Source organism: Aquimarina sp. MMG016 (genome assembly GCF_018100805.1).
GTDB lineage: Bacteria > Bacteroidota > Bacteroidia > Flavobacteriales > Flavobacteriaceae > Aquimarina.
This window is the reverse complement of record NZ_JAGJEA010000005.1, coordinates 1-57,671: the sequence shown is the minus strand read 5'-3', so window position 1 is coordinate 57,671 and position 57,671 is coordinate 1. Positions and strand designations below refer to the sequence as shown.

Below are 57,671 nucleotides of genomic sequence, written 5' to 3'. Positions count from 1 at the left end.
ATATTGGAGATTATTCGATAGCATTTGGCAGAAGTACCATAGCTTCGGGGAGTCATGCTGTGGCTTCCGGTTGGGATACTGAAGCATCAGGATACGCTTCTACAGCCATGGGAATAAGAACGGAAGCAACTGATGATGCAGCCGTAGCTTGGGGAAATGGGACAAACGCAACACACCGTAATGCTACTGCCTGGGGATTAAACAATACAGCATCCGGATATGCCTCTACTGCTTTTGGTGCTGCAAATAATGCAACTCTTGACAGAGCTACTGCCTTTGGGGTAGGAAATACAGCTTCAGGGCAGGGAGCTACAGTTTGGGGACTTTCTAATACCGCATCGTCATATTATGAAACCGTTTTGGGAGCTTATAGTAACGAGGTAACAGGAGAAGCTAATTCCTGGACTAGTACAGATCGATTATTTGCGATAGGAAATGGTACAAGTGATACAAATCGTTCAAATGCCTTAACCATATACAAAGACGGAACAATAAATATTAACGATTCGTATAACCTGCCTTTGGTAGATGGTTCCTCAGGCCAGGTAATTACTACTAATGGAAACGGCACTTTAAGTTGGGTTGATGATGCTACTGATAATCTCGGAAATCACACGGCTACAGAAAATATTCAGTTAAGCGATAAATGGCTTTCTAATGATGGAGAAAACAAAGGAATTCGAATTGACGCCGATGGAAATGTAGGGATTGGAACAGTTCCATTAACCGGTTTTGCACTCGATATGGCAGGGGCAAGTGGATCGGATGTTATACACAGAGTACGTACAAATGATAGAGGTGGTATTGGACAGGTATATGTGAGTGGATTTAGTCGATATCTGAAATTAGCTGCAAATGATAGTGGAAGTTCTTTTGAAGGCATTCCTGATGGAGAAACGGGATTAGCTTCCAACACCCCCATTGTACTTTCATCTAACGGAAACCCAAATGTATCACTTGAGGATAATGGTACTGTCGGGATTGGGAAACTAAATCCTAGTGGTTCATTCGCCTTAGATGTTGGTGGAGATGTCAATGTTGATGGCGACATTAATGTGAACTCTTTTACAACTACAAAGATGGTTGCCGATACCCTTGGAATTGCTAATTCCAATCCAGAATATAAATTGGATATTGGAGGTGGTTTTGGAGAAAATGCCATTCAACGTATCTCAACTGGTAACAACGGTGTAAGTGAGTTATGGCTTAGAAGTGCTGCCGTTAGAAATACGAGATTAATTAGTAATAGTTTAAGTTCTAGCTATGAAGGTATTCCTTCCGGAGGTACAGGGATTGCTTCAGATCAACCATTTTATATTTCAATAAATGAAGGAATTAATTTCTCAATAAACTCTTCTGGAAATGTGGGCATTGGCACAAATGGTGCTCAAAATGGTTATAAATTAGATGTTAATGGAAGTGCTATTGTTTCAGATGAATTGCAAGCAAGTATAGGTATATTAGATACCCTTGGTATTGGAACGGATAATCCAGGGTTTGCTTTGGATATGACTGGAGCCGATGGCGAAGATGTCATTCATCGCGTTCGAACAAGCTTTAGAGGAGGAGTAGGGCAAGTATATGTAAGCGGCTTTAGCCGTTACATTAAATTAGCGGCTAATGATAGTGGAACTGCTTTTGAAGGTATTCCTGATGGAGAAACGGGATTGGTTTCAAATAGAGATATGGTTTTCTCATCAAATGAAAATATTAATTTATCTCTTGAAGATGATGGAAGCGTTGGGATTGGTACTACAGTGCCTGCTTTAGGCTACAAATTAGATATTAATGGAAACACCAGCATTACCGGAAGCTTAAGAATGATAGATGGGAATCAGCAAGATGGATATATCATGGTTTCTGACGCTACTGGATTAGCTAGCTGGCAAGATACGAATGGTTTTGATAACCAAACGCTTTCTTTAGCAACCAATACTTTGTCCATTTCTAATGGTAATTCTGTAGATCTTAGTCCTTATTTAGATGATACCGATACAGACGACCAGTTTATTGATGTTTTTCAACTTAACGGAAACAGTTTAGAACTTTCTCTAGATAATGATGGTATTGGTACTCAATCTGTTGATCTTTCTTCTGTAGTCAGTGCATCTAACGGGCTATCAGCTTCTGCAGGTAATGTTACTTTAGGTGGGGCTTTGAGTCAGGATACTAACATTGATTTGGGAAGTCAAGATATGATTTATAACACAACTTCAGGAGGTGAATTTTTATTACAAAAAGATGGAGTTAACAAGTTTGAGATGAACCTAAATGGAGGAATCCTTTTTGGAACAGATCTTTCTTTTAGAGATGGATCTACTTCGGGGACTCAATTATTTTCTATGATAGATGATACTAATAGCGGTAGATTTAGAATATTTAGAAGTGGAGTGGCATCTGTTGATCTAAATGCAGATAAGGGATATACTTTTAATGAAAATAGTGCGGATTTGGATTTTAGGATAGAGTCAGATAACGATGAAAATATGTTTGTGATTGATGCATCGGCTAATGCGATAGGTATAGGGACTAATTCACCAGCAGCCAACATCGATATTGAAGGTAATGGAGATGGAGAAGCCTTATTACGCTTTAGTACAGACCGTTCATGGCAGTTTGAAAATGAAAATACGGGTAGTAATGCAGAGTTGACACTTCGTTCATTGGTGGACAACAAGTTTTTCAACATTAAAAATTCAGATGGAGCCGTAGTGGCTAACTTCAATGCACAGGCATCACCTCGAGTATACCTAGCTCCAAATGGAGGACGAGTAGGTATAGGGACAACTACACCCTTATATGAACTACAGGTTGGAGAGAATGGAGATGGTACAGAAGCTCGTGCCAATGCCTGGAATACGTTCTCAGATAGACGTTGGAAAAAAGATTTTAAAGTCATTCAAAATGCTTTAGAAAAAATTCAAGCTATAAACGGGTATTACTATAAGTGGAAAGATAAGCCAGATACCTCTACACAAGTAGGAGTTATTGCCCAGGAAATCGAGGTGGTTTTGCCAGAAGTAGTGGCTACAGATGATAACGGTTATAAATCCGTAGACTATTCAAAATTAACGGCATTGTTAATTGAAGGGATGAAAGAACAAGAAACACGTATACAGGCTTTAGAAACCCAAGTAAATAAAATAGATCGACTAGAAGCATTGGTTTCTGAATTACTAAATAAAAGCAATAATACCCCTGTAAAAGCAGAGTAGTTGTTACTCGATTTGACGGTACGATCACATTACGGAGATAAGGGGCTGTAATGATCTGAGTGCCAAATTAGAGCCCGCTTCTCAATTGGGCGGGCTTTTCATAAAATTTTAAAATATAAAAGATGAAAATATACACTATACTAATGGCTCTTGTTTTTGGAATTACCACTATAGAGGCGCAAACCATAGAAAGACAAGTTATTGGGTCTTCAGGAACTACCATAAGCGATGGTTCCGTTACTTTGGATTTTACTGTTGGTGAACTAGCAGTGACTACAATCACTGATGGAGCCACTATACTTACACAAGGGTTTCATCAGGAAAACGTACAAGTATCTATTAAGGTAAATCCTATTGTGTTTTTACAGGGAGCAGCAATTAATCCAAATACAGGAGAAGAGAGTTTAATGCGTGATGATTTAAGAGTATCGGGAGTCATTCCTACTACCTCGCCTTATACAGATGCAGCTACTGCTTCTTCAACAGTTTTTGATGCTACTGGAGCAGGAGCTATTGTTGATTGGGTCTGGATAGAGTTACGCGATAAAAATGATGTTACTCAAGTACTTGCCAGTCAGTCTGCTTTATTACAACGTAATGGAGATATTGTAGCCACCGATGGTGTGTCTGATCTTGAATTTGATCTGGCAACCGATAGTTATTATGTAATGGTATCTCATCGTAATCACTTAGCGATTCTATCAACAAATGCCATTGCACTTTCCTCTACTGTTACGACCCTTGATTTCAGTGCTTCTGATACTATGGTGCAAGGAGGTGCTAATGCTATAGCAAATTTAGGAAACGGTGTGTTTGCCATGCTTGGTGGAGACTTTGATGAGAATGGACAAGTGCAAAATTCTGATATCAATGCGGTAATCGTACTACTAGGAGGTTCAGGGTATTCGCTGGCCGATATGGATATGAATGGACAGATCCAGAATACCGATATTAATAATGTAATGAATAGTAACCTTGGAAAAGGAGAACAATTTTAAAAAAGTATAAAAATATATAACCCCAATAATCACAAAGAAAATGAAACATAATTATAGCAATATACAAAGAAACCTGACAGTCCTGGTGTTATTCATATGCTGTATTTTGAGTGCAGAAGCCCAGGATGTTCACTTTACATTTAGTAATGCCCAGATTACCAATGATGGTTTGGATGATTACTATGATGTAGATGTGATGATCGAGAGTTCCGTGGATTTTAAACTTGGCTCTGGCCAATTGTATCTTACATACAATACAGCTGCTTTTGGAGCGAATGTTTCTACTAGCAATAACCTTACGTATTCTCAACCTGCTGGATCTGTTTTGGCAGAAGTATATGGTTTTCCGGCTTATAAAGACTTTATCCAGAATGATAATACTACTTCTAGAGTTTCATTGGCTTTTCAGCAAGGAGTGAGTTCTGGAGCAATTACAGCTAATAATGTAACAGCAACACCCAAAGTATTATTCCATGTACGTATCAAGTTTGAGGATGTGAATGAAGATCCTATGATTGCTTTTGAAACCGGAGCTGTGTATTTGGATCAGTTTTATACGGCTTGCGGTTCTTCAACCAGTGCTGGGCTTGCCGATTGCTCAGGAGAACCGGGAGTGCAATTATTAAACGATACCTTTGACTCTTCAAACGCAGCAGATACGACTGCACCGGTGATTACTCTTGCAGGGGCGAACCCACAGGAAATCGTTTTAGGTTCTGGTTATAGCGAATTAGGAGCTATTACAGATGATGAATCTCAAATAACCATTGATGATTCAGAATTTATAGATGCAGTTGGTACGTATACTATCTATTATGATGCTACCGATATTGTTGGCAATGCAGCAACGCAAGTAACCAGAACAGTAAATGTAGTACCAGTATTAAGTATTGGTGAAAATGAGTGGGAAAATGTAAGTATCTATCCTAACCCATCAGAACGCAAATTTTTGATTTCAGGGCTAACTGATAAAGTAGACTTAGAGATCTTCAATATAGAATGGAAGCGTATTCAATACATTCAAGGGTATCAATCAGAACAGTTGGATATCAGTTCCATAGAATCAGGAGTATATTTCGTAAAACTTATCTCCGGGACTGCTATCAAAACCATTAGAATGATTAAAATATAAACCTATGAAGCTATGGATACATAAATATCGTCTGACCCTGACATTGATATGTCTTTATGCCTGTATATTATATACAATTGTTATATATAAGTAAATAATGACGCTTATGAAATGATAAGAGCTTACTAACTCAAAAAGTACTGTACGTCGATAACCTGATTGTAATTTGTAATATATCTTCTACATTCTAAAAGTTTAGTTTCTGTAGTTGCAAATAATATCCTTGTTATATGACTTATGTTTTCTCTATAAAAATAAGTTTGTATTGATATCGAATATGAAATCAAAACTGGTCTGTCTGAGGTACTGCTGAAAAATTGTTAATATTAACGATATAATAATAGTAAATATTAGTCAAAAATTTTGTTGTTTTTATCATAATAACCCCAAGAAATTATGAAGTTTAGTTTTGTTTATTACTTTTGTGGTCTAATAATACCATAATCATGGTTGGAGAATTGAATTCAGAAAGTAATAAATTGTGCTTATTATAAATGAATTCAGAGATAATAAAATGACTATTAGTAAGGGATACAAAGTAGTTAATTTTTGTTTAAAAGCTCTATTATTAGTTAAACAAATTATATCTTTAAGAATAAAGTATTAAGTAGTTATGGAATTGATTAAAAAAGCTCTGGAATTTGAAAGTAGAAAAATGAGTAATATGACCACTAGTGATAGAGTGTCTGCCTCAAGAGAAGCTAAATCTCTTATTTTAAGCTTAAATGAAATTTATAAAGAGACAAAAGATCCTGAAATTATGGATGTAATGAAGCTTCTTACAGCAAAAAAGCAAAAGATAGAGAAACGCTTAAAAGGAAACCCTACAGTATAACTGTAGTAAATTTATAAAAGATTTTATTTTACCTGTGCATCTGATCCAGAATTTCTATTATTTCTGGTTTTTTCCGAACAGAGACAGGAATATTTTCTCCATTTTTTAACATTAAATACCCGCCATCAGTTTTGATAAAAGCACTTATGCATTGCAAATTTATCAAATGACTCTGATGTACTCTAAGGAATTGATAATTCTGGAGCATATCTGAAAAATATTTCAGGGTTTTGGTTACGAATATTTTTTGCCCATTCTCTAGATAAAAAATGGTATTGTTACTATCGGACTCACAGCGAACGATGTCATCAAGTGCTACAATTATGATTTTGTCAAGCGTATGAAGAGATATTTTATCTGGCTTTTGTTCTGGTGCAGATAAAGTGTCTTTTAGGATGCTCAATCGTTCCGTGTTAGGTTGTATTTGCTCTTTGGCCTTAGCTATTGCTTGCGCTAATTCTTCATTAGAGTAAGGCTTTAGCACATAGTCTATTGCAGCAAATTTAAAGGCTCTTATGGCAAATTCATCACTTGCTGTGACAAATATAATTTTAGATTTGAGGTCAGGAAATATTTCCAAAACGTCAAAACCGGTACCATCACCTAACATAATGTCTAAAAATAGAATATCTGGTTGATGATTACGAAGAGATTTTGCTGCTTCTACCACGCTTTGAGCTGTGTCAATAATCTTAATTTCCGGATGATTGGTCTCCAGATCACTTTTTAAAAGTTTTAAGGCATCTGCCATGTCTTCTACAATAATAGCTGTAAGCATAATTTTTTGATCAATAGTCGGTTAGTAATGGTATTTTAAATGCTATTCGTGTTCCTGCAACTGCATTGCCGTTATTTGTAATCTCTTTTATACTTAGCGCATCTTTGCCTGAGATGGATTCTAATCTTTCTCGAGTAACAGTCAAAGCCATAGATTGATGATCGGTTTTCACTTTAGCTTTCTGAGATTGAAATATGCCTTGTCCATTATCAATCACCTTACAATGTAAGAAATCTTCTGTGGTATGAAACTCAACTTTGAGTTCTCCATCTCTTTCACCTTTTAAAATACCGTGTCTTACAGCATTTTCTACAAAAGGTTGAATAAGCATTGGTGGAATTAACACTTCCTCTGGATCTAAATCGGAGTCAATAGAAATGTTATAAGTAAAGCATTTGCTAGCCATCAATTTCTCAATTTCTACATAATGTTTTAATGTTTTTATTTCCTGATCAAGAGTAATAACATCTTTTCTGGAGTTATAAAGTGTTTCTCTTAATAAAGTCGCAAAAGTATTGATTGTATTATTCATTCGTTCCGGATTTCCGGTTCCCATTGCTTTTATGCCGTTTAAGGCATTAAAAATAAAATGTGGATTCATCTGTAATCTAAGGGCCTTTTGCTCTAGAGAAAGTAGATGGTTTTGCATTTGCAATTTTTCCTGTTCTTCTTTGTTTTTTAGTTTTACTCTTCTGATGTATGAATAAGCATAACCCCCTATTATTAGTATAACTGCTAATAATACAGCCCACTGAAACCAGGTTTTTTCATAAATAGGACTATCTATAAAAAACTTAAAGGTTACAGGATCGCTTTCCTGCCATCTATAATTTCTGGATTGTGCAGTAAATGAGTGTGCTCCATATGCTAAACCGGCTAAGTTTTGCTTGTAATCTGATGACCATGGACTCCATTCAGAATTGTTTAATCTCCAACGGTATTTTACATCATTAGGATGATCTAGGTCAACGGTTTTAAAATTAAAAGATAACTCCGTTTGATTAGGAGTAAGTCGTAAGATATTGCCGTTATTTACCCAACCATTAAGATTAATAGAATCTACACTCTGGTATGCTACTTCTACATCTTCAAAGAATAACCTGGGCTTAACAGTCGTTTTGGTGCTACCACCTGTAGGTTGATACTTGGTCAAGCCATAAATGGCTCCGAACCAAAGGTTACCCTTATCATCTTTGGTGATTGCATTCTGGCAGGTCTCAATACCTAAAAACCCGTCATTTCTACCAAAATGGTATATATCTACAATATCATTGGATTGATTAAGTATTATCTTATCTACTCCTCTTTCGCTTCCTGCCCATAAGTTATCCTGATCATCAAAAATCATTTGATAAATATTGCCAGAATATAATTTCTTACTTCCTTTTAGTTTTTTAAAATTAAGATTTCCGATAAGGTCAGACCACCAAATTCCTCTACCTGCAGTTCCTATATAGATAGTGTTTTTATGAAAAAGAAGGTTTTTTATAGCTGTTTTTTGATTTAATACATTACCAAGATGTTTAACACGATTTTTCCAGATATATCCTAGATGACCATTTTGAGTAGCATACCAGATTTTTCCCAAAGAATCCTTTTTCATATGACTAATCTGTAGGTCTTTAATCCCATTTTTAGAAGTGAATTTTTTTACATTAACTAGTCGTTTTTTTTCTGAATCGTATGAAAATCGTATAATACCTGAAGAATAAGTAGCTGCCCACACGGTATTGTCTTCTACCAATAGGGTTCCAACCCAATTGGATAATAATCCTTTATCTTTATCAATAATATGGTTTTTGAATACCCTCTTAACTATAGTATCTGTTTTGATAACTATGGAGTCCTTTTTAAACCCTTGGACATCAATTGTGTCAGCTACAATACTATCTGTTAATTTAAGCTCTTTAAACAAAATCCCTTTTCCATCAGTACCTGTCCAGATATTTCCGAATGAGTCTCCCGTGATGGTTTTAATTTTCACCTCAGATACACGTTCATCCTGCGGGATATGTTGAATTCCCGAAGAATCAATTTTAATAAGCCCGGCTTCAGAATTAGATGCCCATATGTCATTTTTTGAAGAATGAACAGCATATACTCGATTACCTTTTAACCCACTATTTTTATCAAAATGGGTAAAATTGTTTTGAAAGTATTTATAAAAACCTCCACCTGAGGTAGCAATCCATATATTTGATTGACGATCTAGTATACTCTTTCTGACGTGAGAAACTGCTAAACCATTTTTTCGGTTAATATTTTTCTTTTTGATACGTTTTTTTGAATCAAATACAGTTATTCCTTTATTGTTGGTAGAAACCCATAGTTCTTTTTCATTATAAACTGAAATATTATTAATCCTAGATGATTCCTGAATCCAATAGTTTCCATAGCTTTTGGCATTAGTATTAAGGATTAAAATTCCTTGATTAAGAGCCGCGGCAAATACTTGGTCTTTATAATAGACTGCAGCAGTAAAATCATAAGCACTATGTCGTTCTATGATTTTGGCTTTGTGTTTTATATCGCTTAGTTTCCAGAGGCCTTTACTGGTTGCGATCCAAAATAACTTACCATCATATACAATATCAGTAATGATGCTGGTATTGATTTTGGTATTAAGATTTACTTTAGTTAGTCCTTGTTTTTTTTGATATGAATAGATTCCAATATTGGTAGCTAGGTATGTTTTGCTATTAAGATGAAATATCTTATTAATCCTGGGGCCTTCCAGGTTAGTAAACTTGTTTTTGGTTTTTATAGAAAGGCCACCTTTTGTGCCTATAAATAGAGTATCATTTATAGAGGCAAGTGAATGAATATAATTGGATTGTAGCCCATCATTTTCATTCCAGGTCTTAAACTCTTCACCGTTGAATCTACTTAATCCACCACCTTGTGTTCCTAGCCATAAGTATCCAATTTCATCTTGTATGATATCATAAACCTGAGACTGAGGTAAACCATCCTCCAGAGTGTAAACTCTGAGTTGGTTATTCTGTGCAACTAATGTGCTAAAAGAACAGCACATAAGAAGTAAAAGAATGCTATTGATAAAACAACGCAAGTTCATATAGGTTAAATCTGGTGGATAACAAATATAATCAAACTGATCTTTTAGAACAGAAAAATGATGCTTATAAACAAAAAAACCGACACCGCGGTTAGGCGGGTCGGCATAATAAACAAAAGTTTCCCCCTTTTTGTTTATCAAAATTGAGTTTGTGTTAAATAAGTTATTAAAAAATCTTTAGATATTTATTTTACTTAGCGCATCTTCATTTAAGATTGTAAAAAGACAAAGTAAACTAGCACAGTATAATAAAATAATAAAAGAATAAATTTTTATCTTTTGCTTAGGATCACTAATACGAAGTGATTGCGGTAGTTTTTGAAGGCCTATAGTTGTTATCATTCCAGGTAAAACTTTGTTTTAAATTAACGTATTTGATATCAGAAGCTTCGGTATAAAAAGTTTGAGTTTGTAAAATATTGCTTTCTATTCCATATTCTTGGTTAGGGAAAATATATTGGTAATCTGTATCAGAATTCTCACAGTATACATTGTTTAATTGTGGTAGAGCAGTGACAGTATTATCATCCGCTACTAGAAAATAGTATGCTTCTACATGAGCACAACAAGCCAAATACTCTACTTCCATCTTTATCACCTCAGAGATTCCGTCTAGTCCCGGGCTCTCTAAGGTGGTAACAAAGATGTCCTCAAAAAGTTCTGTGTCTTCGATTATGAGCTCAGATAATTTCTCAGAGACCTCCCCAGAACGAACCAGATTAACCACATACTCCGGATGTTCCTGTCCTTGATCTTTAATTTCAGTACTTACTAAATATTTTTTAGTTTCCTGAAAATCCTGTGCGCTCATAAACTGAAAACCTAGGAGCAAAATAAAGATTATGGCAACTTTTTTCATAGCATAGTATTTTGAGGTTGGCTATTTGAAGTAAATGTACCTACTAAATGTCTTTCAAAACTTAACGAATTAGAATTCGTAATGATCTAACTAGAATTCGTTTTTATTCTGTTAAAAAGAACTATGCTTATGATATGCGATATCTAAAGAATCAATTTGTTCATCCAACTGTTTCCTGTCTTTTAAAAGTTTTTTGTTTAAATTATCTTCCTCATAAGGATTGGTGACAATAGTTTCATGTATTTCAGAATCACAGCTTGTAAATAATATGCAGACAATTCCTACTACCAATAAAATTACCTTTTTCATGGTCTGCGGTTTTAAGATTATGAAAACAAGTTATGTGTTATAAGTTTATGAAGTAAGAGGAAAACCCCTAATTTAGGATAGGTGTATGCCCTTGTTTTTCAGGTTGTTTTTACGGTATTCAAGAAGCTGCGTGATGCAATCTTTTTGATTTAATATTCTTGTGTTATGTGTTAGATTGTACTTATAAATATATCAACCTCAGCATTGGTGAGATCTTTAGATCTTTCATCATATACTTCAAAATCGGCTGTGTATTTTCTGTCTAGATTCTGTTGCCAGATTTCTAACCAAGTATTATAAACGGAACCTTTAGTTATATCTCCTTTGGATACAAACTTACTATAAGTACCACCATCAAAAGCATATCCGGTCAGGCCTTCAGGAATATGATCTAATGAACTTACTTTACAACCTACAATAGTGTCATAAGGCATGGTATGATCTCCTTCATAATTAGTATACACTGCTAATACAGTTTCATCTAGTTTGTTAGGGATTTCGGCAGCAATATTTTCTTTTACAAAAGTATCCCAGAGTTGTCCAATATCTCGAGCAGCCTGATTATTCTGGTTGGTAGTACTTACTGAAATTCCGATAAAGTCGAAAGGCTTGATAGTTTCTTTTTGCATGATATTATATAATTTGTTTAATGCAAAAATATGTATAGCCATTGTCAACCCTATGTCAGTAGTGTTATACTTAATATAATCTTTTGGGATTAATAAACAGGTAGCATTACTTTACAAAGACACTATAATATCGGGATATGAAATTTGGTAAGATGTATTGGATTTAATGTTTTTCAGAGAATAAATTTCGCCATTACTCCATCGGATTTCAATATTTGTTTTGGTATCCTTACCTAATCCAAAGTGCTGTACTTTAGGATGAACAGATAAATATCCTGTGGCACTATGAATTTCGCGCCAGATGTTTTTATGATTTTTGCTGTTTAGTATAAGTGTAGAACCGATTGCATCCCGATTTATTTTTGCCTTCGGGCTACCGATAAGTTTTATTTTAATCCAGTTATTGGTATTTGGAGTTTTGTTTTCCAACATATCAGCCTTATCGTGATAGTTATTGATAATGATATCCAGATCTCCATCATTATCATAATCAAAATATGCAGCGCTCCTTGCATTACTATTTATATCTACACCTAACTCTGACGCCTTATTAAGTAGCTTGCCACTTTCATTTACAAAAAAGACATTCTTTTCACGACTACTCTTAGCATAGGTAATAGATTTTGACTGTTCTTTTCTCTCAAAATAAAACGGATTCTCGCTGGAATACACACTAAAATCGTTCATTCCATTAAGACAATATAGATCTTCATCTCCATCATTGTCATAGTCAAAGAAGTCCGCATCCCAGGACCAACCTGTGGCTGAATACCCTCTTCCTACATTGTTAGAGAGTTGATAGGTTTTTAAAACTTTATTTTCGACATTGGATAGGAACAGATCATTAGCCTCAACTGTTCTGATATTAGCCATTTTTTTTGGATCAAATTTCATTTCAGTATCTGCATTGGGATTTACATATTTTTCATCCTTTTGCATAACCACAATGTTAGAAATATACAGATCAGGATACAGATCGCGGTTAAGATCTGTAATACCAACGTTCATAGTATATGAAGGTTTATCTGTACCTAATTGTTTACTAGCCTCTATAAAAATTCCTTTTTCAGTATTAAGATAATATTTATTAACCCCAAAATCATTCCCAACTATGATATCCTGCAATCCATCCTGATTGATATCGGTATGTCCAAGCGCCTGAGTCCATCCAGAATTAGAAGCAATATCTTCTGTAAAGGTTACTTCTTCAAAAACGAAATTTCCCAGGTTCCTAAATAGTTTATTAGGCATTCCATTTTGATTATCTCTACTGAGCGTAGGTAAGGTACCTTTGATATAATTACCAAAATACCCTATAAAAATATCTAATAATCCATCATTATCATAGTCTAGCGCAGTTGCTGGACCTGCTACTGCATTTTTACCGCCAAGATTAGTTATTGTACTCACATCCTCAAATTGTGCATCGCCGATATTTTTATAAAGTTTATGATGATCATTTACATAGGTAATAAAGATATCCTGCGTTCCGTCATTGTTAAAATCAGCAATGATAGGTTGTCTGGGTTCTCCATAAGAGTTGAGATCATCATTCCAATTATTAATATTACTAGCTTCAGTAATATCTTTAAAGAAATTTCCTTTTTTAGAATTTAAAAATAATTTGTTTCCAAAACCACCTAATAGGAGTATGTCAATTAAACCATCATTATTAATGTCTTCACATGCGACTCCAGATCCGCCAAAAGCTGGTGGGATAGAAAGTCTAATTACTTTTTCTTCATGAGAAGTAGTATAACTCCTGATTAAGCGATTTAACCAATCCGAAGATTTATGTTCGAAATGAATGGCCGTTTTAGTATTCACTTTTTCGAACCCCGAATGTATACCAGAATGAGAAGTTGAAACAATGGATGTATTAGAAGTAAAAGGAGTGTATTCAGAATAGGAATCGATCAGCATCTGAATTTTTTTGAATCCCTGGGTAATATCTTCAACATCCAGTTTCTTTTTTTGAGCAGCATGTGAATGTTCTCCAGCCAATCTTAATACGAGTACTCCAATCTGAGCGATACCTTCTACCGCTAATTCTGCAGCGTTAGGATCTAAGGTTTTAAAAGATTGTTTCTCAATATCTGCCAATGAGTATCCTAAAATATTCCAATGAAACCCACTATCCCGAAACGAGTCCAGATCATATGATTCTATGGTTACTTTTTCGTCAGGGTTATTTGGGAAAAAGGTAACATCTTCAAAGGTATTGGTGTACACGGGTAGAAAATCATTCAATGCCGACTGTAGATCCTCAACCCTAATGACAACATTATTGTTTTTTCCAGCATTGGAGTGCCCTTGCTGCCATAAAGAATTAGAAAACTGAACTAGTGATTCCAGGTAGTAGTTTTTTAGAACTTTAGAAGCAACTGAATCTGTTGGCCATTTTTGTCGCGCAAAATATACCTGTACATTTCTCAGAAAAACACTAGCATTGACTTGATTGTATTTTTGATAAGAAGCTAATTTTTGTTGGATAATAGCTTTTAGGATGTCATTTTTATTATCATCATTAGAAGGAGTTACATACTCGGGCTTAGAATTTTTTGTAGAAGTGAGTTCTTTCAGACCATTGGATTGCTGTAATACCAATAGCCAGCTATCCCGAATTAACTCTTTGGATATGGTTTGCATATTCTTATTACGAGCTATATTGTCTGCAATTTTAAGGGTTGCCAAAGTAACTAAATTGACATAGTCGTTTATCAGAGTTATTGCTTCCTGATCAAATGATAACAGATTGGAGCTGGAGAAAAATAGCACATCTTGTTCTACGGATAACAGCGACCTATATACATAGGAGACAGATGAATATTGATCAAAATCTTTTTTTAGGATCTCAATAAGCTTACCATCAAATTTATATAAAAAGTTACCTGTCTTACTTTTACCAATAGAGAATAATGAATTTATGATAGGAGTTAAGTGTGATACAGCAATCTTTTGAGACTGATCAGCACGTGCTAGTTCTGATCCTTTTTTCTTAAAATATAAAATGAGCTCTTTCTGAATTTCAATCTTAAAATTTCGAGCAGTCTCATCTAATGGTGTTCCGTACATAAAATCTTCGAGACGATTTGCAGTAGCGTAACATTTTGGATCTTTATCTTTTTCCAGGTCCTTTATTTTTTGGATGATTTCTGCAAAACTTGAAGTCTCCTGTGCAGAAATTACAGATAGGAAACAGAAGAGTAAAAAAGTAGAAAATATGTCTTTAAATTGATACTGCATATGATTAGACTATTCTTTATTAGAAAAGGAGATAAAGATACTGTAAATATAAGGATGGATTTTTAGAATGTACATGCTAAACGCTTAAGGTATTTACGGAAAAACAATATTAGGTGTAATTACGTATAGACTGAAATGATATTAATGCTTATTTTTACAAAATTCATCCTAACCCCTTAAAAAATGAAAACAAAATTACTTCTATTGTTAGTAGTGATTACAGTTACTACAATTTCTGCACAGAGTGACCAGGATATCCAAAGCAAACAATTAATTACTGAAGATTTATTTGTTCAGGGGTCTTTAGGAATAGGTCTTAATATAGTTAATAACCAGGCTTTTGGTTCTGATACTTTCATTATGAAAGAAGATAACCTAAGAATGTTTTTTGATGATAATTCTAGTTCAGGATCTTTTCCATCTAATGATTGGCGTTTTACTTTTAATTCCAATGAAAATGGAGGAGATAATTATTTTTCGATAGATGATGCTACTGCAGGTACGGTTCCTTTTAGGATTGATGCAGGAGCAGGTAACAATGCAATGCGTATTGAATCTGGAGGTAATGTAGGGATTGGCATTGCCGACCCAGTTGTAGAACTTCATGTAAATGATGGTGATACTCCAACGGTTAGGATTCAACAGGATGGTTCGAATGGATTTACTCCTCAGATTTGGGATTTGGCAGGTAATGAAACCAATTTCTTTATCAGAGACGTAACCAATGGTAGTAAACTTCCTTTTAAGATTCAACCCAATAGTCCTACAAACGCACTTACTGTAAGGGCTAGTGGTACAGTGGGGATTGGTACTTTTGGACCAAATACAAATGCATCATTGCATATGACATCAACAACTCAAGGTCTTTTGATCAATAGGATGACAACTGCTCAGCGAACCACATTTGCAGCAAGTTTAGGAACTGGAGAGAATGGAATGATGGTTTTTGATAACGAGGAGAATAAATTATATGTTTGGGATAGCACACAATGGGTTACTAATACTGATGATCAGGCACTTTCTTTATCAACGAATACTTTGACTCTAGAAGATGGGGGTACAGTTGATTTAGCTCCTTATTTGGATAATACAGATAATCAAGAACTTTCCCTGGCAACTAATACACTTAGTATTTCTGGAGGTACAAACACCATTGATCTTTCATCATATGTAAATACGGATAATCAGGAATTGACTTCAGCTACACTTTCTAATAATCAATTAACGATTGCTATAGAAAACGGTAATTCGGTACAGGTGGATTTGTCCTCTATAATTTCTCCTCTTGAGACAGAGAATTTGGCCCAACAAGCACAAATTGATGATTTAATTACACGTATGGAAGCTTTAGAAGATTGTGCCTGTCAACCGTTAAATGTTGATGAAAATGGAGATCCGGATGCTAAGGCAGACAAAGCTATTTTATATCAAAACATTCCAAATCCATTTAATGGTACATCATCTATAAAGTATTTTGTACCACAAAAAGCAGATAGAGCAGCTATAGTTTTTAGTAATAACAGTGGACAGATAATGTCTAATGTGAAATTAGAAAAGCTTGGTGATGGAGAATTAAATATCAATAGTGACGGTCTTTCTTCTGGGATATATTATTATACGCTTTATGTAAACGGACAAAAAGCGACCAGCACAAGAAAAATGGTGATAGAATAGGTTTTTTTAAATACCTCTTCCTGAAATTATACAGAGCCACTCAAGCAATTGGGTGGTTTTTTATCGTTAAAATATAAAGATTACTTCGTTCTTTTCTATTTTTACGGTATGATAGATAACTTCGAAAACGAATTTTTTGGTATTGGGATTCAGAATGGTAAAACTCCGGAGAATCTTGGTGTACTCTGGCGTTCTGCTCAGAATATGGGAGCTAGTTTTATCTTTACCATTGGTAACCGATATGCTAAACAAGCTAGCGATACACATAATGCGGTAAAAGCTATGCCATATTTTCATTATGATACCTTTGAAGATTTCTTTAAGCACCTGCCCAAAGGAGCGATGTTGGTAGGAGTAGAGAAAACTGAAGATGCAGAACCTCTGGAGACTTTTAAGCATCCAAAACGCTGTGTATATTTATTAGGAGCCGAAGATCACGGACTCTCAAAAAAAGCGATAGACAAATCACACTTTTTAGTACAGTTCAGCTCAGAGTTGAGTATTAATGTAGCTGTAGCCGGAAGTATTATTATGTATGATCGTGGTATCGATAAACCCAGGTTTATTAGGGCAGAATAGTAGGGTTACTAAAACAACCCAGTAATATTACCCTTATTATCGATATTAATTTGTTCTGAAGCCGGGTGAGCCGGTAATCCTGGCATACGCATAATATTACCTGTAATGGGTACCAAAAAGCCTGCGCCAGCAGCGATTTCAATCTCTCGCACGGTGATAATGAAATCTTTGGGCCGCCCCAATAATACGGGATTGTCAGATAATGATTTCTGAGTTTTGGCAATACATACGGGTAAATGATCTAACCCCAGAGCAGAAATGGTTTTTAAATCCTTTTTAGCTTTGGCAGTGTAGTCCACATGTTTGGCGCCATATATTTCTTTTGCAATAGTTTCGATTTTGGCAGGAACCTCATTGTTCCAATCATACATAGGAGTAAAAGGTTGGTTACAAGCTTCTACTACTTCTATTACTTTTTTAGCCAAATCAAGAGCTCCTGCACCTCCTTTAGCCCAAACTTCTGCTATAGCTACTCGTACTCCAACTGATGCAGCAAAATCCAGAATCATACTAATTTCTTCGTCAGTGTCTGTCAAAAATTTATTGATTGCAATTACCGGGCTTACATTAAATTTATGAATGTTTTCCAGATGTTTTTCAAGGTTCGGGATTCCTTTTCTAAGTGCTTCTGTATTTGGCGTAGTGAGTGCATCAAGTTTTGCGCCTCCGTGATATTTCAATGCTCTAATGGTAGTAGTAAGTACCACGGCTTTTGGAGATAATCCTGCACTCTGACATTTAATATCAAAAAACTTCTCAGCGCCCAGGTCAAAACCAAACCCTGCTTCTGTTACTGTATAATCAGAAAAACTCATACCCATCCTGGTAGCAATCACAGAATTAGTTCCTTGTGCAATATTGGCAAAAGGTCCACCATGAATAATAGCAGGGTTGCCTTCGATCGTTTGCACCAGGTTTGGTTTGATAGCATCTTTGAGCAATACAGCCATAGCGCCTTCAGCCCTTAGGTCACAAGTGTACACCGGTTTTTTATCAAAAGTATATCCTATAAAGATATTCCCTAATCGTTTTTTTAGATCTGTCAGATCTTCTGCCAAACAAAGAATAGCCATGATTTCTGAAGCTGCTGTGATATCAAATCCGGTTTCTCGAGGAATACCGTATGTAGTTCCTCCTAACCCTACAATCACCCTGCGCAGTGCACGGTCATTAAGATCCATTACTCGTTTCCAAATAACTGTTCGTGGATCTAAACCTAGGGTATTTGCTTTACTTTGAATATTGTTATCGATGATGGCAGCTAAAAGATTATGCGCTTTTTCGATAGCCGCAAAATCTCCTGTAAAATGAAGATTGATATCCTCCATAGGGAGTACTTGCGAGTATCCTCCTCCTGTAGCCCCACCTTTAATCCCAAAAACAGGCCCTAATGAAGGTTCACGTAGTACCACAGTAGTTTTTTTGCCTAGCTGGTTAAGTCCTTCAGAAAGTCCGATAGACATAGTAGTTTTTCCTTCTCCAGCAGGAGTTGGTGAAATAGCGGACACGAGAATCAGATTACTATTAGCTGCATTCTTTTTATCAATATTAGATAATGGCAGTTTAGCTTTGTATTTGCCATAGTGTTCAATCTCCCTTGGATCAACTCCGAATTTTGTGGTAATAGTATCAATATGTTTTAAAGTTACTTTTTTGGCAATTTCCAGATCAGTCATAGAATCTAAATTAAGTGAAGTGTTAAGTAATACTTGAGTGGCTTGAAAATACACTTTTTATAAAGAAAAAACAATGATTTCAAGGATTTGAAGATGCCGAGGAACAAAATATCAATAACCTTTATTTGTTAGCTATTTTATTAGAGAATTATTTTACTTTTATAGTATCACCAAAATGATATTATGTTCAAAACACTTGAAGGTCTTGTTGCAGATTTCAGTAAATGGGTTTGGGATTGGCCTCTTCTAGTATTACTAATTGGTGGTGGTCTTTTCTTTTTGATCTATTCGCGATTTACACCTTTCCTATATTTTAGACATGCGATAGATATACTTAGAGGTAAATATGATGATGAAAATGACCCCGGGCAATTAAGTCATTTTCAGGCATTATCATCTGCGATAGCAGCTACTGTGGGTATGGGTAATATTAGTGGAGTGGCTGTGGCGATTGCCACAGGAGGCCCCGGAGCAGTATTCTGGATGTGGATCAGTGCTGTGATTGGTATGGCAACCAAATTTTATACCTGTTCATTATCAGTGATGTATCGTTCTGAAGAAAAAGATGGAAGCTTGCTTGGAGGGCCAATGTATGTGATCACTAAAGGTTTAGGGAGGCATTGGAAGCCTCTTGCTATCTTTTTTGCACTGGCCGGATTAGTAGGTACACTACCTGCATTTACAGCCAATCAAATGACACAAACAGTAGTAGATGTAATGAATTTGCAAGAAGCCGATAAGTTATATATAGGTATTACCTTGGCAATTTTAGCTTCTTTAGTTGTGTTAGGAGGAATAAAAAGAATTGGTTTGGTAGCGAGTAGACTAGTTCCTTTTATGGTGATATTATATTTTATTACTGTGATTACCATTCTTATATTACAAATTGAAGAAGTACCTGAAATGTTTGTATTGATATTTTCTGATGCTTTTTCTGGAAAAGCAGTTGCAGGAGGTGCTTTAGGGTATTTAATCAAAACGGGCATAAAGAGAGGTTCTTTTTCTAATGAAGCCGGTGTAGGAACAGCACCAATGATGCACGGTACTGCAAAAACCAAAGAACCTATACGAGAAGGATTAGTAGCAATGATCGGTCCTGCAATTGATACGTTATTGGTTTGTACTCTTACAGCTTTAGCAATCCTATCTACCGGAGTTTGGAAAAACTCAGAAAGTAACGGGATTTCACTTACATTACAAGCATTTAATTCCGTTTTACCATATGGGTTAGGAGATATTGTAGTAATTGTTATGGTTTTGGTGTTTGCACTTTCTACATTATTCTCTTATTCATATTATGGAACAACCTGCCTGGGATTTTTAACAAAACCTAAATACGGAAAGTATTATAACTACATCTATATAGCTTCTATTGTGGTGGCCGCAGTGGTCAAAATTGATTTTGCTATTAACTTAATTGATAGTGCTTTTGCGTTAATGGCAATTCCGACCGTGCTATCAGGATTAATATTAGCACCAAAAGTGAATGCAATGGCTAAAGTTTATTTTGAAAAACTCAAAGCTTAATATTACTGTAAGCCAATAGAATGCCCTACTTTTGCAGTATAAAATAATTTCTATGTCTCATAAAGCTGGTTTTGTTAATATTATTGGTAACCCTAATGTGGGTAAATCTACTTTGATGAATGCTTTTATAGGAGAAAAGCTATCAATCATTACTTCTAAAGCGCAAACCACCAGACACCGAATTCTGGGGATTGTGAATGGTGATGACTTTCAGATGATTTTATCTGATACTCCTGGGATTATCAAACCTGCTTATGAGTTGCAAGAATCCATGATGGGTTTTGTGAAATCTGCTTTTGAAGATGCAGACATACTAATTTATATGGTAGAGATTGGTGAAAAAGAGTTAAAGGATGAAGCTTTTTTTAATAAGATTACAAATGCGAAAATTCCGGTATTTCTATTGCTTAATAAAATTGACCAATCTAACCAGGAGCAATTAGAAGAGCAAGTGCAACTTTGGAAAGAAAAAGTACCAAATGCTGAGATGTATCCAATTTCGGCTTTGGAGAATTTTAATGTCAAGGAAGTATTCGAGCGTATTGTAGAATTATTACCTTCTTCACCGCCGTTTTATTCTAAAGACCAGTTAACTGATAAGCCTGAACGCTTTTTTGTAAACGAAGCCATTCGTGAAAAAATATTATTGTACTACAAAAAGGAAATACCATATTCTGTAGAAGTTGAAACTGAAGAGTTTTTTGAGGATGATGATATCATCAGAATTCGTTCTGTAATTATGGTAGAAAGAGACTCCCAAAAAGGAATTATTATCGGACATAAAGGATCTGCCCTTAAAAAAGTTGGAACAGAAGCACGTAAAGAGTTAGAAAAGTTCTTCGGGAAAAAGATACATATAGAGCTATATGTCAAAGTAAATAAAAATTGGAGAAGTAATGAACGACAATTAAAGCGTTTTGGATATAATAAATAATCATTGTTATGTTTCTACTTGTCAGTGTTTTATGAAAATACCATGCATATTACTGAGATATTTTTCTTACACGTAATATTGAAAATGTGTTTTTTAAAGAATAAATAGTCCGTTTCAACGGTTTTTATAACTTTTCTTGCTTATGTTCAACGGTTTATGTTTACATTAGTTCACTAACTAAAATCTAAAAGCCCCTGATCATGATTGTACAAAAAATTCTTTCGCGAACATTTTAATTAAATTTTGAGGACATATATTACAAATAGATAAATACCTATTTGCAATAACTAACTGTACAGTGTTATCACTGTTTACATGGAATAAATTAACCATAATTAAATTAAAAAATAATACGATGTCAAAAATTACTTTTAAGCTTAATGCGATAACCAAAATGATTTCTTTACTGATCATTTTTGTTTTTATTACCGGTTTTAATGTTATAGGAAATCCTTGTGATTTACAGGTAAATGCGGGCACTGATCAAAATACCTGCCCAGGAGAAGAAGTAACGCTTACAGCTTCTATTTCCGGAGAATCCACATGCGGGGATTGTTTGGTTTATGGGATTGAGAACACATACCGTTGCGAAAAGGATCTATACTATGTACTTTGGCTAAAAGATGATGCTAATAACATAGTACGAAGGTTTTCTAATGTGGATTTAGAATGGGCAGAACTTGCTGATGGTACTGCTACTCTAAAAGGAACAGTTGTAGATAATAATGATGATCAACTATTTTTAGAAGTTGATGTTGTATATTCCGGAAGAACTTCTGAAGTTCCTGCTGGCAGCCCAAAAGAACATTTTTGTAATCAAGAAAATGCAGATGGATGGATATATTATACAGATGTATCGGGTTCAATTGGTTTGGCAGATGGTTCCTGGTCTTTTAATATTACTCGAAAAGGCCCTTCATTTCAATTAGGTAATGGGGCAAATACTACAGAGGATGAAATAGGTAAATATGGTGGATCTGGTTGGTTTGATACTACAGACAGTGATTATAATAGAGGAGATTTTAATATAAATATTGGAGAGTGTATCTCTTCAGAACCTAGTGAAGTTTCATATTTATGGTCTACAGGAGAAACAACACCAACCATTACAGTATCTCCTGATAATACTACAACGTATACAGTGACTGTTAAAGATTGTAAAGATTGCGAAGCAACCGATGAGGTTGTTGTCAACATTGCAGAAATAGAAGTAAGTGCAGGAAGAGATCAGACTTTTTGCGTAGGTTCTGGAGTAGGAGCTAAACTCACTGCATCGCTTGGAGATTCTTATTTATGGTCTACGGGTGAGACAACCAGAAGCATTACCGTGTTTCCTAAAAGTACCACAGCATATGATGTTACGGTTACAATAGGTGATTGTAGTGACTCTGATGAAGTTACAGTTTTTGTTGATAATAGTGATTGTGATTCTACTGAGTCTATAATGGTGTTTCCTACTATTGTTAGACCAGGAGGAAAACTATCAATAGATCTTAATTCTAAAAAAGATCAAAATGTTATCATTTCATTACATAACCTTTCTGGAAGAAATATTGGATCTCTAGTAAATAACCAATTAACTGCTGGAGCAAATACTTTAGACTATGATATGAGTAATATGGGAGAAATGTCAGAAGGGATTTATCTACTTAGGATTATTGAAGAAGATAAGACTATGATGAAAAAAATAGTTATACAGAAATAATCATAAGATAAAATATTAATAAAGAAGAAGGCTTGCAGTACTGCAAGCCTTCTTTAGTTAGATAATCTTAACTTAAATAGGGGAGGCAGTGCTTTTATTTATTCCTAAAGTAACACTTAGGATACATTCTTTGCTAACATTTTGAGGTTTTAATCATATAAAACTTCATCAACAATGAAAACTCATAACAAAACGATTCTTTTTACTTTTTCTATTTTAGGCGTTTTTAACTCTTTTGACCTAAATGATTATGATGAGATTTATATCTATGGAGGAAGATCTTTTACCATATGGTCTACATAGGGTGCTAAAATTTATGATAGCGGTGATGAGATAGATAAAACCATTTTCGAATTAGATCCAGGGGCTTTTAATAATAATGAAGGAGGAAATGCAGACAAAAGATCAGATGATAAAGGAGCAGAGCCTGAAGCTGTAGAAACGTTAAAGGTAGGACGTAATACACTTTTGTTTGTAGGTTTAGAAAGAACAGGTGGTGTTATGGTGTATGATATTTCTAACCCATTTCATCCGGTATTTTTAGAGTGGCTTAGAGATGGAGCGGATATTTCGCCAGAAGGCTTGATAGTAGTAGAGGTAGAGGACAGTCCGACAGGGAATGATCTTATTATTGTTACTCATGAAGTATCAAATACAGTAGCTGTTTACGAAATAAAAGCAGGTAAATAGAACCGTCCATAAAAAGTTTGCTGTTTTACAGTAACCAAGTTAGAAGAAATAGTTGTTATCTTTGAATAAGTAATTATTTCACTGACTGACTATCAATTATGAAAAAGTTCAATAGGTCGTTTCCAGACCTTTGGACTTTTTCCTTTTTTATATTATTTCTCTTGTAAATCTTTGAGTAAGGAAGTTGCAGTTTTTTTATAAATACTATTGTAAGTAACCAATTCTTTTAATAAAGGAATTGTTTTATCGGATTTTTCCATTTTGAGGTAAGTCAGGGATAAAAACCACAGAGCATCATTATAATACTCACTATTTTCAGAAAAATTTGCAAATAAAGACTCTGCTTTTATAAACTGATTGGTGTTTAAGTAACTATTGCCTAAACATAGTTTTAGAGCCTCATCCTTAGGGTTTTGATCTACTAGGTTTTCTAAAGGGGCTATAACTTTTTGATATTCTTTAGCTTTATATTGTAAAACAATTGTTTTGAAATCTTGATTAGTATTGGTTTCAGAACCTCTTTTAATATCACCAATTGGATAAGATACATAATAGGTAGCAAATAAATCTTGTTCGTAGCTTTTGTTATTGTTCAACCAAAGAAATGTAGATAATCCAACTAAGACTGCGATTGATGCTGCTATTTTCCAAAATGAAAAACTATTTGATTTTTTACTCTCTTCTTTCTTTTTTAACTCTTGGCTTACATTAATTAGCTTTTTCCTAAAATCAATAGACTTTTGATCTTTTAAATTAACTTTTAGCTCCTTATGTATTTTAATTTGTTCTTTAAGTTCTGGATTTGATTTTATTTCATTTTCAAAATTAACTAATTCTTTGTCCAACAAAGTACCATCAATATATGCTTCTATCCGTTCAAATAATTCTTGTGTCCTTTCCATATTTCAAAGCTATTCTATATTAGTTCTAAGTTCATCAAAAGCCGGATCAGTCATTACCATCTTCACAAGTTTGTTTTTACATTCAAATTTTTTCTTTCTCGCATAAGCTTCAGAATATACTTTTTTAGCAGCAATTTCTTTCATAGTCATTCCCTGAAAAAAAAGAGAAAGAATTTCTTGACAACTGGTTCCTAATTTCAAAAAATATTTTTGATAGATATATTTCCTTTCTTTCTCACTAATAGCATCAATAATATCTGCATCATCAGCCGATGATACTGATAATATACCTTCGTGATTTATCATTTTTTTATTTCTTCTAAGTTTATTCATCCACATATTTTTACAGACAGAATATACATAGGTGCCTAATGCAGAGGAGACCTGCAAAGAATTATTTTCCAGTTTTTCATACATAAAAACCATAGCGTCCTGGAAAATATCTTCTGCGTCATCCTCGCTACCAGAGTTTTTTAGGATATAGCTTTTTACCTGAGGCAAATGTGTTTCATAAAACGCTTTGATAATTGTTTGATCTCCTGTAACAATTCCACGAATAATACTGTCTTGTTTATGGTTATTCATTGATTAATGTAATATAAAGATGATTTGTTACGTTTTTTGAGAAAAAAAATTAAAGTATAAAAGTAACATATTTATTTTTTTGACTACTTATGTAGTTATAATAAGCTATCTAATAGAAATCTAGAATATAGATTAATATGACTAAACAACGTAGTTTACCCCATCAAATTTTATTCCTAATATTGATTTGTTCTGTTTTTTGGTTAAATGCCCAGACTAAAAAAGATACTTTACAGGCTTATAAATATTTTACAGAAGGAGATACATTACTAAAACAGCGAGAGTATAAAAAATCTATTGTTCTATTTGAAAAAGCTGCGATGGTGTATGCGGATCAACGAGTTTGGAAAAAACAAGCTCAAAGTCTTAATAAAGTAGCCCGCAGTTATTATATGCTAAAAGATTTTGATAATACAATTTTGTTTTCTAATCGGGTGCTGGATATAGGAGAAGAAAAATTAAGTTCAGAAACCTTAGAAAAAGCGTATGCTTTAATTAGGATGGGTGAGGCTTATGGTGAAAAAAACCAATATAAAGAAGCTTTGAAAAACTATACAAAGGCTTTACCCATTATTAAAAAAATTAAGGGTAAAGATAATATACAGACAGCCGTTTTGTATAACTATATCGCCATGGATTATGATAATATTGACCTGGTAGATAAAGCAGAGTTATATTATGATTTGGCGATTGAGATTAATCAAAAATTATACGATAAAGGTGAAAACAATGAACTTAGTACACCTTACTTAAACTTAGCTATTTTATATAGTAGAAGTGGTTTGTTTAAGCACGCAATTCCATACTACAAAAAAACAATACAACTTGATATCGAAACCTTTGGAGAAAAACACCCTTATGTTGCAGATAGCTATTACAATTTTGGAAACAACTATAGTTATATAGGTGAAGATGATTTGGCCTTACAATATTACCAAAAGGCTCTTAATATTTTCAATGAAGCTTTAGAAGAAGGAGATGAAAGTTTTGCTTTAGTTTATGATGGGATCGGCACTCAGTATACAAAATTGGGTAAAACTGATCAGGCTTTGAAAAATTATACTAAAGCATTAAAGATTTATCAAAATATTTATGGTGATGAAAACTTGTATACTGCAAATGTAATTGCAAATATTGGAGGCACATACAGAACTCAAAAACAATATAACATATCCTTTAGTTATTTAACAAAAGCTCATAAACTAATTAGGAAAATTGTGGGTGAGTACAGTAGAGAGATGTTGTTTCCTAATGATGAATTAGGTCAGCTTTTTGAGCGTAAAGGTGAGTATCAAAAGGCAAACGAATTTTACCAAAAAAATCTGGATATTGCCCTGAAAAATTTTGGATTAAAAAACCAGAGAACTGCTGAATGTTATATTAATAAAGCAAGAATTTACTTAGCAAACCAAAAGTATTCTGATGCGATACAAGAATATCATAATGCAATTGTTTCCGGGACTGAAAAATTCAAAGACGTTTCTCTGGATGCCTTTCCCGAGCCTACGGATTATTTTAATAGTAGTACATTGTTAACCGCTATATATGGGAAGGCAAAATCTTTAAAAATCAAAGGAGAAAAACTTAATAATACTCCAGATCTTTTGCTATCCCGGAAAAACTTAGCTCTATGTGATTCTTTAATTGATCAAACTAGAAACTCATATGTGTCAATAAAAGATAAAACATCCTTGGAAAAAATTGCAGCAGATGTGTATAATGATGCTATTTCATTATCTATAATGTTGTATAACCAGTTAGACGATAAAGAGTATTTAAATGATGCATTTTATTTTTCAGAGAAAAATAAAGCTCGCCTATTAGATGAACAACTGAGAAAAACAAAAGCAGAAAGATTTGCAGATATTCCTGAGGAAAAACTTAAAACATTATACGATACTCGGTCTAAACTAGCATTGTATTCATCAAAGTTGCAAGAATATAATATCAGCAAGGAAGCCGAAGATTCTGCTAAGTTGAGTCCGTATTTTGATTTGGTTTTTTCTTACTCCAGAAAAAAAGACTCTTTATTAAAAGAAATTGAAAAAGAATACCCCAAATATCACCTGCTTAAATATGATAATTCTATAATTTTAGTAACAAAAATTCAGAATAAAATATCAGAAAACACTTCTTTGGTAGAGTATTTTATTACAGATACTAAGATGTATGTTTTTAGTATTTCAAAAAATAGTTTTTCTGTTGAAGAAATTAAAATAGATAAACTAGACGAAAAGATCATTAAATTTAGAGAGGCTATCGTAGTCAAGGATATAGAGACATACAAAAAGCTTGGGTATGAATTATATACTGCATTAATTAACCCTATTACTGTTCCGGGAAATAATGAAAACTTAATTATAGTACCAGATGGTGCGCTGTGGCATCTTAATTTTGATTTGTTATTAACGGCACAAAGTTCACAGGATGTTTCTTCCGGGGATTTGCCTTATTTTCTAAGAAAAAAAGTGATTAGCTATGCTAATTCTGCAGATTTGTATTTTAGGGATAATATAAATAATGATAACATTTTAAATGAATGTTTAGCATTTTCGTTTTCAGATGTTGATGCTGTTTCAGAAAACAAGGAGATAACACTAAATACATTAAGGAGCTCTAAATCTGATCTTCCGGGAGCAAGAGAAGAAATTAAAGCAATTTCCAGCATTGTAGAAGGAACATATTTTTATGGTGATACTGCAATAGAATCTAATTTCAAAAAAAATGCTAATCGTTATACATTTCTGCATTTGGCGGTACACGGTGAATTAGATGACAAGAACCCTGAAAATTCAAAATTATATTTTACCCAAGTGCAGGATTCGATTCAGGATAATTATCTCTATAATCAGGAAATATATAATTTAAGTATTCCTGCGGAATTAGCTGTGCTTAGTGCTTGTAACACTGGAGCAGGAAAAATATCCAAAGGAGAAGGAGTTATGAGTTTAGGTAGAGCGTTTCAATATGCAGGGACCAAAAGTTTGGTGTTGACCAACTGGGAGGTTTCTGATGAAACTACTCCTCAGCTAATGAAAAATTTCTATACCAATCTAAAAAAGGGAATGAATAAAGCTAAGGCGCTACAACAAGCCAAATTAGATTTCCTGGCTAAAGCAAATGTATATCAGACAGATCCATTTTATTGGGGTGGATTTTATCTAATTGGAGATACAGGTACATTGGACTTGGATCAAAATGATTGGAATTGGTACATGGTTTTAATATTCATATCAGGGATTGTGTTCTTCGGATTCTTATATTATCGTTTTAAAGGATATAAAAGGTAACATTTATACCCTTTAATACATTAAGCTTGTATTATTAATAATATCAATTTTTTAAAGTATCATAAAATTGAACGATAAAACATGTTTATAAAGGGAAAAAGTAGCCGTGTTTAATTGGTTTATTATTAAGTATATATAATTAGTTATTAGTATTACACCCAGTAAATAGGGCCATATGTCGAAAAATAAGTTTTTGACAAGTCGGGTATTATTTAATTTATTTTTTTTGCAAACGGAAAAATAATATGAGAAGTGATTATACTTTTCATATGGAATACAATAGGCCCCAAATAAATTTGAAAACAAAAAAGTAATGAAGAAGTTATTTTTAGCAATTATCATGCTAATAAGCAGTAATGTTTTATTAGCTCAGAAAGTTCACTCTGGAAACCTAACCCTTACATCACAAGAAAAAATAAATGATTTCAGTTACACTGAGATTACTGGAGATTTAATTATTCAGGAAGGTGTAGCAGGCAGTATAACTGATCTTTCTCCATTAGAAACCTTACAAAAACTTGGCGGAGGTTTATATATTAATAGTAATAAAAAGCTTGAGAGTCTATATGGACTCTCCGGAGTTGTTACAATTAATGGATCATTAGAAATTATGGGTAATGCTGATCTGAATGATATTTCAGGATTATCTAATGTACAAAGAGTTATAGGAAACCTAAGAATCCATAATAATCATAAGATTACTTCACTTAAAGCCTTCAATAAGCTGAAAACATTGCACGGAGGATTAAGTATCCACTGGAATACAGGACTTAAAAGTTTAGACGGTTTTACAAACCTAGAAAGAACTGGAGAGTATCTTTCGGTTACAGCGAACCTTAATATGACCAATCTGAATGGTCTTAGTAAGCTAACGTATGTAGGAGGTCATTTAAGAATAATCAATAATAGGTTATATAACCTAAGACCTCTTGCAGGAGTAACGAGTGTTCGTAGTTTAGTAATTAGAAAAACCTACCTAAATAATCTAGATGATTTATCGGGATTAACAGAGATTAGAGGTGGATTATATATCCAAAAAAATAATTACCTTAATAATGTAAAAGGAATATCTGCTGCGCTCAGTGGTAACTTTGTAACGTTAGATTTTGTGGATAATCCTTATTTAGAAAATATTGAAGGATTAGAGAATATAACAAGTATTAATGTGAGTGTTAGATTTATAAATAATCAAAGGCTTAAAAACTTGGATCCTTTATCTAATATAAATAGCGTAATTGATAATCTGGAAATAAAAAATAACTCAAACTTAGAAAGTGCATGTGGGATTATTCAATTGTTAGAAGACCCAAATGCCATTATAAAAGGATTTATTGCAATTGAGGATAATTCTGAAAACACAAGCACTGTTGAGAAGATTATCGATACTTGTAATAATTGTAGAATTCTTAATAGTAATTTAACGCTTAGCACTCAGTCTGATATTGATAATTTTAACTACTGTAAAATTAATGGTAATCTTACGATTGAGGAATCATCGACAGGTGAGATCAAAAACCTAAATGGCTTATCAAATCTTACGACGGTGACCGGAAACCTATCTGTACTTAACAATTCAGCTTTAACTGATTTAGGAGGGTTATCTAATCTAAGTGCTTTGAGAAAAAGGCTTGTCATACAGAATAATAGTAATCTTATCGGTATAGGTAATTTAGAAAACCTAACAGCAATTGGTAGTAGACTTACCATAGTAGACAATCCTTCTTTAGTAAGTTTGGAAGGTTTTTCAGCTCTTAAGGTCATTAGTGGGCATCTATATATTAGCAATAATCAAAGCCTAGTTAATCTGGATGGTTTAAATTCTATTGGCCTCGATCTTTTTAGGTATTGTGATATTCATATTAATAATAACCAAAACCTTATTAATATCGATGCACTTTCGGGGATAGGCTTGGTTCCTGGGAATGTAATCATTACGGCTAACCCTTCCTTAAAAACGTTGGATGGACTCTCTGGCATACAAGCAATCCAGGATGGGTTTAGAATTAAAGATAATACCGGATTAGAAAATGCCTGTGGAATATCAAAACTTATAGAACCCAGTTATATTGGTGGATTAACATTTCCTATAAGCTTAGATCGAATTTCTAATAACGGTCCTTTATTTCCTTCTGCAAAAGAGATGGTTGATTCTTGTAATATTATTGAGAATAACGATGTAATTCTTAAGTCACAAGAAGAAGTTGATGCTTTTAATTACAATATTATTAATGGTAGACTGATTATAAAAGAAGAAATACCTGGTGATATAACCAATCTAGATGCATTAAAAACTTTAAAACAAGTAGAAAGCGTTCATATTATGAACAATACAGCTTTAGAATATCTAGGAGGACTTACACATAATCTAAAAAAAGTAACTAATTATGAAGATGGATTTGTGTTAGATGGAAACCCTTTATTATTTAAAGTAGGAGATAGAAATTATGATTATTTCATACTTCATTACTTAATATGTAAAGGGGTTATAAACCAGGCTAAAACAAGACCAAATTCAGATGACAGGTATACGGTAATCAGAGATTCGGGAGGTGTTAGATGTCGTGAGACCAATCAGAGTAGATTTAAGCAAAGAAAAAGAGAAAGTAGTAGTACGTTAAAATCAGGAATTGGTTCTAATACAGATATCAATATAGAGTCTCAAAACAATATCATTTTATACCCAACAGTTTCTAATGGTAATCAGATAAACCTTTCCGGAATACAGAATAGTTTTTCTTATACAGTATACGATGTTACAGGTAAATTAATTAGGGAATCTAGCATATCTAATGTATCCCAAAATCATCTTATACAGTTTGATAAACCATTGAAATCAGGAATGTATTTGATCATGATACAAGAAATTAGAAAAGAACCAATAACTTTAAAATTTATGGTCAGATAAAATTTTAAAAGAATAATTATCAAAAAGCCTGAATTCTTTGATAAGAATTTAGGCTTTTTGTTTTATATAATTCCCTCTTTTACAACTACTTTTACCCCTTTCGGTAGGGGCTTTAACTATTTCAGGACAAGACAAACCCTTATGGTAACCCCTATAGGTACTTCGGTAATACCTCTAGCCACTTCTTGAAGGTGTCAATCCCATACTAGTATGGGCTGCATGCTTTGAAATAGCAAGGGTACAGATATGCAAAATAACTTTTTTTAATTTTTTTCGAAAAAAGGGGTAACATTTTTCTTCGCTGATACATTAAGTGCACTCATAAATCAAAAAAACGTAAAGCGAAGCAATGAATCAAAGTATTCGAACTAGTGAATTATCGAAGGTGATAGCTTGTTATTTAGCTATTCAACTTATTATTCAAACCTTACAACCATTACAGTTGTATGCATTAACTAGCGGGCCATCACAACCTGAATTTAACTCTTTTACTCCAGTTGGCACATCTGATATGATAAATCTGTCATCAGGTAATTTTAACTATAACATTCCTATTATGGATGTTGGGGGATATCCATTAAACCTAGCGTATGATTCTGGGATTACCATGGATCAGGAAGCTTCTTGGGTAGGATTAGGATGGAACCTTAATGTTGGACAAATTAACCGACAGGTTCGTGGTATCCCAGATGATTTCAAAGGAGATGAGATGATCTATGAAAATAAATTGCGAAACAATGTTACGGTTGGGCTAAAAGCAGAATTGGATCCGCAAATATTTGGTATTGAAAAACCTGATGGTTTAGGTGAAGGTACTTCTAAAGACTCAGGAAGTAGTTCTGGTGGTGATTCAGATGGTAATGGATTGAAGTTTAAGCTAGGAGTAAACTTGAGATACAATAATTATAGCGGATTGTCTTTTACACCATCTGCCGGGTTGACATTTAGTTTAGGGGATGCGGTTAAAGCCGGGGTAAGTGTGGAGAATTCAGTTACTGACGGAGTAAGTGTCAACCCTAATGTTTCGGCAGGAGGTAAATTAGGAGAAATAGAAGGAATAGCGATAAACGGAAATATAGAAGCCGGGATCTCTTATAATTCGAATCGAGGGCTAATGGACTTTAATATGTCGAGTAGTTTAAAATCCAGTGAATTTAAGATAGGAGAACAGCAAACTGCTATGGGAAGCCTAAATGTTAATTCATATTTTGGATTAGGAGGTTATGGATCCGTGTCTTTTCAAAAACCAACCTTAACCCCCAGAAAGAGAAACTCTCTATCTAATTACTCAGGTACCGTATCCTTGTCTTTAGGGCCTTCAGTTTGGGGATTAGATGGAGAGATTGAGATATCTGCTATGGGGGCAGTTCAAAAACTAAAAGACCCATATAAGGTAGAAAAGGCTTATGGATATGAATTTACCGGACACGCGGGAACTAATGACGTATTGGATTACAATCGTGAAAACGATCAGGAAATCAGTAAATCTCTTTTAGCACTACCTACAACAAGCTATACATATGATTTATACTCCGTAAATGGGCAGGGAATTGCCGGAATGTTTCGTCCCTATAGAAGTCAGGTAGGACAGATTAATGACCCACTGGTTCAAGACGAAAGTAAGAGTTTTTCACTAGGTGTAGAAGTAGAAGCAGCTTCTTCGTTTCATGCCGGAGTAAATTTTACAAAGGCGCCTACAGAGACCAGAACCGGAGTATGGGATACCAAAGCACTTAACTATTTTAAACAAGAAAGAGAAGATATACAAGAAGCGGGCAAATCAATTGACTATGAACCTGTGTTTTTTAAATACATAGGAGAACCTGGGGTAGATCAGGATCAAGAGTTATTTGATGATTTAGGGGGGTATGCACCGATAACACTTGGAATAAGTGGCAGTGACAAAAGTTTTAATAAATCGGCTGAAAATGCTTTTGTAAAAAAACAATATGTTAATGGCGAGGTAAATTACTCTAGATTAGATTTTAATAGTAAGTTTCAAAGAACACATCGAAAGCGTCGTAACCAAACAGTACAAAAAATAAGTGCAGAAGATCTTAAGCATTTTTACAAAAAAGATTACTATGAACAAAGAATAAATTCTAAAGCAAAACCTCATCATACTGGAGAAATCAGAGTACTTAAATCGGATGGGGCTACATATGTTTTTGGTGAGACCGCTTATAATCTGGATAAACAAGAAGTAACATTTGCTACAAATAGTACAGATTTCGATTGTGCAACAGGTATTGTAACCTATAATTCGGGAGAGAATACCTCTTCTAATGAAAGCGGAATAGATCATTTTTATAATAAGGTGAAGACTCCCGAGTACGCACATACCTACCTGTTATCTTCTGTTTTATCGACAGATTATGAGGATCTTACGGGGGATGGTCCTACAGACGATGATTTAGGTGGGTATACCGAATTTGACTATACCAAAATTGAAGATATTTATAAATGGAGAGTTCCCTTTGGCGAAAATGAAGCTTCTTATAATGTAGGTTTTAATTCCTTGCCAAACGATCAGAAAGGGAGTTATGTTTACGGAGAAAAAGAAATCAAATATCTTAAAAAAATTACTACAAAGACTCATGTTGCTTTGTTTTATTTATCCGATAGAAAAGATGGAAGAGGTGTGGCTGGAGAAAACGGAGGTGGTGATATTACATCTTCGGGTAAGATGAAAAAAATAGATAGTATTGCCCTTTATTCTAAGCCGGAATATGTAAAATATCAAGAGGTTTTAGAGGATGATGATTTGTCAAATGATCCTACTCAACAAGAACTTACAGCTATTAAAACGGTGCATTTTGACTATAATTATAAGCTATGTAAAGGCATCAAAAATAATCTGGCACGTGTAGATGAAAATAATGAAGGAGGTAAATTAACCTTAGCGTCAGTTTATTTTACATATAGAGGGTCTAAAATGGGGAAATATACTCCCTATAAATTTAATTATGAAGGGTTCAATCCAGATTATAATTTAAAATCCTATGATATCTGGGGCAATTACAAACCTAATACTGGAGGGTGTAATACATTAGACCCTATTACAGCTCCAGAGTTTCCATATGTACAACAACGAGATCGGAATACTCAGGATGAATATGCTACAGCTTGGTCTTTAACCTCTATTGATATGCCATCAGGTGGGCGTATGGAAATTACACAAGAAAGTGATGATTATCAATATGTACAGGATAAGTCTGCTATGCAAATGTTTAAAGTAGTAGGAGTAGGAAAAGGAGAAGGTTTGGGTTCAGGCAATGGTCCGGAAGATTTATTTAATACTTCTTTATATCAACCTTTTGTCCTGAACAAAGATCCTAAGTATTTATATGTCAAACTACCAGCTGAAACAGATGGTAATTTTTATTTTAATAAAAAATATTTAAAAGAACAGACCGATAAACCAATATACTTTCGTTTTCTATTGAACATGACCAAAGAAGGTGCAGTAAGTACTTCCAGTAATGAATATGATTATGTAACCGGTTATTTTGAAAGGGATGGAAATGTAAAAGTATTTAAGGCTAATCAAGAGATGTATGCTGCTATTCCTATGAAGATGACCGATGTGGAAGGAGGAGCTTTAGGAAGAATAGAGAAAACAAACCCTATCACAAAGGCTGGATTATACTTTGGAAGGAAATACATGAATGGAAAAGTATATGGTCTGAATACAGATTACAAAACTGAGAATATAGAATCCATTGCAAAAAAAGTAATAGGAAGTTTTAATGCCGTTAAAGATATTTTTAAAGGGCCTAATTTAAAATTAAGAGGTTATGAATACCTATGTTCACAGCGATTCATACCGGAAAAATCATGGATTCGTTTATCAAATCCTACCGCTAGTAAGCTTGGTGGAGGTGCAAGGGTAAATAAGCTTGTATTGAAAGACCAATGGAACCAAATGCTCAACAAAGAGGAAGCAGAATATACCAAAGCCTATGGTCAGACCTATGACTATACATTAAAAGACGGAAGTTCTAGTGGAGTAGCAACCTATGAGCCCAATCAAAGTAAGGAAAATCCATTGGTACAACCTTTTTATAACAAAGGAGAACGATTAATCGCCCCAAGAGAAGTAAGCTATATTGAAAAACCATTTGGGGCTGAGTTTTTCCCTTCTGCAACAGTGACCTATAGCCAAGTTACTGTCAAGAACTTAGATCGGGATAATATCACGAAACATGCTACAGGAAAAGTAGTTCATCAATTCTTTACTTCCAAAGATTTTCCAACAAAAGTAGACTATACAAAGCTCAACGATAATAATTTTGCTTCTGATCAGAATCAGTTTTTGAAAAATATGCTAAAAGGACTGATAGGACTAAAAGTTAAAGTAAGAAATGAGTTTGCTTTATCCCAAGGGTTTGTTATTCATACGAATGATATGAATGGAAAATCCCGTTCTCAAGAGGTATTTTCTGAAGGCGCTACAGAACCTATTTCTTCGGTTACCTATAAGTACAGTACTGCAAGTGATGATGAAACGGTATTAAACAATAGAGTATCTGTAATTTATCCGGATGGAACCGTAAAAAATGATAGGCAAATAGGAGTGGATTATGATGTAGTAACAGATTTTAGAGAAAGTTATAACAAAGCGAATACTACAGGATATAAAGGAAATGTTGTTGCTTTTTTTCTAGGGTTTATTCCTGTTATTGTCCCTAATTCCTTTCCTTCGAGATCTCAAGTAGAAAATGTTGCACATTCTGCGATTACCACTAAAGTAATTCATACAACAGCGTTATTAAAAGAAAAGATAGCAATTGATGTTGGTTCACAAGTAAGTACGATTAACGAAGCTTGGGATGCACAAACTGGAGAAATACTATTAACTCGTACGATCAACGAGTATGATGATGAGTACTTCAATTTTAATTTCCCAGCTTATTGGTCCTATGATAATATGGCACAAGCATCTAAGAACTTGGGAGTTCAAGGTAAGCTTAGCAAATCTGGACAATACTATACGATGACTAATGCTAATCGATACCTAACTCTTGGAGATGAATTATTTGTGACTGATGGAGATACTGCTAAACGAGTATGGGTTGTCGGATTCAATAGCTCAGGTAATGGGGTACAATTCATGGATATTGAAGGCAAAATGAAAACTGACTTAGGGTTAGGTAATACAGTTTCTTTTAAGATTATACGATCAGGATATCGAAACCAGCAGTTGGCAAGTATGGCATCGGTTACTTTAATGAAAAACCCTATAAAAGATGATCAAAACAACTATATAAATAAACTTAATTCCAGTACGTTTAGTCAACCTGCTACTATTGCTGCAACAAATGGACTGCGTATGATTAATGCCAGTGCTGTGACCTATGATGATTTCTGGAATTGTCAATGTGATAGTGAATTACCATTTTTACCGCGTAGTGTGACATCTTCTGCTGATTTGAGAGATACTCCAATCGAAAATTATTTCTTTAATCCATATGTATATAATGTCAAGGGTGAATGGAGAGCGAATAATTCGTATGCGTATCTAACGGAACGAGTTCCAGTTACATTGAATACAGCGACAGTCAAGACCAATATACGTCGCGAGGGGTATTTTAAAGACTTCACTCCATTTTATAATTTAACTGCCGAAAAATGGGAACCAGCGATTGATCCAGAAGATACTTCTAATAAATGGACATTTGCTAGTCAGGTGACTCAATATAGTCCTTACGGGGTTGAGTTAGAAAATAGAGATGCATTAAATAGATATTCATCAGCTCAGTTTGGCTACAATTATACACTTCCTACAGCAGTAGCATCTAATAGTCAATATGTGGATATGGGAGCGGATAACTTTGAGGATTATGATGCCCTTACTACCAATGAAGGACATTTCAATTTTAAAATACCAGTGGATGGGGATGGACCCGATCAGAACAAAGGTGTTAGAGTTTCTGATGCTCGTTCTCATACGGGTAGAAATAGTCTATTGATTGACGCTGCGAATGAAGCAGTAATCACACGACAGCTATTAGGCGAATATCCCGAAGATAATGATTCGGATAATGATGGTATACCAGATTTTGGTGATGGAGTAAGTACTTTCGATGATAACTGTAGATACACTTATAACCCAGCCCAGTTGGATTATGATGATGATGGTGTTGGTGACGTTTGTGATGACGATACTGTACCCAGAATTACCAACGCAAGAGTTACCCAAAATGACGAAACCGGGTTTGATTATCGAGGAACACCGGGAATAAACCATGGACATACAGAATATTGTCAGGGAGTTCAATCCACGTTCATCATACAAGGTAAACCTAATACCAAAGTAAAATATAGGGTCACATTAGGCCATAATGAGGACAGAGGTAGAGATTGGGCCATATTAGTTAACAAAAATGCAGTACTTACCAAGCGGGATAAAGATCAAGGAATTTGGAGGGCATACGGAGGCATCGAGTTAGATGTTACCGGTAGAGCTTTTGTGAAATTTGATATTGGTGCTCGAAATAAAAAGAGAAAGAAACATGACCCTCATTATGTTGGTGGTTATTTTGAACTCTTAGATCAGAAAGGAATGCCTATTAAAGAAGGAGAAACACCTTTACTATTTATAGATGTTTACGTGCATTCAAGAGAATGTAGATATACGCCTAATGAAGGTCGATTCATAAATTACAAAAACTATATCCCTCAAAACAAACGATAAATAAACCACTTATTTTTTCTAAAGAATGAAAAATATAAAATCACATAAATCAGTTGTATTAACGCTTCTGATTGCCATTTTCAGTTTAGGTATATCAAAGGCTCAGGTATCTCAAGCAGAACGTCAAGCTTTGATTGATCTGTATAATGCCACCTATGGAGATCAATGGAAAAATACAGTAGCGAATAATAAAACCTGGCAAGTACAAGATCCTACCAGCGATGTAAGCTCTTGGTATGGTATTACAGTTGCCAATGGTACGGTAACCGCTATAAAATTGGCAAACAATGGATTGTCAGGGGCGTTACCAAACAGTATAGGGAATCTGTCAGGTTTAAAATCACTGTATCTGGAACAAAATACAATTAGTGGAACTATTCCAGAAAGTATAGGTAGTCTATCTAACTTAATGTTTGTGGTGATGCGTAATAACCAATTATCAGGAGCTATTCCTCCATCGATTTGGAACCTTTCTAATCTGGTAACTGTAGCTTTACAAAATAATCAGTTATCAGGGGGCTTGCCAGATATCATGTTGCCTTTAACGGGTTTAAAGTTCTTGAATCTATCTAATAATAATCTTACAGGAACTATTCCATCAGTGATCGGAAATTTTTCCTCTCTGATTAATTTTAATATGGCCGGTAATCGATTTTCTGGGGTACTACCAGAGAGTTTATCAAATTTAGGCAATATAGCTACCATCTCCTTAAACTCTAATCAGTTTATAGGTCAGTTACCCGATTTCACTTCGATAACATCACTTAAAAACTTATATATACAACAGAACCATTTTGTCTTTGCAGATTTTGAAACACAATTTGCAGCCTATCAGAATAATTTAACTGCTTTTCAGTATGGACCGCAGAAAAAAGCGGATACTCCAATTGACCAAACAGTTAGTAGAGGAGGAAGTATTACGCTTACCTCTAGCCTAAACAGTACAAATAACAACTATCAATGGTATAAAAACGGAATAGCAATTAATGACGCTAACAATAAAGATCTGGCTCTTTCTAATGCGGATAATAACAGTGCGGGCACATATAAGGTAAGAGCAACCAATAATGCAATACCTAACCTTACCATAGAAAGAAATAACATTGCACTTACAGTTACAGAAAATAATAATACTAATGAAGTATCACAAGCAGAACGTGAGGCATTAATTGATTTATACAATGCTACCAACGGATCTAACTGGAAAAATACCCTAGCAGGAGATCAAGTTTGGCAAATTAATGACCCCGATAGTGATGTAAGTACCTGGTTTGGGGTTACAGTAGTAGATGGAAAAGTTACGGGTATATCCCTTCAGAATAATAGTTTGCAAGGAGAAATTCCAAGCTCAATTGATCGATTTTCGGTATTGAGAGTTTTTAATGTGTCTAATAATCAGTTAGAAGGGGATTTGCCTTACTTTACTATAGATAATGTTAATCCATTTAGCTCATTTTCAGAGTTATATATAGCTAATAATAAGTATTCATTTTCAGACCTAGACTCAAATTTCGGATATTTTCAGGGTAATCTTGTGGTATTTGAATATATACCCCAAGCCAAAGTTGACCAAGAAGAAACCCTTTCTGTTACAACAGGAGGTTCTATTACGTTAACTAGTAGTCAATTAGTAAGCTCCAATAACACCTATCAATGGTTTAAAGATGGTGTTGCTATAGCAGGTGCTACATCAAAAGACCTTATCATTTCGGATGCTAAAAGTACAGATGCTGGGGTTTACACTTTTAACGCGAATAATAGTGTAATAAATGATTTGACCTTAGAGCGTAATACCATAACGCTTACTGTAACTCCTGGTAATGTTTGCGCTGTTTCGACTCAAGAACGACAAGCGCTTGTCGATTTCTATAATGCTACCAATGGAGATCAATGGAAAAATACTACTGAAGACAATAACCCATGGTTAGTTAATGATCCTAATTCTTCAGTTTGTGATTGGTTTGGAGTTAAAGTTGAAAATGACGTAATAGTCAGTTTAGAACTACCTGATAATAACTTAACCGGAACGCTACCTGTTGCATTATTTCAGTTAAAACAGTTACGAGCAATTGTATTGCAGAACAATAATCTTTCTGGAAAAATACCAACTGCTATCGGGGAATTAACCGCTTTAGTAACTATATTTTTAGCGAATAATAATTTAAATGGTGAAATACCTAAGGAAATAGGATCACTTAATAGCTTAACTATTTTATGGCTAAGTAACAATAGTTTTGAAGGAGAAATACCTAAAGAGCTTGGTAATTTGCCTGTTTTGACTATTATTGCATTGGCTAATAATAGGTTGGAAGGTACGATACCGGTTGGATTAAGTGAAAGTAATAGTTTACATATTTTACTTATAAATAACAATCAACTTTCAGGACCTTTACCAATATTTAATAGGATACTCGCCTTAGGAACTACTCCAAGTTCAAATATATTTGGAGAAGGCTATTTAAATATTAAGAATAATAAATTTATTTATTCAAATTTTGAAAATGAATTTAATACCTATAAGAATGCAATAGGGACTAATTTTATATATACACCTCAAGCTAAAGTAGACCAAGAAGAAACCTCTTCAATTGCAACAGGAGGAACTATTACGTTAACTAGTAATCAATTAATAAGTCCTAATAATAGTTATCAATGGTTTAAAGATGGAGTTGCCATAACTGGTGCTACATCAAAAGACTATGTCATTTCTGATGCTAAAGCCACGGATGCTGGAGTATATACATTTGAAGCGGGTAATGGTATCATAAAAAATCCTGATCTTATACTAGAGCGTAATCCAATTACACTTACCATTGATACAGCAAACCCTTGTAATATTTCACCATCAGAACGTCAGGCCCTCATAGATTTTTATAATGCTACTAACGGAGATCAATGGAAAAATACAGTAGAAGGAAATCAACCTTGGTTAATAAATGATCCTAATTCTTCGGTTTGCGATTGGTTTGGAGTTATTATAGATACTGATGGAATAATGGGATTGTTGTTGTCGGATAATAATTTACAAGGATATTTACCTGCTTCAATGTCGGTTTTAAATTTAGGATCATTGATTTTAGATAATAACAAAATTAGTGGATCTATTCCTCAAGAATGGGCTTCAATAAACTCTTTAAGAGGACTTTTATTATCTCATAATGAGCTAGAAGGAAGAATTGCTCAGGGGTTTAAGCAGAAATTAACGTTTTTATGGATAGATAATAACAAATTTATCTTTTCAGATTTCGAATCAGAATTTGATTATTACCAGGGATTAGGTGCTCCAAATTTTATCTATAGTAATCAGGCTAAAGTAGATCAGCAAGAAACAATTTCTGTAACTCAGGGAGAATCAATAACTCTTACTACTAATAAATTGGTAAGTCTAAATAATACTTATCAATGGTTTAAAGATGGGGTTGCTATTACAGGTGCTACCTCAAAAGATTATACAATTTTGGAAGCTACAGCTACAGATGAAGGTGTATATACTTTTGAGGCTACTAATACTATTATTGATAATTTAACACTAGAACGCAATCCTATTACACTTAGCATTGGTGCCGGAAATCCTTGTGATATTTCACCATCAGAACGAGAAGTATTAATTGATTTCTATAATGCTACTAATGGTAGCAAATGGAAAAATACGGTTGAAGGCAATAAACCCTGGTTAGTTAATGATCCGGATTCTTCGGTTTGTGATTGGCATGGGGTTACGGTGGAAAATGGAAAAGTAATAAAATTAGACTTAAATAGTAATGAAGTAGCTGGAGAGTTGCCAGGATCATTAGGCAGTTTATCTAATTTGACTGATTTATTATTGGGCAATAATAATTTAACCGGTTCAATTCCTGTGGAGCTAGGTCAAATGAGCTCTTTAGAAACCCTTTATTTAAGCAGTAATCAACTTAGTGAAAGTATTCCTTCGGCTTTGGGGAACCTTTCTTCATTAATTTTTTTAGGCCTGGAATCTAATGAACTTTCAGGAAGTATTCCTGTTGAGCTTACTACAATTCCTGCCTTAAGCCATGTAATACTAAGAGATAATAGATTATCAGGAAAGGTTCCAAATTTTTCTCATCTACCTTCTAATCAAGGTTCGATAACGGGCTTTCCTATTTTGACAATTGATCAAAATGAATTTGTTTTCTCAGATTTTGAAACAGAATTTAATACATATCTTAACAAATGGGGTAATCTTTTTCAATATAAAAATCAGGCAAAAGTGGATGAACCATTGTCGCCTTCGGTGGTTGAGAAAGAATCAATTACATTAACCTCTATTGAGCTTAGTAGCCCCAATAACCGATACCAATGGTATAAAGACGGAATCATAATACCGGGTGCTACAAATAAAAACCTGGTAATTACAGATGCAAAAGATACAGATGGAGGTGTATATATTTTTAAAGCCACTAATAGTGTAGTCACTGGTCTTACTCTTGAACGACATCCTATAACTCTCTTCATTGCTCCAGAGAACCCTTGTGATATTTCAGAGGCTCAACGTAGTGCGTTGATTGATTTTTATAATGCGACTAATGGAGACCAGTGGAAGAACACAATTGCAGGCAATCAACCTTGGTTAATTAATGACCGGAATTCTTCAGTTTGTGATTGGTATGGAATTGAAATTTTTGGTGGGAAGGTAACAAAGATTGATTTAAATAATAATGGTTTAACAGGTTCAATACCAGCTAGTATTAATAACCTACCATATCTAAAAACATTATATCTATTCCAAAACAGTATTAGTGAAAGCATTCCTGAAACCATAGGTGAGCTACCTGAACTACTGTTTTTTATGGCTTACGGAAATCAATTGACAGGAAACATTCCTAATTCTATTCAGAATTTAAAGAATCTAAGAACACTCTCACTTCAAAGTAATCAGTTGCAAGGTACTATTCCGGATGTAATTTGGGACTTAGAAAGTTTGGTTTCTCTTGCTCTGCAAAACAATCAATTTACAGGGGGGATACCTAAGATGAATCAACCACTGCAAAATTTAAAATTTCTAAACCTTTCTAAAAACGCACTAACAGGAGAAATTCCGGATAAGCTGGCTTTTTGTCCTGCCTTAGTTTTTATCAATTTAGGTGAAAATCAATTATCAGGAGAAATTCCTGTCGAAATTGGAAATCTACAGAATCTAAAAACACTGTCTTTACATGATAATGAATTTACAGGAAGTATTCCTGATGGGTTTGAAAATTTACCTAACCTAATTGGCTTAAATGTTCTTGGCAATAATTTATCGGGTAAAATACCTGACTTTACTACAAATGTTACATTGCAAAATTTATATGTACAAAAAAATGGTTTCATTTTTTCAGACTTTGAAACAGAATTTGTCAATTATCAAATGCAACTGAATGATTTTTTCTATAGCCCTCAAAGCAAGGTTGATCAAGAAGAAACGATCTCAGTTATTCCAGGTCAAGAAATAACACTTACCACGAACCAGTTGACAAGCTCTAATAATATATATAAATGGTGTAAAGATGGAGTTGAAATAGCAGGAGAAACAAGTAAAAATTTAGTAATTTCTAACCTGTCTAGTGCAGATGCAGGGGTGTATACATTTAAAGCAACTAACAGTATTGTAGGTAATCTAGAATTAGAGCGTAACCCAATTACCCTTGTTTTTGACACTTGTGCTGTTTCGCAAAAAGAACGTCAGGCTTTGGTTGATCTTTATAATGCTACCAATGGCCTTAATTGGACAAATAATAACAATTGGAATACAGATACTCCAGTCTGTTCTTGGTATGGGGTAACCGTTAGAGAGGGAAAAGTGGTCAAATTAGAACTGGCTAATAATAATGTATCAGGTACGATTCCGGCTTCTATTGGTAATTTAACTGCTTTAGAAGAATTACACCTATTTATTAATCAATTAAGTGGTACTGTTCCTATTGAAATTGGGCAGCTAAAAGAACTTCAAATTTTAGCTTTGAGTAATAATCAATTAGAAGGTACTATTCCTGTAGGCATTGGTCAGTTCTTAGAGCTTCAGTTTTTAGTATTAGGAGGTAATCGTTTTTCGGGGACGATACCTATGGCATTTGAAAACTTACAAAAACTTCAATATGCTGATTTTGCAAACAATAATTTACACGGTAGAATACCTCCTGGCTTGGCTGCCATTGAAACTTGGAATGGCGGGCTAGGTATTAGTAATAACAAATTTATTTTCTCAGATTTTGAAGATGAATTTGATACCTATAAGAGTAAATTAGGGAGTAGCTTTTTCTATAGTCCCCAAGCTAAGGTAGACCAAGAAGAGTCAATTGCAATAGATGTTGGTAGCACGATCACACTTACTTCTAATGTATTAACGAGCCCTAATAATACCTATCAGTGGTTCAAAGATGGAGTAGAAATTCCTGATGCTATAAATAAAGATTTGATAATTTCTAATATAACTAATGAGGATGCCGGAATTTACACATTGGAGGCTAAAAATACAGTAGTCAAAGATCTTACCTTAATACGTAACCCAATTACACTAACTATTGGAACAGGGAATCCTTGTGATGTATCACAACAAGAACGACAAGCATTGATTGAACTATATAATGCTACTAACGGAGATAACTGGGAAAATACGGTAGCAGGTAATAAACCTTGGATGATTAATGATCCTAATTCATCGGTATGTGATTGGTATGGAGTTAAAGTCGTTAATGGATCGGTTGATGAATTACAATTAGAACAAAATAACCTTGAAGGGACATTACCTCCGACCCTGGATGAACTTCGAAAAATTGAAAATTTATATTTAAATGAGAATAAAATTAGCGGAAGTATTCCAGAGCTAGGCAGACTTCTCCAATTACGAGAATTGTATCTACATAATAACCAATTAACTGGTACAATTCCTCAGTCTCTTGCTCAGCTAGAATACCTTGATGCACTATTGTTAGATCATAATCGACTTTCTGGTAGGGTACCTAATTTTACAATAATTAATGATTTTACTGATTTTTACATCTCTAATAATGAGTTCATCTTTTCGGATTTTGAATCTGAATTTGAGGAGTATAAAAACAAGTTAGCACTTGGTTTTCAATATATACCTCAAGCCAAAGTTGATACAGAAGAAACAATAACCGTTTTTTTAGGAGGTAATATCACACTAACATCAAACCAGCTAACAAGTTTTAATAACACCTATCAATGGTATAAAGACGGTGTAGCGATTCCTGATGCTACAGATAAAGATTTGATAATTTCTAATGTTTCTGATAATGATGCTGGTGTATATCATTTCCTGGCTACTAACAGCATTATCAAAGATCCAGACCTTATATTAGAGCGTAACCCTATCACATTAACGATAGGAACTCCAGGAGGAGATTGTACGAATCTTCTAGAAACTATTGGAGTGGATACTTCTTTTGAGTCTGCGCTTCCAGTGGTTGCTAATGGAAGAAATGAAACCTTAGGAGCGACGGGTTGGGAAGTAGGTCAAGGTACACCAGATACATTTTTAGCACCTTTGACTAATACAGGAGATGAATTATTATTATATGGGTTTCAGAATTCTCCTAATGGAGGCGTATGTGCCGGGGCTCTTAGAGCTGGTGATGCTACAGAATCCTTTTATGCTGATATTGCGGGATTATATACCGGAGTTACTTATATAGTTGAATTTTATCAGGCCAATACGACAAATCTTTTAATTCCTGAGTTTTTTGATGAAGCATATGGATATTGGAACGTAAGTTTTGGCAATGAATCTCAAAACTCCGATGAACTACAACCCGTTCCATCTCAAGCGATATGGCAACGAACACGGTTAGAATTTACACCTATAAGTGCTAGCCAGCGTATTGAATTTTCAGCAGGCTCTCGAGCTTCAGATGAAAGCAATGCATACCCAGTGTATATGTTAATTGATGGAATCCGTATTTACCAAAAACCTTTGGTAACAGACAATACTTCTTGCTTTGAGATTAGTACACAATTGTTTTGTAGTATTGATATAGAAGAACCTACTATAGCCGATTTAACTTCGCCATTGACAGGTACTACATCGTGGTATAGTGAACAAGTGGGAGGAACACTATATGCTACTAATACTGATTTAACCGATTTACCTTCTTATTTTGTATGGGCTGATAACGGTTCTGATCCAAGAGTTCCGGTAGAAATTATCTTTGATTGGGGAGCACCAAAAGGAGATGATAATCAGTATTTTGATATTTACGATAATCCAACAATTGAGAATCTGAAGACCGAAGAAGATGTTTCTGCCAATATATCCTGGTATAGTACGGCAAGAGGTACCACACCACTTGATAAAACTACGCCATTGGTAAATGGAACGACATACTATGCAGCAAAAGGAAATAATTCGTGTAGACTTGAGGTATTAGCTTTGGTACAGGTGCCGCAACCTGATGGCGATGGTTTCCAGGAGTTTTGTAGTACTGAGGATCCTACTATTGCAGATTTGTATTTTGAAGTTACTAATCCTAATTATACGCTGAAATGGTATGTTGATGCTACAGGCACTCAAACCTACCCAATCACAACTCCATTAGAGGACAATAAAACATATTATGTAGTGCAGACCAATGGGACCGTAGAAACACCAGAACGTTTTCCGGTAAATGTAGGTATAATTGATGTTGCTGGGTTAGGAAGAACCTATACAGCATCTGTATTACTTCCATTAGAGTCAAAAGTATCTGCTCTTAGCGATTTTTATTTCAACACTAATAAGTTATGGTATGCACAAGCCATAGGGGGTGTTGCTATCAATCCGGAAACTAGATTAGAGGAAGGAACCTATTATACCCGACTTGGAGGGCAACCCTGTGATGCTTCAGAAGTGTTAGCAGTTACGGTAAGGTTAGGAGAAGTAGGACAACCGGAACGAATTACTTGTATTAAGTACCTTCCTAGACCAGGAGATGAATATGTAATAAGTGGTTGGGTTCGTGAAGAAAAGTTAAAGACTGTTGATTCTGAAACAGTAGCCTATAGTACAGTAAGTGATCAATTCGTGAATTTATTAACCCACTTAAAAGATAAAGTTATTAATAAAGAACCAATTCCCAGCCAGTATGTACTAAAGGATGATAAGGATTTTAAGTATGACGTTGACGGATTACTTCCATTTATTAAAGGTAGTAAGGACAGAAATGTTACCGTATATGATTTCAAACTAATAAAAGAAAATATTGATAATATAAAGCGAACCATAGGTTTTTCATTTTCGCTAGATGAAAACAACAAGTATAAGTTTACTTATATCACGCCAAGAGTTAGATTTCAAGCACTTGGATATACTTTCCGCAGAGGATTTCATTTTCCACTATTATATGGAAAAAAGGACAACCCAGCACAGGATAATGTAGGAATAACCATTACTTTCAAAAAAGCAGAACCTGTAGGGAATAGTTTCCAGATCACTTCGGATTTTAAAATTATAAAAGGCGGTAGTCCTTTTTATCAGCAAGCATTTACAAATCACGTAAGCGAAAGATCAACAACATCTGGGATATCATCAGAGGTAGATTTCTTTACCTATGAAGAGGATCCAACATATCAGGTGACTCATCTTGAGAATACATCAATAGAATTGCTGTATAAGGATATTGATCAGGCAGTAATACCTCCGCAGGACGTTAATGATATCGTTTTTACACCTAAGGGTTCCGTTATCGATGGATGGCAACGTATCAGCGCAAGCTTCAAAATTCCTGAAAATGCGGCAAATCTTACTATTACGCTTAAAAATAAAGGAACCGATATCAACGCGTATTTCGATGATGTTCGTGTGCACCCTTTTGACAGTAGTATGAAAACCTTTGTCTATGATCCATTGACTCAGCGATTACAAGCAGAGTTAGATGACAATAACTATGCAACTTTCTATGAATATGACGCAGAAGGAGGACTAGTACGTGTCAAGAAAGAAACAGAAAGAGGAGTGTATACCATCCAGGAGACAAGATCTAATAGTGCCATACTTAATGACTAGAAAAATGATGAAACAGAAGATATTACAGATAAAAATATTGCTAATTCTTTTTTTAGGAATTCAGTTTACTATAAAAGCTCAGGATCTGGAGGTAAAGGAGGTTTTGAGTAAAACTGAAGAGTTTTATGAAAATCAGGAGAGCTATGACGTTTCTGTTACCTACAATATGTTTAGAGGGTTAACCGGTACTAATATCACAGAATCTTATCAAGGTAGTTTTGCAAAAGACAAGGATAAGTATTTGATGAAGGTTTTGGGATCTGAAATTTTACAGTTTAATAAGGGAAAATTGATCATTAATCATAAAGAGAAGACGATAAGGTATGAAAAAGGGGCTTCGGATAATGTGTCAATGACCTCTTTATTCAACATTGATGAATTCTTAACATATTATGATAAAACTAAAGCCCAGACCAAAGGAAATGCAATTGTATGCGAATTAGTTTCGACTAAAAAGAACTTTCAATTGCCCTATGGTAAGGTGGTGCTTTATCTTAATAAAAGTGACTATAGTATCACCAAACAAGTGCTTTACTTTTCTAGTCTGATACCTTTTGCAGAAGATAATAAACAAGTTCAGGATTATGGAAGATTAGAACTTGAAATGACCTATCAGAACCAGCAAAAAAGTACATTTTCTTGGGAAGAGTACATTAATATATCATCAGATAATAAGGCAACTCTACAAGAGAAGTATAAGGCTTACGCACTACTACATCAATCAAATCAACAATAAACGAACAAACAAAATACATAAGGCATATGTATACCAATAGAAAAAACTTTGCACGCATTTTTGTATTCTCACTTTTTCTAATCGCGACCAATTGGGTAAGAGGTCAAGAAGGAAAGGAATTTTTAACTCAGGAAATCCAAAATGCTATAGATAATAATACAGTTACTTTAGAGTACACTGTTACAGACATGAATACTCCGGGAGTAGAATATGTAAACCCTACTGCTTATGTAGACTTGTACGTTAAAGATAACACCCCTCCGTATATCCGGTATTCATACAGTATCAAGATGTTGGTGACTCCTCTACTAAAGCCAGGAGCTTTTGATGATGCTAATGCTTATGAAAAAATTATATCTGTAGAGAGTAGTATTACAAAAGAAGCTACCGGTAATGCAGTAGACCATGTTCGACATATAATTAGAGAGCGATATGGTGTAAAAGTAGCTGTGATAGAAGCAACCTATAAAAACCTGGAGGATGATAGTGCTGAGGTAATTAATGGTGCAGTACCTGGCAATATTGGTTTAAAATTGGGACTTGATGGCAAAAGGTATCAACAACTTTCTGAAGAGATTCCCGATCCTAAAGCAGTATCAAATACGGCTAATGAACTTGCCATAAGCTGGACAAATATACCTGGTGCTGTGGCCTATGATGTAGAATGGACCTGGATTGATGGATATGGTAAAAATGCAACTGCTTTGCGATTGGCTACGGATATCCCTTTAAGCAAGCGTGATTTTGAGCTAAATAGCACACGTATTCAAACAAAAAGCCTTTCCTATAATATTCCTCTTATCTATGGTAAAGGATATATTATATATAGAGTACGAGCAGTAGGAAAAGAGATTGGTAATACTTCGAAATATTGGTACGGATCATGGAGTAAAGGAAATGATGACGAAGTGACTATTGCGGATTGGATTGACGCTAACGGTGATAATGTATATATAATTAATAGTACTCACGAGGGTAACAAAAACTGGCAATTCCAAGCATCTTATGCAGAAGAAGGAAAGAAAAAGGAGGTTGTCAGTTATTTTGATGGATCCCTGAGAAACCGTCAAACAGTAACTAAAATTAATACTGATAATAACATTATTGTTGGCGAGACTATTTATGATGCACAAGGCCGTCCGGCAATAGAACCTTTACCGGTACCTACAGTTGGTAAAGTGATGGGGTATTACTTCAATTTTAATCAAAATAAAGCCAACCAACCATATAACTACCAGGATTTTGACCTGGATTCACAAAACGAAGACGATCAAATTGTAGGGGTCAATTCTATGAGTACTGTTAATGGGGCCAGTAAGTATTATTCTTCAGAAAACCAGTCCGGAGGAACTTATAAAGATCGTATTCCTGATGCAGAAAAATACCCTTTTTCTCAGATAGAATATACTGCCGATAATACTGGAAGAGTGCGTCGTAAAAGTGGTATTGGGGTACAACATCAATTAGGAAGTACACACGAAATGCAATACTACTATGGGACTCCAGAACAAATAGAATTAAACAGATTATTTGGATATAGTGTAGGATATAAATCACATTACAAGAAAAACATGGTGGTGGATCCAAATGACCAGGTTAGTGTAAGTTATATAGATCCAAAAGGAAGAACTATTGCCACAGCATTAGCAGGTATTGGTCCTAAAAACCAAGACTCATTAAAAGATGAAAATGCTGATGCTACAGTTGATGAAAATGATCCACAAAGTGAAAAACTACACACCAATATAACTATAGATTTATTAGGAAAGGTGCATATTGGTGATACAGATACAGAAAAAGACAACAATACTAAAACGTATACCGGTAGTTTTGGAGCACAATCGGATGCATTGGTGTACAATGCAGAAAAAGTGACTCCTTTTGATGATAAGCTAATATTTACATATAAAGCGGGTATTGAACCGTTTGAATTTGCTTGTACCGAAGGATTTTCCCAGGAGTACCCATTGCATTACACGTTGTCTATAGACGTATTAGATAAAAATGGGGGAACAGTGGTAATAGATCCAATACAGGAGAAATTTGTGTTAACTAATGCTAATTTTGAAGTTCCGGAATTTGAAGTTACAGTACCCAAAGGATCTTATTCCATAGTTAAAAGATTAACAATAGACCCAACAGCTGTAGAGGAAGTAGCGGATAGTTTTATGGCTAAGTATACTACCGAAGGAGGGGAGTGTTTTATAGGAACTTCTCCGGACGAGCTAGAAACACTTCCGGAAGCAATATTGGAAGGCTGTTTTATGACTTGCGAAGATTGTGAACAAGAACTGGTAAATGAGTATACTGATAAAGCAGGTTTTGTAGCAGCTAAGATAGAAGATTATCAACTGTCTAATCCTGATAATATATCCCAAATAGAGTTAAATAGATTAGAAATTGCTTTTGGCAAGCAATGGGATCAACTGATCCGTGCTTGTTATGACCCTTGTTCGGATGGAACGGAAGCAGGAGATACAACGGTGGCAGAGTCTTCGTCATGCGCAATTGCCAGAAATAATTTGCGTGCGGATATGATGCCTTCAGGACAATATGGGACATCGGCAGTAAAAGAACTTAATATTTTTAATGATCAGAATAAATTATATAGTACAGCTTCAGCAGGAGGTAAATATAACAGCTGGCGTAACCCAGCCCATTATGAGTATGATACTCCGGAACGTGGAATTTATAACGAAGGAGGGCATTATTATAACGAAAATGGAAGCATTAGCTATATCAAGGTAAATAAAATTAAAGAAGCCATAAGTGCTGATGAACCAGCGGTATTTGATCCTCCGATTCTAACGGATGTTGAGGTAGAATTGATTGCCACAAATGATGCTAATACCACAGAATATTTTGTAGAACCACAATATTTAGCTAGCGTATCAGATTTTTTAAGTGAAGGTGTCTGGAAAGATGAGTGGGCAGCATCACTGCTTATTTACCATCCTGAATATGAATATCTGAGATATACAGAAGCAATTTGTGCAGTTACAGATGCCACGACTGGCAAGGTATTAAATTCTGACACCTATGATCAGTACATCCAGGTAACTACTACTTTCGAGGATGCAAATCGTAAAGGATTCTTTACACTAGAATCCTCATTAGCAGATAAAGATCCTTATTTCCTGAGAGACATGGCAGCACCTTATGCTAATGGAACTCTTTTTACACTTAGAAAAGATATAGTAAATGAAGCATTAGTTACCAATTATAATGGTTCTGGCCTCAATCTATTGCAATTTGCGTATGCAACTGTAGTATGTAACAGTATTAGTAGTTGTACAGAAGCCAATACTTTTACTGCAAGTGATTTAACCACTCTTAATTCATGGACTTCACGGACGGATGCGCAAAAGGATGAGTTTTGGAATATTTATAAGGCAAATTATCTGAATATTAAGCAAAAGATTTCCTCTTTGTTTAGTAATATCCATGCCAAAACAAATAATTATTATAATGGATGTATAGGAGATCAGGATCCGCCGGCAACCTTACTATCAGTAATAGCAGAGTCAAGTACCGACCTAAAGACAAGAGTAAGAGAAGCATTAAATGGAGCTACAAATGGTTTGTGTAATGATACCTATACAAAAGAATATGCAAGCAAGGAAAAACGTTTTCAGCCGTCAGATAATTTATACAATTCTGGAGATGATCCCGGCGATGTTATAGAAGATCTTAAAGGGTACACAGATTACGAATATTATGTGCAGACAGGTGTATGTCCATTGGCCAGGGACCTGGAAATATATTTAGAGTATTTCTTTAAAGAGTACTATGGAGGTAGTATCGATGATACTACAAGACCCTATACCGGTAAATATTTGAGTCCGGAATTATATAAAGAACTCGGTGGGATTCATCCATCGGATCAGCAAATCAATGTTAAAAATACGGTAGCAAATGATGATAAACAGCTCGATATACTTTTAGGAACAGCCGGATCATCAATTACCGTAGGTTTAGAACAGTCTGATAAATTATGGAGTAACTATGGAGATGGCAATTGGGTGATTACCAAAGTATACAATATCAATACTTTTTATGACGAAGGTAATGAGCTGTTTACATACCAGGCGGTAGCAAGGGTACAAACCAATGTTACTGATACCACTTATAAAGAAATAATCATTACCGGAACTACAAAAGCCCGTATCTCTAATTGTAGTATTACTGAAGCTGATGGTGTAGGACAATACCTGGGTGGAGGGAATTATGGAGGCAATCTGGGAGACTGTAACAAAGAAAGCCGTTTTTCGCAAAGTATGGTCAGCGTACTTAATGGATTAATAGAACAGGGTAAAATTAATGATAATACGGGGCTAGATCGAAAGGAATATTTTAATAATAGCTATGCTCAGGAATTCTTAAGAGCAATTGGTCCTGATACCGAAAATGATAACATACGTTGGAATCCTTTACCAGGTAACGTCTATACCATGCAAGTAGGTGGGGTTACTCGTTTTACCCTCTCATTAGATACTGCATTACCAACATCAGGAACGATTACAGGTATTAACTTTAGTTATGTGTATAATAATACTGGTAGAATCATACGACAAGATGCTAAAATTACCTATCTCGATGCCGGTTTAAATAGAACTACCATTACAGGAACACTAATTGAAGATGGCAACCGACTAATCAACTTCTTATGTTGTGGGGATATTAATAATTTGCTAGGAGATCCGGATTCTCCACCTTGTGAAACTGAAGATTTTGAGTTAGCAAATCGTTTTGGTGAAGAATTTAAAACGTTATTTAATAAATTAATTGATAATGGAGCCCTAGCTGATATTGGTTCTATAGTTCCTTTAAAAAATTATCCTGAGTTCACTCCTTTTCTACAGCAAACACTTACATATCAAAGTGCAGCCCATTCGACACATCCTCAAAACAGATTTAATGAACCAGCAGTAGATTATAGTAATTTAGATCACATATATGCCACATTTGGTTATTTCGCTGGGAGTAGGACATTAAGTCTTAGTATATGGTATGATGATATTTTTCAAATTGGAATAGGAATTAAAACCGGAGGTGCAGATATTAAAGAACTTACAAGATTAAATAGCATTGCTTATTTAGGTAGAAATAGGTTCGATATTTCATTTAATATTAATAATGAACGCTTCAGCGAGAGTTACTATGGGTTTCAGATCTATTTTAATTTGCTTAATTTTCCCAATAATTATGACTTGAATTTTGACTGTGATTTTTCTACATCGTATATAGATTATCCACTACAACCAGATCCTGATACAATCGATAATTTTGATATAGATTCCTGTGAAAGTTCTCACGAAGATGAGAATGAATTTGAACGATTATTAACCGAAGTATTAACCGAAGTATTTGAATCGGAAAATCAAAACAGACCTATTTCAGAAGACATTTTACATAATCTTTTCTATGGGAATTTTGATTTGAATTATAGAATTGAAACGATATCAAATATCCCACCAAGAAAATTTAAAAATTATAGTGTGTATAGTAGAGAAGCATTCCCCGAAAGAAGTTCTTTAGATGAAAGCAAGTTCTATCATATCGTACAATTTTTTGAAAATAATTCTGGTAATCATATTCAATTTTATGTGGAAGAAGATTTTCAAAATGTTAAAGAAGTTTTAGACGTTAAAATACTGAGAAGTTCTACTTCAGTTAATAACAGAAAACGTTTTTATTGTACCATTAATTATATAGATAATAATGGAAATGAAAAGGTTGGTAAAAATATTCCTTTCATTACTGATAAACACTTGTGTGAAATACTTTCTGTTCAGCCAATACAAGAATTAATTGCTCAAAGAGATGCATTACAACAAAATAGTTTACAAGCCAATATACCTGTTTTTGTTACCCAAACAACAACAACCGAGTTAGATATAATTGACAAGGAATCTAGTATTAAAACCAATAACAACCCTTCTTCGGTTGCTGCTCGAGAACAATGTGGATCAGAAATCTGTATTTCACCAGTGGTTGCACCGGTAAGTTGTACCGATAAATATGGCGTATACATCGATTTAATGAGCTCCTTAGGGATGCCGGAGACGGATATCGTTACAGAAGAAGATTTTTGTGACAATTACCTACAATATCTTGTGGACGACTATCAGTATTTTATCAATACCTTCGGGATAACCGATGTATTAGACCTGGAGTTTATGTCTATTGTCCGCTTTGGCGCTACAGAGTTTAATTATGGATATGATAATATGAGGAAAAAAGATCCGCAGAGTTCAAATCCATCTATCATAGATTTGTATAAAGAACACGTAGATGCTACACGACAAGATCAAGCAGTGAGTACGCAAACTTGGTCAGAGTTTACATCTCAGTACTTATCAGCAAATCCTGCTATTTGTGTGCCTAGACCTTTTCCGGTTACTTTTAAGGGAGTAACTATAGATATGCCGGAGGAATCAGATTGTGAGCAATTCAAAGCGAGTGTGTTTCAGGCATATTATAGGGATACTCAAGAAAGCAGGTTGGCGATTTCCAGAGAAGAATTTATCAAGGCCTATGTAAAACATGGGATAGAGCAAGTAGTAGAAAACTTTGATATGAATCGAGCCGATAGAGAGTATCAATATACTTTGTATTACTATGATCAGTCCGGTAACTTAATTGAAACTGTACCACCGGAAGGAGTAGATCGATTTACCAATAAAGAGCTTATAGAAAATGGCATCCATCAGCAGATCAATCAGCATAGGGATAGTGATGCTATCGAAAATCAAAGCCTGCTCCCAGATCATGGATTGATTACCGAATATCGCTATAATTCATTGAATCAATTGGTATGGCAACGTACTCCGGATGGAGGTGAAACGCGATTTGCCTATGATCAATTAGGAAGAATCATTGCTTCACAAAACGCAAAACAAAAAGAAAACAATCGTTTTAGTTATTCTAAATATGATTACCTAGGTAGAATTGTAGAAGCGGGAGAGTTTGCGCCAAAAGTAGAAATAGCGATTAATGATACCGAAGGTAAACTGGTATACACGACTGATAATAGTTATGTGCCTAATAATGAAGGATACCCACAAAACATCTCTAATCATCAGTATGAAGTTACGAATACGGTATATAGCAGACCGGTATCATTTGCTTCAGAGATTTTTGATACGGTAGATGCTGGTGATAATAGTGTACAAAACGCTAGAAATAGAGTAACAACGATCTATTATTATGATACTAAGGATCCAAATACGTTAGTATCACAATATAACCATGCTTCTTTTTATAACTATGATATCCATGGTAATGTAAAGGAGCTAGTACAGTATAATAAGCAGTTAGTGAAAGATCCTACTAATCCTAACTCTGGGATGAAAAAGATCCAGTACGAGTATGATTTGATTAGTGGTAACGTACACCAGGTAATCTATCAAAAAGGAGAAGCGGATCAGTTTATCCATCGCTATACTTATGATGCAGACAATAGAATTACTGCCGTAGAAACTTCTAACGATGGCATGCTTTGGGAAACCGATGCCAAATACGAATACTTTGCTCACGGTCCTATAGCACGTACGGTATTAGGTGATAAAGAAGTGCAAGGAATGGACTACGCCTATACCTTGCAAGGATGGTTAAAAGGAGTTAACTCCGAGAGTTTAACCGCTGCTGCAGATATGAATAGAGACGGTACTGCCGGTTCTAATATCGCCGCAGATGCTATTGGGTATTCTTTAAGTTATTTTAACCAGGATTATAAAGCCATTGGAGCAAATGTTAATACCGCTTTTGGTTATAGCAACAATGCCGATTTAGCTTCTACAGAAAACCTATATAATGGTAACATCAAGCAAATGGTAACCACCATGCGCGATACAGATGAAAATACGTTGAACCCGCAATTGAACCACTATACCTATGATCAGCTAAACCGTATCAAAGCGATGCAAGGATTTGGCATTGCTGCAGGCATTGGAACAGTCAATTATAGTAGTAGTTATACCTATGATCGTAATGGAAACTTGGAGAGCTTACAACGATCTGCTGTAAATGCCAGTGGGCAGGTGGTACAAATGGATAACCTAACCTACAATTACAATAAGGATACGGATGGAAATAAGATCAATAATCAATTAAGGTCTGTATATGATGATTTAGGCTTAGATGCCAACTTTGATACTGATCTAGATAGTGGCCAGAAGTTAGATAATTATGAGTATGATGCGATTGGCCAATTAACCAAAGACGAAGCCGAAGGCATTACCAATATCGAATGGAGAGTAGATGGTAAGGTAAAAGCTGTAAATAAAAATGTAGAAGGAGTACAAACAACAATAGCTTTTGAGTATGATGGTTTAGGAAATCGCATTGCTAAAACGGTATTGCCAGAAGGTAAAACTACGGTTTACGTAAGAGATGCACAAGGCAATGTATTGAGCACCTATAAAAAAGAAGAGAATACCGCTACTAATACCAAATCCCTGGAGCTTACCGAGCAGCATATTTATGGTAGTAGCCGTATAGGGTTGCAGGAAAATAGTATAGACTTATTAGCCGATACCGCTAACCCGACACCCGATACCCATAACCGTACGGTTGGAGATAAACGTTTTGAGCTAAGTAACCATTTAGGAAATGTACTAAATGTAGTAACCGATCGTAAGCTGTTAAGCGATGATCAGAATAGCTTTACTGCCGATGTAGTAGCGTATAATG

General features: G+C 34.7%; 26 protein-coding genes (1 of these 26 running past the window's edge). 17 read left to right on the top strand and 9 right to left on the bottom strand.

Annotated features, from left to right (window positions below; translation table 11 throughout):
* From J8M14_RS11415 to J8M14_RS11400, 4 genes are all read left to right on the top strand, one after another.
* A protein-coding gene (locus tag J8M14_RS11415) for a tail fiber domain-containing protein (protein ID WP_211074756.1) crosses the window boundary here: on the top strand, nt 1-3,215 show its 3' portion. 592 nt of this gene lie to the left of the window's left edge; 3,215 of the gene's 3,807 nt are visible here — the last part of the coding sequence; the start codon falls outside the window, past its left edge; its stop codon occupies nt 3,213-3,215.
* 122 nt (nt 3,216-3,337) lie between these two features.
* Nucleotides 3,338-4,213 (top strand): hemagglutinin protein, encoded by an 876-nt coding sequence (locus J8M14_RS11410; protein WP_211074755.1) that lies wholly within the window; start codon nt 3,338-3,340, stop codon nt 4,211-4,213.
* A 40-nt stretch (nt 4,214-4,253) separates the two neighbouring features.
* Nucleotides 4,254-5,345 carry a T9SS type A sorting domain-containing protein gene (locus J8M14_RS11405; protein WP_211074754.1) on the top strand — a complete coding sequence of 364 codons (1,092 nt, stop codon included), beginning with the start codon at nt 4,254-4,256 and terminating at the stop codon, nt 5,343-5,345.
* A gap of 613 nt (nt 5,346-5,958) precedes the next feature.
* Entirely contained in the window at nt 5,959-6,180 is a 222-nt protein-coding gene (locus J8M14_RS11400; protein ID WP_211074753.1) for a hypothetical protein, read from the top strand.
* A gap of 28 nt (nt 6,181-6,208) precedes the next feature.
* Here J8M14_RS11400 and J8M14_RS11395 read toward each other — a convergent pair whose 3' ends face one another.
* The 6 genes from J8M14_RS11395 to J8M14_RS11370 form a co-directional block, all read right to left on the bottom strand.
* Nucleotides 6,209-6,958, bottom strand: a complete 750-nt coding sequence (locus tag J8M14_RS11395) for a LytTR family DNA-binding domain-containing protein (protein ID WP_211074752.1) — start codon at nt 6,956-6,958, stop codon at nt 6,209-6,211.
* Between the two features lie 10 nt (nt 6,959-6,968).
* Nucleotides 6,969-10,034 carry a histidine kinase gene (locus J8M14_RS11390; protein WP_211074751.1) on the bottom strand — a complete coding sequence of 1,022 codons (3,066 nt, stop codon included), beginning with the start codon at nt 10,032-10,034 and terminating at the stop codon, nt 6,969-6,971.
* A 292-nt stretch (nt 10,035-10,326) separates the two neighbouring features.
* Complete coding sequence (locus J8M14_RS11385) at nt 10,327-10,893, bottom strand: hypothetical protein (RefSeq protein ID WP_211074750.1); 567 nt, start codon at nt 10,891-10,893, stop codon at nt 10,327-10,329.
* A gap of 111 nt (nt 10,894-11,004) precedes the next feature.
* On the bottom strand, nt 11,005-11,202 hold the full coding sequence (locus J8M14_RS11380) for a hypothetical protein (RefSeq protein ID WP_211074749.1): 198 nt from the start codon (nt 11,200-11,202) through the stop codon (nt 11,005-11,007).
* A 170-nt stretch (nt 11,203-11,372) separates the two neighbouring features.
* Nucleotides 11,373-11,831 (bottom strand): GyrI-like domain-containing protein, encoded by a 459-nt coding sequence (locus J8M14_RS11375; RefSeq protein WP_211074748.1) that lies wholly within the window; start codon nt 11,829-11,831, stop codon nt 11,373-11,375.
* 111 nt (nt 11,832-11,942) lie between these two features.
* Entirely contained in the window at nt 11,943-15,077 is a 3,135-nt protein-coding gene (locus tag J8M14_RS11370) for a CRTAC1 family protein (RefSeq protein ID WP_211074747.1), read from the bottom strand.
* 183 nt (nt 15,078-15,260) lie between these two features.
* Here J8M14_RS11370 and J8M14_RS11365 point away from each other — a divergent pair, with 183 nt between their 5' ends.
* Nucleotides 15,261-16,751, top strand: a complete 1,491-nt coding sequence (locus J8M14_RS11365) for a T9SS type A sorting domain-containing protein (RefSeq protein WP_211074746.1) — start codon at nt 15,261-15,263, stop codon at nt 16,749-16,751.
* Between the two features lie 108 nt (nt 16,752-16,859).
* Nucleotides 16,860-17,330, top strand: a complete 471-nt coding sequence (locus tag J8M14_RS11360) for an RNA methyltransferase (protein ID WP_211074745.1) — start codon at nt 16,860-16,862, stop codon at nt 17,328-17,330.
* Between the two features lie 8 nt (nt 17,331-17,338).
* Here the strand turns inward: J8M14_RS11360 and J8M14_RS11355 are convergent, their stop codons facing one another.
* Nucleotides 17,339-19,006 (bottom strand): formate--tetrahydrofolate ligase, encoded by a 1,668-nt coding sequence (locus J8M14_RS11355; RefSeq protein ID WP_211074744.1) that lies wholly within the window; start codon nt 19,004-19,006, stop codon nt 17,339-17,341.
* Between the two features lie 183 nt (nt 19,007-19,189).
* Between J8M14_RS11355 and J8M14_RS11350 the strand changes: the two genes are divergently transcribed.
* The 5 genes from J8M14_RS11350 to J8M14_RS11335 all read left to right on the top strand — a co-directional run bounded on the left by J8M14_RS11350 (nt 19,190) and on the right by J8M14_RS11335 (nt 23,862).
* Entirely contained in the window at nt 19,190-20,533 is a 1,344-nt protein-coding gene (locus J8M14_RS11350) for an alanine/glycine:cation symporter family protein (protein WP_211074743.1), read from the top strand.
* 52 nt (nt 20,534-20,585) lie between these two features.
* Complete coding sequence (era, locus tag J8M14_RS11345; RefSeq protein ID WP_211074742.1) at nt 20,586-21,467, top strand: GTPase Era; 882 nt, start codon at nt 20,586-20,588, stop codon at nt 21,465-21,467.
* Nucleotides 21,468-21,822: 355 nt separating this feature from the next.
* Nucleotides 21,823-23,172, top strand: a complete 1,350-nt coding sequence (locus tag J8M14_RS11340) for a T9SS type A sorting domain-containing protein (RefSeq protein ID WP_211074741.1) — start codon at nt 21,823-21,825, stop codon at nt 23,170-23,172.
* A 174-nt stretch (nt 23,173-23,346) separates the two neighbouring features.
* The gene (locus J8M14_RS23295) at nt 23,347-23,475 is read left to right on the top strand and encodes a hypothetical protein (protein ID WP_282100256.1); all 129 of its coding nucleotides are present in this window, start codon (nt 23,347-23,349) and stop codon (nt 23,473-23,475) included.
* A gap of 165 nt (nt 23,476-23,640) precedes the next feature.
* Nucleotides 23,641-23,862 carry a hypothetical protein gene (locus J8M14_RS11335; protein WP_211074740.1) on the top strand — a complete coding sequence of 74 codons (222 nt, stop codon included), beginning with the start codon at nt 23,641-23,643 and terminating at the stop codon, nt 23,860-23,862.
* Between the two features lie 152 nt (nt 23,863-24,014).
* Here J8M14_RS11335 and J8M14_RS11330 read toward each other — a convergent pair whose 3' ends face one another.
* On the bottom strand, nt 24,015-24,764 hold the full coding sequence (locus J8M14_RS11330; protein WP_211074739.1) for a hypothetical protein: 750 nt from the start codon (nt 24,762-24,764) through the stop codon (nt 24,015-24,017).
* Between the two features lie 9 nt (nt 24,765-24,773).
* Nucleotides 24,774-25,349, bottom strand: a complete 576-nt coding sequence (locus J8M14_RS11325) for a sigma-70 family RNA polymerase sigma factor (protein ID WP_211074738.1) — start codon at nt 25,347-25,349, stop codon at nt 24,774-24,776.
* A 137-nt stretch (nt 25,350-25,486) separates the two neighbouring features.
* Between J8M14_RS11325 and J8M14_RS11320 the strand changes: the two genes are divergently transcribed.
* From J8M14_RS11320 to J8M14_RS11295, 6 genes are all read left to right on the top strand, one after another.
* Nucleotides 25,487-28,639, top strand: coding sequence for a CHAT domain-containing tetratricopeptide repeat protein (locus J8M14_RS11320; protein ID WP_211074737.1), 3,153 nt, complete (start codon nt 25,487-25,489; stop codon nt 28,637-28,639).
* 313 nt (nt 28,640-28,952) lie between these two features.
* On the top strand, nt 28,953-31,544 hold the full coding sequence (locus tag J8M14_RS11315; RefSeq protein WP_211074736.1) for a T9SS type A sorting domain-containing protein: 2,592 nt from the start codon (nt 28,953-28,955) through the stop codon (nt 31,542-31,544).
* A gap of 349 nt (nt 31,545-31,893) precedes the next feature.
* Entirely contained in the window at nt 31,894-38,241 is a 6,348-nt protein-coding gene (locus J8M14_RS11310; RefSeq protein ID WP_211074735.1) for a hypothetical protein, read from the top strand.
* Between the two features lie 25 nt (nt 38,242-38,266).
* Nucleotides 38,267-48,241 carry an immunoglobulin domain-containing protein gene (locus J8M14_RS11305; RefSeq protein WP_211074734.1) on the top strand — a complete coding sequence of 3,325 codons (9,975 nt, stop codon included), beginning with the start codon at nt 38,267-38,269 and terminating at the stop codon, nt 48,239-48,241.
* Between the two features lie 4 nt (nt 48,242-48,245).
* Complete coding sequence (locus J8M14_RS11300; RefSeq protein ID WP_211074733.1) at nt 48,246-48,977, top strand: hypothetical protein; 732 nt, start codon at nt 48,246-48,248, stop codon at nt 48,975-48,977.
* A 26-nt stretch (nt 48,978-49,003) separates the two neighbouring features.
* On the top strand, nt 49,004-57,671 hold an 8,668-nt coding region (locus tag J8M14_RS11295; protein WP_211074732.1), incomplete at its 3' end, for an RHS repeat protein.

What these genes read in the sequence shown, in the direction of transcription:
- J8M14_RS11410 (WP_211074755.1), top strand. Translation starts at nt 3,338, where the DNA reads ATGAAAATATACACTATACTAATGGCTCTTGTTTTTGGAATTACCACT.
- J8M14_RS11405 (WP_211074754.1), top strand. Translation starts at nt 4,254, where the DNA reads ATGAAACATAATTATAGCAATATACAAAGAAACCTGACAGTCCTGGTG.
- J8M14_RS11400 (WP_211074753.1), top strand. Translation starts at nt 5,959, where the DNA reads ATGGAATTGATTAAAAAAGCTCTGGAATTTGAAAGTAGAAAAATGAGT.
- J8M14_RS11395 (WP_211074752.1), bottom strand. Translation starts at nt 6,958, where the DNA reads ATGCTTACAGCTATTATTGTAGAAGACATGGCAGATGCCTTAAAACTT.
- J8M14_RS11390 (WP_211074751.1), bottom strand. Translation starts at nt 10,034, where the DNA reads ATGAACTTGCGTTGTTTTATCAATAGCATTCTTTTACTTCTTATGTGC.
- J8M14_RS11385 (WP_211074750.1), bottom strand. Translation starts at nt 10,893, where the DNA reads ATGAAAAAAGTTGCCATAATCTTTATTTTGCTCCTAGGTTTTCAGTTT.
- J8M14_RS11380 (WP_211074749.1), bottom strand. Translation starts at nt 11,202, where the DNA reads ATGAAAAAGGTAATTTTATTGGTAGTAGGAATTGTCTGCATATTATTT.
- J8M14_RS11375 (WP_211074748.1), bottom strand. Translation starts at nt 11,831, where the DNA reads ATGCAAAAAGAAACTATCAAGCCTTTCGACTTTATCGGAATTTCAGTA.
- J8M14_RS11370 (WP_211074747.1), bottom strand. Translation starts at nt 15,077, where the DNA reads ATGCAGTATCAATTTAAAGACATATTTTCTACTTTTTTACTCTTCTGT.
- J8M14_RS11365 (WP_211074746.1), top strand. Translation starts at nt 15,261, where the DNA reads ATGAAAACAAAATTACTTCTATTGTTAGTAGTGATTACAGTTACTACA.
- J8M14_RS11360 (WP_211074745.1), top strand. Translation starts at nt 16,860, where the DNA reads ATGATAGATAACTTCGAAAACGAATTTTTTGGTATTGGGATTCAGAAT.
- J8M14_RS11355 (WP_211074744.1), bottom strand. Translation starts at nt 19,006, where the DNA reads ATGACTGATCTGGAAATTGCCAAAAAAGTAACTTTAAAACATATTGAT.
- J8M14_RS11350 (WP_211074743.1), top strand. Translation starts at nt 19,190, where the DNA reads ATGTTCAAAACACTTGAAGGTCTTGTTGCAGATTTCAGTAAATGGGTT.
- era (WP_211074742.1), top strand. Translation starts at nt 20,586, where the DNA reads ATGTCTCATAAAGCTGGTTTTGTTAATATTATTGGTAACCCTAATGTG.
- J8M14_RS11340 (WP_211074741.1), top strand. Translation starts at nt 21,823, where the DNA reads ATGTCAAAAATTACTTTTAAGCTTAATGCGATAACCAAAATGATTTCT.
- J8M14_RS23295 (WP_282100256.1), top strand. Translation starts at nt 23,347, where the DNA reads ATGAAAACTCATAACAAAACGATTCTTTTTACTTTTTCTATTTTAGGC.
- J8M14_RS11330 (WP_211074739.1), bottom strand. Translation starts at nt 24,764, where the DNA reads ATGGAAAGGACACAAGAATTATTTGAACGGATAGAAGCATATATTGAT.
- J8M14_RS11325 (WP_211074738.1), bottom strand. Translation starts at nt 25,349, where the DNA reads ATGAATAACCATAAACAAGACAGTATTATTCGTGGAATTGTTACAGGA.
- J8M14_RS11320 (WP_211074737.1), top strand. Translation starts at nt 25,487, where the DNA reads ATGACTAAACAACGTAGTTTACCCCATCAAATTTTATTCCTAATATTG.
- J8M14_RS11315 (WP_211074736.1), top strand. Translation starts at nt 28,953, where the DNA reads ATGAAGAAGTTATTTTTAGCAATTATCATGCTAATAAGCAGTAATGTT.
- J8M14_RS11310 (WP_211074735.1), top strand. Translation starts at nt 31,894, where the DNA reads ATGAATCAAAGTATTCGAACTAGTGAATTATCGAAGGTGATAGCTTGT.
- J8M14_RS11305 (WP_211074734.1), top strand. Translation starts at nt 38,267, where the DNA reads ATGAAAAATATAAAATCACATAAATCAGTTGTATTAACGCTTCTGATT.
- J8M14_RS11300 (WP_211074733.1), top strand. Translation starts at nt 48,246, where the DNA reads ATGATGAAACAGAAGATATTACAGATAAAAATATTGCTAATTCTTTTT.